The following is a 54628-nucleotide window of genomic DNA, read 5'->3' on the forward strand; positions in this document are numbered from 1 at the left end:
AGTCGCGTCTGACGAATGCGATTAACCGGCTAGGTAGTATTCCCATGCAAGTAACCGAGCCCGTGTATCAAACATATGAGTACTCGGTCCGGAAGATGAGGCTCGATAAGGAGTCACGCTTCGAGATACTAGTGGTTGACCACGAGCACGATAGAGTGGGGCGCGGCTCTATAACGGTGCGAGACACGAAGGAGGCCGAGGTTGCATCGGGTGTTCGAGCTCATGATCGGTTCAATAGGCATTCGAGTGATGGGGTGCGAGAGATTTCGGAATCGTTCCGAGAATTAACGGTTTCGCTGGCACCGAAAGACGTCGTGGGAAACCTACAGTTTGGCTCAGGGCCGAGTAATGAGCGTACGCTTGTTGCGCTACTCGACCAAGGGCGAGTAGTGAGTTCACGGCATGACGCGGGTGAAAGAGTTGGGGCTCCGAGTGGGGAGCCGGAAGTGGGAGCCGCGTCGTTTTTCCCGAGTGTGGTGGTTGTCTCAGCGGGTGGTCTTGGGTCTGGGTTTTACGTGCGCGAGAATCTTGTCGTGACGAATGCCCATGTGGTCGAAGATGTGCTCAATCCAGAGATTCGGAACAGAGACGGAAGAGTGCATGTCGGACGTGTGATAGCGACTGATTCAGCTGGTGACTTGGCATTGGTCGAAGTTCGTGAGCTGGGTGTTCCATTGCCGCTGCATTCTGGCGCGGTTCCGGTAGGGGAGGATGTCGTTGCGATTGGGCATCCGAGGGGTCTGGAATTTACGATCACTCGAGGCGTCATTAGTGCGAGTAGGTATCGGTCGAATTTCGGTGAATCCATACCGGTTCTACAGACGGATACAGCAATTAATCCAGGTAATTCGGGTGGGCCATTGTTGCTCAATGGCGAGGTTTTGGGGGTAAACACGGCGCTGTTGGCAGATAGTCAAGGGATTGGCTTTGCCGTTCACGCGGATAGAGTTCGGCAAATTCTGGGTGCCGCGGGCCGCTGAAGCTAGGGGTGTTTGGATAACGTGTACAATTTGCGGAGTTCAACTGCCAGGCAAATACCGGTAATGGGCGTACTGGGGTGCAGCGCGGGTATGGACCTGGCCAGCGATCCAGTGTGCCTGGTCGGTCAAAATGGGCAGTCGGTTCAGTGATGGATTACACACAGGTCGGTGTAAGACCCATTCCGGACCGTTTGCAGAGGTAGTCTGCCCACTCCTGCATCATCTGTCGGCGCTTAGCGAAGAGATCGCCACGCCGGTAAGCGGCTTCTACTTTGTTCTCGATGACGTGGGCGAGAGCCATTTCGGCGACGTCGCGCGGGAAGGTGGAAACCTCACCAGACCAGTCTCGGAAGCTTGAGCGGAAGCCGTGTGGTACGTAGTTGCCGCGGTCGCGGCCGACGCCAAATCCGGATTTCCTCATGATGTTGAGTAGGGCCATGTTGGAAAGAGGGCGCCCCATCCGCATCCCGGGGAACAGGTAGGGGTTTTCCGGCAGTCTTTGAAGCGCATCCAAGATGGTCAGAGCTTCGGGCGACAGCGGGACCCGGTGCTCGCGGCGGCTCTTCATCCTGCTGGCCGGAATAATCCAGGTCTCGTTTTCCAAATCGATCTCGTTCCAAGTGGCTAGTCGTACCTCATTGGTTCGTGTGGCGGTCAGGATTAGAAAGCGAAGGGCTTTGGGCGCAATACCGTCCATGTGCCGGAGCTCCTCCATATACGCGGGAACATCGAAGTAGGGCATCGCAGGGTGGTGGGCAACGGCGCGGACACGGGTCGGTTTGGGCAGAAGCTTGTCCAGGTGGCCACGCCAGCGCGCTGGATTGGTTTCGGCTCGGAAGCCGTGAGCGGCGGCAAAATCCAGGACGTTCTCGATGCGGCCCTGCACCCGCTTGGCTGTCTCGTTCTTGGTTTTCCATATGGGCGAGAGGACCTGGAGGATGTCTTCGGTGGTGATTTCACTCACTAGCCTTTCGCCGATAACCGGTCGCGCGTACGTCTTCAGCGTCCGCACCCACTGGCGCCGGTGCTTCGGGTTTCGCCAACCGTGCCTCTGACTACGGATGTACTGGGCGGCGCAGGAAGTGAACGAGGGCGTTTGCCGCTTTACGGCGTTCCGTTCTGCTATGGGGTCGCCCCCGGTTTTGGCGATTGACCGGCAACGCGCGGCCTCATCCCGCGCCGTGGCGAGGGTCACGTCGGGATAGGCGCCGAGGCCCATCTCTCGCCTTCTGCCACGGATGGTTACCCGTAGCACCCATTTCTTGGCCCCTGTTGCCGATACGACCAGGCGCAGACCGCCGCCATCTTCGTGCTTGCCGGTTGCGGCTGTTTCTACCTTCCGCGCACTGAGCTTGTGGAGCGCCATGTGGAGTCCTCATACTTGTTTCCCGTCCCCCATCGAGTCCCCCATTTATCATGGAACTCGTTGGATGCCTCTGGACTCACTAGTACCATAAGGCACTGAAAAAATGAAAGTATAAGGACTTAAATGGAACCATATGGACGATGAGTCGACGGACTCACTCTCCGCCAGATCCAGAAAGGGGCCCGAGTGGCCCCTTTCGCACGTCTGGTCCCCGAGGGTTCGGGATTCGGACCCGAGATACAGAAAAGGTGGTTCGACGGGTGACGCGCAGCGGTACCCGAACGTCACCGCAGGTGACGGCCCGAAGGGCGAGGCGTATTGGTTGGGGGCTCTAAGGGGCGGAATGACGATAGTCGGCGCGCTGGAAGGCGTTTTCCGGGCTCAGTGACAGCGTGTACCGCCAAGCCCATCGCTGACGGTTTTGCTGAATGCCTGCACGCATTGGGGGTTCCACGCTCCCGAGCGTGCTAATCTTGTGCGAAATGGTCGACTTATAAAGGCCGGATCGGCCAAAGCGGATTTCCTATGTCTCTGACCCCCACTGTCCTGTTCAGCCTGCTGGCGGACGACACCCGCTTGCGTTCGTTGCTGCTGATTCACATGGAGCGCGAGCTCTGTGTATGCGAGCTGATGACTGCGCTGGAGATCTCGCAGCCGAAGGTCTCGCGTCATCTGGCCGCGCTGCGCCAGCAGGACGTGGTGACGACCCGGCGCGAAAGCAACTGGATCTACTATCGGCTGCATCCGCAACTGCCGGAGTGGGCCCGCGAGGTGCTGGCGTCGACGGCCGAGGCTTCGCGCGTCAATGGCACGCTGCGCGAGGATCATGCGCGCCTGCAGACAATGTGGCGTGATGCCGATCTGGGGCTCCCGGTTTCCCGGCGCTCGTCGGAGGCCTGATCAGCGTACTTCGGTGGGAGGCATGGCAATGCCGGCTTCCCGCAACCACTGACACAGGCGGATCAGCGGAAGACCCACCAGGGCGGTAGGGTCCGAACCCTCCATGCGCTCGAACAGGCTGACCCCCAGGCCTTCCGACTTGAAACTGCCGGCGCAGTCCACGGGATTGTCCAGCGCGACATAGGCCCGAATCTCGGCGTCCGACAGCCGGCGGAAGCTGACGACGTATTCCACGTCCTCTACCTGCGCCTCGCCGCTGGAGGCATCCAGCAGGCACAGCCCGGTGTGAAAGGTGACCGTGCCGCCGGACAGCGAGGCCAGCTGTTCGCGGGCGCGCTCGGGATTGCCCGGCTTGCCGAGGATGTGGTCCTGATGGCTGGCGCTCTGGTCGGAACCAATGATCAATGCGCCCGGGTGGGTGCCAGCGACTGCTCGGGCCTTGGCCTCGGCGAGGCGCTGCACGAGGGCCGCCGCGTCTTCGTCCGGGAGCCGCGTCTCGTCGACCTGCGGGGCCGCCGTCGCGAACGGCAGATGCAGCCGCTGCAACAGCTGGGCGCGATAGGGCGAGGTCGAGGCGAGGACGATTTCACGCATGGGGCTTACGCATCCGGGCTGTCGATCTCGATCAGGGCATCGTCCGGGTTGGCGGCCGCACCCTTGGCCACGTTTACCGCGCGCACGGTGCCGGCGATGGGCGCGGCGATCTCGGACTCCATCTTCATCGCCTCGAGCACCAGCACCGGCTGGCCGGCCTCCACGGTGTCGCCCTCGGCCACCAGGACGTCGATGATCGTGCCCGGCATGGACGTGGTGACATCCCCCGGGCGGGTGGCGCGGCGGGATTTCTTGCCCGTGCGCGGCGACTCGGCGCCACCGCTACCGCCGCCGGCGGTGTCGATGGTGTCGAGCGTCTCGATCAGGACCTCTTCCGGCATGCCGTCGATGGTGACGTACATCGGCCGCGTGTCCTCGCGGTGGTGGCCGCTGCCATTCACGCGGATATGGTACGACTCCCCGTGGAAAGTGACGTTGAACTCGACCGGCGCCGGGCAGCCCGCCTGGGTGTTCTCGGGCAGGTTCAATGGTTCCGGTTCCAGTGTCCCGTCGCGGCGCTGCTCGAGGAAGGAACGTCCCACCTCGGGGAACAGCGCGAAGGTCAGTACGTCCTCCGGCCCCTGGGCCAAATCGCCGATGTCGCGGGTCAGATGGTCCATCTCCGGCTTTAGCAGGTCCGCCGGGCGCACGTCGATGACCTCGGCGTTGCCGATCGCCTTGCGCTGGATCACGCGGTTGATCGGCCCCGGCGCGCGGCCGTAGTGCCCGGTCAGGTACTGCTTCACCTCGTTGGTGATGGTCTTGTAGCGCTCCCCGGCGAGGACGTTCATCACCGCCTGGGTGCCGACGATCTGCGAGGTCGGCGTGACCAGGGGCGGGTAGCCGAGGTCCTCGCGTACGCGCGGGATCTCCTCCAGCACGGCATCAAAGCGATCCAGCGCGTTCTGGTCGCGCAGTTGATTGGCGAGGTTGGAGATCATCCCGCCCGGGACCTGGTTCACCTGCACCCGGGTGTCGACGCCGGTGTATTCGCTCTCGAAGCGCTGGTACTTCTTGCGCACCTCGTGGAAATACAGGCCGATCTTCTGCAGGGCCACGAGGTCCAGGCCGGTGTCGTGCTCGGTGCCGGACAAGGCCGCGACCAGGCTCTCCGTCGGGGGGTGGCTGGTGCCCCCGGCGAAGGCGGAGATCGCGGTCTCGATGTGGCGGCAGCCGGCCTCGATCGCCTGCCAGTGGCACAGCTCGGACAGACCCGAGGTCGCATGCGCATGCAGGTGGATCGGGACATCCAGTGCGTCGACCAGCTCGGTTACCAGTTCGCGGGTGGCCGTCGGGGTCAGCAGCCCGGCCATGTCCTTGATCGCGATGCTCTGTGCCCCCATGTCCACCAGCTCGCGGGCGAGGGCGACGAATTGGGCGGCGGAGTGTACCGGTCCGGTGGTGTAGCACAGCGTGCCCTGGGCATGGCCGCCTGCCTCGCGGGTGGCCTCGATCGCGGTGCGCAGGTTCCGGGCATCGTTCATCGCGTCGAAGATGCGGATGATGTCGATGCCACCGGCCACGGACCGCTCGACGAAGGCGCGCACGACATCATCGGCATAGTGGCGGTAGCCGAGCAGGTTCTGCCCGCGCAGCAGCATTTGCAGCGGGGTGTTGGGCAGCGCGGCCTTGAGCTGGTGCAGGCGCTCCCACGGGTCTTCCTTGAGAAAGCGCACGCAGGCGTCGAACGTGGCCCCGCCCCAGGCCTCAAGGGAGTGGAAGCCGATCGCGTCCATCTGCTCGCAGATCGGCAGCATGTCCTCGGTGCGCATGCGCGTGGCGATCAGGCTCTGGTGGCCGTCGCGCAGGGTGACATCCGTGATGTGAACTCGATCCATGGTCAGTCCGATATCCGGGGGTTACAACCCGTGGTGGGCGGCGATTGCGGCGGCGATCGCGACGGCCAGATGGCGGTCGGAGCGCTTGGCCGGTAGCTCGGTCAGTTCTGGGTGCTCGGCGATGAAGCCGGTATTGAAATCCGCGCGGCGAAAATCCGGGTGGTTCACGATCGCCAGGTGATACGGGATGGTGGTCTTGACCCCGAACACGCCCATGTCGCGCAGGGCCCGGTTGCTGCGCGCCAGCAGGTCGTCCCACTCCAGCGCCCAGCAGATCAGCTTGGCGCACATCGAATCGTAGTGCGGCGGGATCTCGTAGCCGGTGTAGATCGCGCCGTCGGTGCGCACGCCCGGCCCACCCGGGGCAAAGTAGCGCGTGATGCGACCAAAGCTCGGCAGGAAGTCGTTGGTTGGGTCTTCCGCGTTGATGCGAAATTCCATGGCGAAGCCGCGCCGGGTGATCTGCGACTGGTTGTAACGCAGGGGTTCGCCACTGGCGATGCGCAACTGCTCCTGCACGATGTCCACGCCGGTGATCATCTCGGTCACCGGATGCTCGACCTGCAGGCGCGTATTCATCTCCATGAAATAAAACGTGTCATCGCCGTCCATCAGGAACTCGACGGTACCGGCGTTCTGGTAGCCGACGGCCTGGGCGGCGGTAACGGCCAGTGTGCCCAGGTGCTCGCGCTGGGCCTCGCTCAACTGCGGCGAGGGGGCGATCTCCACCAGTTTCTGGTGGCGCCGCTGCACGGAGCAGTCGCGCTCGTACAGGTGCACGGCATTGCCATGGGTGTCCGCGAGGATCTGTACCTCGATGTGGCGCGGGTTGACCACGGCCTTTTCCAGGAAGATCTCGGTGCTGCCGAACGCACGGGTCGCCTCCGAACGCACGCGGTCGAAGTTGCGCCGCAGGGCGTCCGCGTCGTCGCACAGGCGAATGCCACGCCCGCCGCCGCCACTGGTCGCTTTGAGCATCACCGGATAGCCGATGGCCTCGGCGGCCTCCAGTGCGGCCTCCAGGGTTTCCAGGTTGCCCTCCGACCCTGGGGTGACCGGGACCCCGGCCTCGATCATTGCCTTTCGCGCGGCCACCTTGTCGCCCATGCGGCGGATGACGCTGGCGTCCGGGCCGACCCAGGTGAGCCCGCGCGCGTCGCAGGCCGCGGCGAAATCCGCGTTCTCCGAGAGAAAGCCGTATCCCGGGTGTACGGCGTCGCATCCGGCCGCCCGGGCCACACTGAGCAGCCGGTGGATGCTCAGGTAGCCACCCATGCTGTCGGGGCCGATCGCGTAGGCCTCGTCCGCCTTTTTAACGTGCAGGGCGTGGCGGTCGGCGTCGGTATGCACCGCGACCGAGGTAATCCCCATCTCCGCGCAGGCCCGGATCAGGCGTACGGCGATCTCGCCCCGGTTGGCTATGAGCAGCTTGCGGATCAAACGGAAGGCCTTGGGAAGGTCAGTGAAAGCCCGAGTATCGGCATGCAGTCGAAGGCCTGCAAGTTTCTGTTTCGCTTTGACAGAACGGCCCTCTCGCGCGTATATTCCGCGCCCTTGTATTTGAGTGTTCTATGAGTCGTATTCCCGTATCTCTCGACCCGTGGCAGCCACGGGCCCGGCACCAGGAATTCGAAGGCGATTTGTCTGCGGAGGACCTGCCGCGCCTGCGGGACGAGGCGCTGGCCGAGCACCCGCTGCGAGTCCATGTCCGTTTCGGGCTGGAGCGCGGTGCGCTGGACGAGGTGCGGCTGGCCGGTGTGATCACCGGCGAGCTCTGGCAGACCTGCCAGCGCTGCCTGCAGCCGATGGCCTGGGAATTCCGGCTGGAGACCGATGCGGTGATCCTGCCGGCGGGCGGCTCCGTAGAAGGCCTGGGCGCGGACGAGGACATCCTCGAACTCGAGGACGACGGACGGCTGCACCCGGCGGTCTGGGCCGAGGACGAGGTGCTGCTGGCCTGGCCGCTGGTGCCGCGCCACGTGGACTGCGAGCCCGCAGTGGAACCCGAGTTTGTTCCCGGGCAGCGCGAGGACAACCCGTTTGCGGTGCTCGAGCAGCTAAAGGGCAGTTCGAGCGACGGCGAGGATCGGTAGGCCGGGCGGAGCAGGGCGCCGCCCGGCTCGAAACGCTATACTTGCGCCCGTTTTTGATTCGGGCTAACCCCGCACAGGCGGGATTTGATTAATCTGGAGATTCATCATGGCTGTGCAACAACGCCGCAAGACCCGCTCCAAGCGCGATATGCGCCGTTCCCACGACGGGCTGAAGGGCGCGACCCTGTCCACCGATCCGACCACCGGAGAGGTCCATCGCCGGCATCACGTGACCCCGGACGGGTTCTACCGTGGTCGTCAGGTGATCCAGCAGGACGTCGAAGTCGAAGACGACGAAGACTAAGCTCGGCGTGATGACCTTGCTGGGGCCACGGCTGCGGCTGCACCGTGGCCTTTCCGCGTTTAATCGGGCCCGGTCGTTGGGTGTCTCGCGGGCGCGCGCATGAGCCGAGAATTCACCATCGCCCTGGACGTGATGGGTGGCGACCATGGGGCCCCCGTGGTGTTGCCGGCCGCCCGCCGTTCGCTGAAGGTGGCGGACGACTTCCGCCTGCTGCTGGTGGGGGACGAGGCGACAATCGAATCCGGTCTTGCCGACTGGACGCCTGCCGAGCGCGAGCGTGTGGAAATCGTGCATGCCAGCCAGGTAGTCGGCATGGAGGAGTCGCCGGCTGTCGCCCTGCGCACCAAGCGCGATTCCTCGATGCGGGTCGCCATCGATCAGGTCAAGAAAGGCACGGCCCAGGCCTGTGTGTCCGCCGGTAACACCGGCGGGCTGATGGCCACTGCGCGCTATGTGCTGAAGACCCTGCCGGGGATCGATCGTCCGGCGATCGCGACCGCGCTGCCGTCGCTTTACGGCCATACCCACATGCTGGATCTTGGCGCCAACGTGGACGTCGAGGCGGCACACCTGTACCAGTTCGCGGTGATGGGCTCGGTGCTGGCGAATGCGGTGGACGGGCTCGAGGCCCCCAAGGTGGGACTGCTCAATATCGGGTCGGAGGCCATCAAGGGTAACGATCGGGTACGCGAGGCCGGGCGCATGCTGGAGGAATCCAGTCTGAACTATGTCGGCTTCGTCGAGGGCAACGACGTCTACTGCAGTGATGTCGATGTGGTCGTCTGCGACGGCTTTGTCGGCAACGTCGCGCTGAAGGTCAGCGAGGGCGTGGCCAAGATGATCTCGACGAACATGAAGGCCGAATTCCGTGCCTCGCTGTACTCGCGTCTGGCCGGACTGTTTGCCCTGCCCGTGCTGCGCCGGTTGCGCCACCGCTTTGACCACCGACGCTATAACGGGGCCTCGCTGCTGGGGTTGCAGGGCGTGGTGATCAAGAGCCACGGCAGTGCCGATGCGCTGGCATTCGAATACGCGATCCGCATCGCCCGGGTCGAGGCGGAGGCGAACATCTCCAGCCGCATCGACAAGCAGCTGGGTCAGCTACTGGGGCAGGAGCACGCGCAGTGAAGCATGCACGCATCAGCGGGACCGGGAGCTACCTGCCCGAGCGGATCCTGACCAACGCCGATCTCGAGGCCATGGTGGATACCTCGGATGCCTGGATCCAGGAGCGTACCGGGATTCGCGAGCGCCACATCGTGGCCGAAAACCAGGTGACCTCCGACCTGGCGCTGAAGGCCGCCGAGCGCGCGCTGGATGCCGCGGGCATCCGTCCCGCCGACCTGGACCTGATCATCGTCGCCACCACGACCCCGGACCAGATTTTCCCCAGTACCGCGTGCATCCTGCAGGCGAAGCTGGGTATCGGTGGCTGTCCGGCCTTCGACGTGCAGGCGGTGTGTTCCGGTTTTGTCTATGCACTCGCCACGGCCGATCGCTTCATGCAGAGCGACGAGATCCGGCATGTGCTGGTCGTCGGGGCCGAGACGCTCTCGCGCATCACCGACTACACCGACCGCGGCAACTGTATCCTGTGGGGCGATGGCGCGGGCGCGGTGGTGCTGTCGCGCTCGCCGGACCCGGGCATCATCTCCACCCACCTGCACGCGGATGGCCACCACAAGGGCCTGCTGGAGGTCCCGGGCGGGGTCTCGCAGCCCGGCGACAACCCGGATCTCGAGTTTATCCGCATGGAAGGCCGCGCGGTCTTCCGGGTCGCGGTCAACACCCTGGACCAGATCGTCGACGAGACACTGGAATACAACGGGATCGAGAAGTCCGAGCTGGACTGGCTGGTCCCGCACCAGGCCAACATCCGCATCATCCAGGCCACGGCCAAGAAGCTGAACATGTCCATGGATAACGTCGTGGTCACGGTCGACCGGCACGGCAACACCTCTGCTGCGTCCATCCCGCTGGCGCTGGATACCGCCGTGCGCGACGGGCGCATCAAGAAGGGCGACCTGATCCTGACTGAGGCCTTTGGCGGCGGCTTTACCTGGGGCTCCGCGCTGATCCGGATGTAGCGCGCGCCGCTTCGCGATTCCATTCCTGTGGGAGCCTGCTTGCAGGCGAAGCCCCTGCCAAAGACTGATACGAAGCGGTTCGCCGAAAGACGGGAGTCGACGACATGGGTCGCGAGATCGAACGCAAGTTTCTGCTGGCCAGTGATACCTGGCGCGAGGCCGTGGTGCGCTCGCAGCGCATGCGCCAGGGCTATCTGTGCGGCAATGATCGCGCCTCGATCCGCGTGCGCGTGGACGAGGAGGGCGCGAACCTGAACATCAAGAGCGCGACCCTGGGGGTCGAGCGCGACGAGTACCAGTACGCGATCCCGGTCGAAGAGGCCCATCGCCTTCTCGACACCCTCGCGGGTCCGCAGGTCGAGAAGACGCGCTACTGGGTGGATGTGGACGGCTGGGAATACGAGATCGACGTGTTCGAGGGCGCCAATGCCGGCCTGATCGTCGCCGAGCTGGAATTGCCCGCGAGCGATGCCGACTTCCCGCGCCCCGAGTGGCTGGGCGAGGAGGTCTCGCACGACCCGCGCTACTACAACACCGAGCTGGCCCGGAACCCCTACCGCGACTGGCCCGATGCAAGCTGATTCCTTTCCCGTGTTCGATCCGGACTGCCGGCGCTGCCCGCGCCTGGCCGGTTTTCTGGAAGACGTGCGGGCGAAGCACCCGGACTACCATGCCGCTCCGGTGCCCTCGTTTGGGCCGCTGGATGCCCGCCTGCTGATCGTTGGACTCGCCCCGGGGATGCACGGGGCCAACGCGACGGGGCGGCCCTTCACCGGGGACTACGCCGGGGTGCTGCTCTACGAGACCCTGCACCAGTACGGCTTTGCGACCGGCCCCGAGAGCGTGAGCGCGGACGACGGGCTGCAACTGCTGGACTGCCGGATCACCAATGCGGTGAAGTGCCTGCCGCCGCAGAACAAGCCCACCACCGAGGAAATCCGTACCTGCAACGGTTTCCTGGCCGCGGAGATGGATGCGATGCAGCCCCGGGTGATCCTGGCGCTGGGCAAGATCGCCCATGACGCGGTGCTGCGGGCCCGGGGTCTGCCGCTGTCCAGCCTGCGCTTTGCCCACGGCGCCGAGCATGCACTGGATGGCATGCGGCTGATCGACTCCTACCACTGCTCCCGCTACAACACCCAGACCCGCCGCCTCACCCCGGCCATGTTCGGCGAACTCTTCGCCCGCATCCGTACCCACCTCGAGTAGAAAAGCCTGTTTGGTCCGGCTGCTCGCGATGGCGTGGGGCCCAAAGGTGTCGAGGTACCAACGTGCGAAGGGCATTGAACGCCCTCTGCTGACATCTCTCACGCCCAGTTGCCCTGCAGGTTTGGCCGACTCCCTTGGCCGTTCCGGTATCCTGAAGCTGTCATGAGTGCCCCCGACACCAGTTTCGATTCCAAGGCCTTCCTGAAGACGCTGACGCAGTCGCCCGGCGTCTATCAGATGCTGGATGCCAGCGGCGGCGTGCTGTACGTCGGCAAGGCGCGCAATCTCAGGAGCCGTGTGGCCAGCTACTTTCGCGGTTCGGATGATCGCGGGCCGCGGATCCGGTCGATGGTGCGCCAGATCGCGGACATCCGCGTCGCGGTCACGCACACCGAGGCCGAGGCCCTGCTGCTCGAGGCCAACCTGATCAAGCGCCACCGGCCGCGCTACAACGTGCTGCTGCGCGACGACAAAAGCTACCCCTACATCTTCGTGTCCGGTCAGGAGTACCCGCGTCTGGGTTTTCACCGGGGCGCGAAAAAGAAGGGAGTGCGCTATTTCGGTCCGTACCCGTCGGCCGGGGCGGTGCGCGAGAGCCTGGCGCTGCTGCAGAAGCTGTTTCAGGTGCGTCAGTGCGAGGACAGCGTGTTCGCGCACCGCTCCCGGCCCTGCCTGCAGTATCAGATCGGGCGCTGTACGGCACCCTGCGTGGGCTACATCACGCCCGAGGAGTATGCCCGCGACGTCGAGTCTTCCGTGCAGTTCCTGCAGGGCAAGAGCGAGGTGGTGATCGCCGATCTGATGCAGCGCATGGAGGCGGCCTCCGAGCGTCTCGACTTCGAGCATGCGGCCCGGCTGCGGGACCAGATCGCGCGGCTGCGCCAGATCTCCGAGCAGCAGTTTGTCTCCGGCGGCGAGGGTGACGCCGACGTGATTGCGCTGGCGCAGGAGGCGGGCGCGGTGGCCGTGGAGATCTTCTTCGTGCGCGGCGGACAGAACCTGGGCAACCGCGAGCTGTTCCCGAACGTGCCGGAGGCCACTGACACCGGGGAGATCATGGCGGCGGTGCTGGCGCAGTACTACGCCGAACGCGAACCGCCGGCGCGCGTGCTGCTGTCGCACGAGCCGGAAGGCGCGCCGGCGCTGGAGGCCTTCCTGATGGAGCGCCGCGGGGGCCGCAAGGTCCAGGTCGCCTGGTCGCTGCGCGGGGATCGGGCGCGCTGGCTGGATATGGCGCGGCGCAATGCCGAACTGGCGCTGAAGACCCGCATTGCCAGTCAGGCCGGACAGACCGCGCGCCTGGACGCCCTCACCGCCGAACTGAATCTGGAGAATCCCCCGAAGCGCATGGAGTGCTTCGACATCTCGCACACCGGCGGCGAGCGCACGGTCGCTTCTTGTGTGGTGTTCGGGCCCGAGGGGCCGATCAAGTCCGACTACCGGCGGTTCAACATCGACGGCATCGAGCCCGGCGACGATTACGCCGCGATGCATCAGGCCCTGAGCCGGCGCTTCGCGCGGCTGAAGAAGGGGGAAGGGCAGGAGCCGGACATCCTGTTCATCGATGGTGGCAAGGGGCAGGTTACGCAGGCGCTCAATGTGCTGGCGGACCTCGGGCTGGATCACATCCGCGTGATCGGCGTCGCCAAGGGCGAGGAACGCCGGCCGGGTATGGAAACTCTGATATTGAGCGGGGTGGAGGCCCCCTCTATACTCCCCGCGCACTCGGGTGCGCTGCACCTGATCCAGCAGATTCGCGACGAGGCGCACCGATTCGCGATCACTGGGCACCGTGCGCGCCGTGCCAAGGCGCGCAAGGAATCGACCCTGGAGTCGATCCCGGGGCTGGGGCCGAAGCGCCGCAGCGCGTTGCTGCGCCACTTCGGGGGGCTGCGCGGAGTGGCCCGGGCCGGCGTCGACGAGCTGACCAAGGTGCCGGGCATCCACCGGCGGCTCGCGCAGGCGATTTACGACCAGTTTCACGAGGGCTGACCAGCAGATGATCCGTGAACTCCCCAACTGGCTGACCTGGTCGCGGATCGTGATGATCCCGCTGCTGATCGCCGTGTTCTACGCGCTGCCGATGCCCACGGCCGGCATCGTCGCGGCGATCGTCTTTGCGCTCGCCGCGATCACCGACTGGGCGGACGGCTACCTGGCTCGGCGCTGGGAGGTCACCAGCCGCTTCGGTGCGTTCCTCGACCCGGTGGCGGACAAGTTGATCGTGGCCGCCGCGCTGGTCCTGGTCGTGGATCACAACCCGGGCGTGGGCCTGGCGCTGGCGGCGGTCGTCATTATCGGGCGCGAGATCGCGATCTCGGCCTTGCGCGAATGGATGGCCGAGGTCGGCGCCAGCGCGAAGGTGGCCGTATCCTGGGTCGGCAAGGTCAAGACCACCGCCCAGATGGTGGCGATCTTCCTCCTGCTGTGGGCGGAGCCGGTCGCCGGGCTGCCGATTTTCGCGATCGGTGAATGGCTGCTGTATCTGGCGGCCATCCTGACGCTGGTCTCGATGGTGCAGTACATGCTGGCGGCTGCGCGCGGGCGCTGATTGGCCGCACGGAAACACCGGCGGGGTATTGACGTTCGCCCCCGGTGCGGTAGAATACGCGCCGTTAACGAAGAGCGGGAATAGCTCAGCTGGTAGAGCACAACCTTGCCAAGGTTGGGGTCGCGAGTTCGAATCTCGTTTCCCGCTCCAACAGATTCCTGAAACCCCGGTTCGGCCGGGGTTTTCTGTTTCGGCCGCCGCCTGTCGCATCACGCGGGCATCATGCGGACCGGGACCCACCCGATACAGGCTGGGTGGCAGAGTGGTTATGCAGCGGACTGCAAATCCGTGTACGCCGGTTCGATTCCGACCCCAGCCTCCATCATCGCGCTTCGCGCCAGGGCCGCCTTCGGGCGGCCTTTTCTTTTGTCGGTATGGCGTGCCAGCGCGGATCGAAATCAGTATGGAAATTCTCGTCCCAATAAGGGTTACAGGGTCTATGCTCTTAACTCGATAACCACAACAAGACGGGGACGCGAGATGCTGATTGTTGGCCTTATTATCGTCGTGGCGGCACTGGTGTTTGCCACCGTGAAGCTGCGAGTCCACCCCTTCCTTGCCCTGTTGCTGGCGGCCTTCGTGATGGCACTGATCGGGGGTATTGCCCCGAAAGAGGCGATCAGCGTCATCAACGATGGCTTCGGCGGTACGCTCGGCTATATCGGGATCGTGATCGCGCTGGGTACGATCATCGGGGTGATCCTGGATCGCACCGGGGCGGCGATCGTGATGGCGGAGGCGATCATCCGGGCGCTGTCGGATCGATTCCCGAACCTTACGGCCACGATCATCGGCTACATCGTGTCCATCCCGGTGTTCTGCGACTCCGGCTACGTAATCCTGAACTCCCTGAAGAACGCGCTGGCGAAGAAGGCGGGCGTGTCCCTGGTGGCGATGAGTGTGGCACTGGCGACGGGTCTGTTCGCCACGCACAACTTCGTCCCGCCGACCCCGGGCCCGATCGCCGCGGCCAGCAACATCGGCATCGCCGATGCGCTAGGGCTGGTGATCCTGTTCGGCCTGTTGGTGGCCGCCGTGGCGGCGGCAGTGGGCTGGCTCTGGGCGAGCCGCTATACCCACGCGAACGACGACGAACTGCTCGAGCCGGACCCGATCGAGGAGGCGACTGGCCAGGAGGTGAAGAAGCCGGAGCCCGATCTGGCCCATCGCCCGTCCACCCTGGCGGCATTCATGCCGATCCTGGCGCCGATTGTACTGATCTCCATCGGTTCGATCGCGTCGCTGGCCACGCGCGATGCCGATCCCGGCATGTTCGCGGAGGGGCTGATCTTCCTCGGCCAGCCGGTGGTCGCCTTGGCGATTGGCGTGGTGTTCGCCCTGCTGCTGGTCAAGGGTGGTGACAAGCGCGGGCGTTTCCACCAGATGACGGTCGATGCGGTCCTGCTCGCGGCGCCGATCCTGCTGATCACTGGGGCCGGCGGCGCGTTTGGCTCCGTGCTGCAGGAGACCCCGATTGGTGACCAGCTCGGTGACATGCTGACCGGTCTTGGACTGGGGCTGTTGGTGCCGTTCCTGCTCGCGGCTGCGCTGAAGTCGGCCCAGGGTTCGTCGACGGTTGCGCTGGTGGCCGCCTCGAGCATGGTGGCACCACTGCTGCCCTCGCTGGGCCTGGACTCCGACATGGGCATGGTGCTGGCGGTGATGGCGGTCGGTGCCGGCGCTATGACTGTCTCCCACGCGAACGACAGCTTCTTCTGGGTGGTGACCCAGTTCAGCCGCATGAAGGTGTCGACCGCCTACAAGGCCTATACGACCGCCACGCTGTTGCAGGGTGTGAGCGCGATGATCGTGATCTACCTGCTGGGGCTCGTCTTTGTCTGAGCTGAGGCGGGTCGTGCTGTGTCCGGACAGCTTCAAGGGCAGTCTGGATGCGGCAGACGTGGCCCAGGCGATGGCTCGCGGTGTACATGCCGCGAGTCCATCCACCCGCATCCGGGCGTTGCCGATGGCGGATGGAGGAGAAGGGACGGCGGAACTGGTCAGCCATACCATGGGTTGGGCCTGGCATTTGTCCGATGTCCGTGATCCGCGTGGGCAGCATGTCTCGGCGGGCTGGGGGTGCGATGCCGTCACCCGACGCGCGGTGATTGATGTCGCCTCGGCCTGTGGGCTGGACCTGGTGCCCGAGGCCGAGCGCGATCCGTGGAGGCTCGATACCCGCGGCGTGGGGCAGCTGATCCTTGCCGCCCTGGATGCCGGTGCCCGGCATGTGCTGATCGGCCTCGGGGGCAGCGGCACGGTGGATGGCGGTGCCGGGATGCTGCACGCACTGGGGGTCCGCTTTCGGGACCGAGATGGGGCCGAGCTGGATCCTGTCCCGGACCGGCTGGAGCACCTGGAAAGTGCCGATTTCTCTGGTCTGGAGCCACGGCTTGCGGGACTCCGCATCACGGTGCTGAACGATGTCGACAACCCGTTGACGGGCAACCGGGGTGCTGCGGCGGTGTTCGGCCCGCAAAAGGGCCTGGCCACGAAAGACGTGCCACGCATGGATGCCTACATGGAGCGGCTGGAACGCGCGATTGACGAGGCGGGGGAGTTGCGCCGCCCGGGCGCCATGCCCGGGGCGGGGGCTGCCGGCGGACTGGGCTTTGCACTGGCCTGTGTCCTGCGCGGGCAGTCACGCATGGGGGCGGTGTACCTGGCGGATCTGATCGATCTCGATGCGGCGATCGCCGGGAGCGATCTGGTGATCACGGGCGAGGGGCAGGTCGACGGCCAGACCGCGCATGGCAAGGTCGTGGCCGAGGTGGTTCGGCGGGCACGGCGCTGCTGTGTGCCGGTCGTCGCCGTGGCCGGTTCGATCGATGCCACCCCGGAGGAACTCGAGGCGGTGGGGCTCGCCGACGCGCGCGCCCTTTGTGATGGCACGATCACGCTGGAGCAGGCGATGGGCGAGCCCGGGCGCTGGATCATGGAGCGTACGCGCGCACTGGTGGAGGCGCGAGGGGCGCGATCGGTCTAACGAACGGATAACAACGGGCGGTCCGTGGCCTGGCCATCCATGGCACTATGCGGTACCGAACGCACAGGGGCGCGTCGTGCCTGATTGGAAACCCAGAACCAGGAGCAAATGGACGCGATGGCGCCGTGCGGTCATGCCTGTCCTGCTGGCGGTGTCCCTGTGCCTGCCCGCCGGGGCCGGCGCGGATGATCCCCTGCGCATAGGGCTGTACGAGAACGTGCCCAAGGTCGGCACGGGTGACGATGGGGCGGCAGGGGGCGTGTTCGTCGAGTTGCTGGACGCCATCGCGCGACGCGAGCACTGGCGGCTGGAGTATGTCTCGTGCGAGTGGTCGGCCTGTCTGGAGGCCCTGGAGGCGGGCGAGATCGACCTGATGCCGGATGTCGCGCTGACGCCGGAGCGGCGCGAGAGCCTCGCGTTTCACTCGATCCCGGTGGCTCAGGCATGGAGCCAGGTGCTGGCGCCGATCGATTCGGGGCTGGATCGCATCGAAGCGCTGGAAGGCCTCCGCCTTGCGGTGCTCGATGGATCGATTCAATACGACTACCTGCGCGAGTACGCACTGGACACCGGCCTGGACTGGACCCTTGTGACCCGTGGCGACATGGAATCCGTGCTGGCTGCTGTCGCGTCGGGCGATGCCGACGTGGCGATCACAAACAACTTCTATGCGCGGCGTCATGCACGCCAGCATATGCTGGTGGAAACCCCCGTCACCTTCGACCAGGTCGGTCTTTACTACGCCGCTGCTCCTGGGCGGCAGGATGACCGACTGGAGGTGATCGACGCCTACCTCCAGCGCTGGAAGGGCGACGCGGGGTCGCCCTATCAGCACGCGATGGAGCAGGCACTGGAACCACCCCTCGGGGAGGGGGAAATCCCGACGTGGGCCTGGTCGGCGCTGGCGTCCGCCGCAATGATCGCACTCGTCCTGGGGCTGATGGCGGTCTGGTTGCGACGCACCGTGCGCGCGCAGACACGTGCCCTGCGCGAGGCCAATCAGCGTCTCGAACACCTGCTCGAGAGTGGACCGGTCGTGCTCTATCAACTCAATGCGCTGGATTTCAAGCCGCTTTGGGTGAGTGGCAACTTCGCGCGGCTGTTTGGATTCAATTCCAGGGTGGCGCTGCAGCCGGGCTGGTGGGAGCAGCAAGTCCATCCGGAGGACCGGGCCACGGCCATGCGCGAGAACCGGCGTTTGCAGGAGGAACGCCACATGGTCCGTGAACTGCGCCTGTTCGATGGCTGGGGCAAGCTGCGCCATATTCGCGACGAGATGCGGATCATTCCCGGCGGCAATCAGGGACAGCGCGGGGCCGAGGTGGTCGGCAGCTGGACGGATCTCACCGCCAGCATGGAGCAGAAAGAAGCGCTGCGGCAGATGGCCCATTACGACGCGCGTACCGGCCTCCCGAACCGCGTGCTGTTGCACGACCGGCTGGGACACACCCTGGAACGCGCGATGGCCGATGGTCTTGCGCGCTGGGTGGTGCTGATCGACCTGGATCGCTTCCGCAATGTCAACGAGACCCTGGGAACATCGGCGGGCGACCGCGTGCTGGAAGGTTTGGCGGAACGGCTTGGGGGGTTACTGGGGCCGCAGGATACGGTGTCTCGCGTAGGAGCAGACGAGTTCTGCCTGATTATCGAAAACCCGCCGATGGATGGCGGCGCCGAGGCCTTCCTCGAGCAGCTGCTGGAAACCTTGCGCGAACCCTGCGCCATCGGTGGGCGTGCGCTGGTCACCACGGCGAGCGTCGGGCTGGCGACGTTCCCCGAACATGGCAACACGCGTGACGAATTGTTGACCGCCGCGGAACTCGCAATGGCGGCCTCGCGCAGCGTTGGCGGGGACACCTGGCATGTCTACGAGCCCGGAATGGGGGCGCAGACGGAACATCGTCTGTTCCTGGAAAACGACCTGCGTAGCGCCATCGCCAACGACGAGCTGCTGCTCTACTTTCAGCCGCAGCTGGAGATGCAGTCGGGCCGGCTGGTGGGGATGGAGGCGCTGGTGCGCTGGCGTCATCCACAGCGCGGCATGGTATCTCCGGCGGAATTCATCCCGCTGGCGGAAGAAACCGGGATGATCCAGGCCATTGATCGCTGGGTCTTGAACGCGGCCTGTGCCCAGCTGGCGCATTGGGACCAGGACGGCCGAGGCGTGCCGACCGTGGCCGTGAACCTGTCCGCGCGCGAGCTGCATGACGAAACTCTGGTGGCGGCGATCCAGGAGATCCTGGAGCACCACGGTCTGGAGCCCGACCGGCTGGAGCTGGAACTGACCGAGACCATGATGATGGAGCAGCCAGAGCGGGCGCTGGCCGTGCTGCACCGCCTGGAAACGCTCGGCGTGACACTGGCCATGGATGACTTCGGTGCGGGCTATTCCAACCTGGCGCATCTGCGTCGCTTGCCGCTGCGGCGGCTGAAGATCGACCAGTCACTGGTCCGCGATATCGGGCACTCGCGCAACAACGAATCGATTATCCGCGCCATCATTGCCCTGGCGGACGCACTGGGGCTGGACCTGATTGCCGAGGGTGTGGAAGAAGCGGGCCAGCAAGCGTTCCTGCTACGCGAGGGCTGCCGTTTCGGGCAGGGCTACCTGCTGGGCCGCCCGGCCCCGGCCGATAATGCCTTGCAAGGCATTGGCGCATAGTCTGCTGCGAGGGCGGGACGGGACCGCAAACCGGATTCAGGATCGGGCAGTTCGACGCCCGAAGTCGGATTCCGCCTGTAGCAGGTCCGCGAGGGGGGAAGGGTGCCCGAACAGGAAGCCCTGCATCATCGGGCAGCCAAGGCGGCGCAGATACTCCTGCTGGGCTGCGGTCTCCACGCCCTCCGCGACGATGTTCATCTGCAGGCCGCGTGCCATCGATACGATCGCGTTAACGATACAGGCCTCCCCGTCGGTACAGATGGTGAGGGTGAAGCTGCGATCAATCTTCAGGGTGTGGACCGGCAGCTTCTGCAGATAGCTCAGCGACGAATAACCGGTGCCGAAGTCATCCACCGCCACCTGGACGCCCGCCTCGCACAGGCGGTTGAGTTTGGCCACGGTATCGTGGGTGTCGCTCATCAACAGGCTTTCGGTGATCTCGATCTCCAGCAGTTCTGCGGGGAAGCCGGTCTCGACCAGCAGTCCCAGTACGCCGTCGACAAAGTCGTCGCGCTCGATCAGCACCGGTGACAGGTTCACCGCCAGACGCAGGTTGGGTACGTGTTGATGGGCTTTGCGTATGTCGCCGAGGGCGTTGCGCAGGGTCGCGCGATCGAGGTCGACGATCAGACGTGTGTCTTCGGCGACCGGGATGAATTCGGCTGGGCCCAGCATGCCGCGATCGGGGTGATTCCAGCGAACCAACGCCTCGACGCCCAGGAGCTGTCCTGTCTCGCCATCGACCTGCGGCTGGTAGAGGATGTGGAACTCTTCGCGCTCCAGGGCCTTGCGCAGGTCCTGCTCCAATTGCAGGCGGTGTGGCGTGTTGCCATGCATCTCCGGTGCGAACAGGCGGATGCCGTTCTTGCCCGTGTTCTTTTCCCGGTACATCGCGATGTCGGCATGCCGGATCAGGGTCTCGAGCGTGTCGCCCCCCTCGGGGTAGATCGCGATCCCGATGCTGGCCCCGACATACAACTCGTGGTCGCCCCCCAGGTGGAACGGTTCATTGAGGCTTTCGAGGATCTTTTCGGCTACATCAACCGCGGCCTCCTGGCGGCTGATCTGAGGGAGCAGCAGGGTAAATTCGTCGCCGCCGAAGCGCGACAGCGTATCCCCTTTGCGAATGCAGCCCAGCAGGCGCTGGGCGACGGCCTGCAGCAGGCGGTCGCCGATGGTGTGCCCCAGCGAATCGTTGATGACCTTGAAGCGGTTGAGGTCGATGAACATCACGGCCAGGGGGTGACCCTGGCGCTGTGCCTGGGCGATGGCCACATCGACCCGGTCGCGGAACAGGGCACGATTGGGCAGGCGCGTAAGCAGGTCGTGGTAGGCCTGAAAGTTGATGAAGGCTTCTGACTCTTTGCGGTCGGTGATGTCGCGGGCAGTCCCGTAGATCAGGGTCTCGCCTGTATCGTCGCTGGCCGCCGTCGGCCAGACCGCGACCTCGAAATAGCGCCGGGTGCGGGCCATCTCCCGCGGCTTGAGCGCGAGCTCCACGGAGCGGATGTGGGCATGGCTGCGCCCGGCCTGCTCGAAGAAGTACTCCGCCTTCTCGTGGTCGTCGGTTTCGACCAGATCCAGGACACGGGTGTCCAGCAGGTCCTGACGGGAATAGCCGAGCAACTCGTGGACGCGCGAATTCACGAAACGAAACCGACCGTCGCGGTCCAGGATGAACACGATGTCCGGAGAGTTGTTGACGATCAGCCGGTGCAGGCGCTCGGAACGCTCCAGGCGTGCCCGCATGTGGCGGTTGGCGTCTTCCAGGTCTTTTTTGTGCAGGGCATTGCGGACGGTCGCCAGCAGCTCGTCGGGCTGGTAGGGCTTTTTCAGGTAGTCGGAGGCCCCGTCGCGCAGGGCGCCGGCGACATCGTCCACCGAGGTGTTGCCGCTGATGACCACCACAGGGACCGCGAGCCCGGCGGCCTGGATGAAGCGCAGGACATCACGCCCCCCCAGTTCCGGCATGCACAGATCGAGCAGCAGGAGATCGGGCGGATCCCGCCGCAGGGCCTCGATAGCGCTGCCGCCGCCCGGCGCGGTTTCCACGTTGAACGTTTGTAGTTCCAGCAGCTGGCGCACGCTTTCCAGAAGGCGCGGGTCGTCGTCGACGACGAGGATGCGAGGGGTCTGTGGTGTGCCGGGTTCGTTCATGTGCGGCTCCCGCCGTGGTCTCGCATCATCGCGGGGGCTATCCCTGTCCCGCCCCGAGGGCTCCGGTTTCGGCCTCGCGATGGGGGAGCCGAATCTCGAACCGCGTTCCTTCGCGGTCGCTGTCGCACTGGATGTGAGCGCCGATCTCGTCCGCCAGGCGGCGGACAATACTCAGGCCTAGCCCGGCGTGCCCCTCGCCCTTGTGCGACTCCACCGGCCGATAATGGGCCGCGCGGACCTCCGGGGGAAGCCCGGGGCCGTCGTCGGCGACCACCAGTGCCACCACGCTGGTCCCATTGAAGCTCTCGGGGTCACGGGTCTGCAGCCGAATGACGCCCCCCGGCTGCAGGGCCTCGGCGGCGTTTTTGAGCAGGTTCGTCAGAATCTGGCGCACATGGTCGCTGGAGACAGACAAGGGCGGATCGCCGGGTGCCAGATCCAGTTCCAGGCGGATGCCCCGCGTGTGGCAAAGAGAGCGGTCCACGATGTCGGCCACGTCCTGGACCAGCCGATTAAGCGAGGATGGCGGTCCGTCCACTGCCTGGTCGGGTTCCTTTAGACGCAGCAGGATGCGGCCGACGCGATCAATCTCCTCCTTGATCAGGGCCAGTTCCTGGCTGGCCTCGTGCTCATCGCCCAGCTTTGTGTTCAACACACCCAGATAATTCTGGATGATGCTGAGGGGGTTGCCCGCCTCGTGCAGCGTCTCGCGGATTCGCTCCTGCGTCGTATCGTCGGTGTGCGCTTGCTCGGGCGGGTCGGACTGCGAGGTGCACAGCGCGCGTGCAATCTCTCGCGCCAGGGCCCGGACAAATCCGGTTCGGGGTTCCAGGGTCTGGGCACGTTCTCGGTCCAGTCCCAGGATCAGCACCCCTGCGGGCGAGGAGTTGGCATCCGCCAGCAGAGGGAATGCCCAGATCACCTCGGCACCGCAGAGCCGGAACAACTGCTGGTCGATGACCGGTGTAGGTGTCTCGCCATCGGGTTTGTGCTGGCGCATCTCGCGGTCCAGCAGGGTGTCGGTCACAAGGCTCCGTCCGGGCAACAAGGGCAGGGTGAAGTCGGGCTCGTCTTCCTCACCGAGCCAGGCGGAGACCGAGGCACCGTCCGCGTCTGTCAGGAACATCAGGCTGTGCTCGACACCCAGGGTGAGAAACAGCGTTCGCTGGGCGGCCAGACAATGTTCTCGGGGGGTCCGCGAGGCGCGAAGCTCGCCGGACAGCCGCTCCAGCTCGGTGAGGTCGCGGACACGCATCCCCAGCGCCTCGCGCGCCGCCTGATCGGGGTGATGTGCCTCGATATTCGCGGTTTCGGCTCCCGCGTCCAGCTCAATACCCAGGGAACCGGCAACCCGGGTGACATCGTCTTCGATGCGGTTGCGCAGTTCCCGGGTCAGGCCGTCATTGAGCCCAAACAGGTCGTGGGCGGCTGCCAGGGCCGGGTCGCCGATGGCGTCGGGTGGTTCGTCGCCAAGTCGGCTGGCGAGATGGACAATCTTCACTAGGTGGTGTGCATCGCGCACTTGTGCCGTGGGTTCGAGGTGGAAACGCACCGCATCGGTGACGAAGCCGTCCAGGCCCCATTGGTCCAGGTGTTCGGCGGCCAGTGCTGCATGGTGTTGACCGTAGGTCGCCTGTTCACGGGAGACCAGCTCGCGGTGGTCGCCGCTGGCCTCGAGCAGCGGCCAGTAGCGCGCTTCGTCGGACGCCAGTCGCATCAGCTTGCCGAGATCAACCAGAAGCCCTGACAGATACGCCTCTTCGGGCCGTGGGTGGCGTGTCAGGGAGGCGAGGACCTGGCCGAGCATGGCGGTGGTCAGCGCACGGCGCCAGATGGTCCGAAGCGTGCTGGTGCGCTTGGGCTGGTAGCGGCCGAAAAGCTGCTGGATCGCGGCGGTCAGGGCGAGGCTGCGCACGGTGTCCAGCCCCAGGCTGAAAAGGGCTCTATCGATGGTGCGACACGGCGAGCCGCGGTAATAGAACGGGGAGTTGGCTGCCGCGAGGAGGCGTGTGGTCATGCCGGTGTCGCGCAGAATGGCACGGCTGAGGGCCTCGAAATCGGCCTCCGCCGCCTGGCCCGCATCGAGAACGGACGTCAGGGCCTGTGGCAGGCTGGGGATGGTTTCGGTTGCCGTATGCGCCGTGGCCATGCTTCTCCCCGGGACCCGAGAGGGTGCCCTTGTATTGCCCCGATCCGTTGCTGCGTCGCGGCTTCTCGCCCTGGTTCCCGACTATACTGCTGGGACTTGCGTTGCGCCAGCGATTCCAGTAGACGAGACGTTAGGCGTGCGTGAGGCCTATCCCGTGAGGCCACTTCGGAGGCAGGAAGCTTTGAAGCCCATGATCGACAGGCAGTCCGGCACGGCTCGCGTCCAGTCAGCTCAGCCGCGTGTCCTGACAGTGACCAGCGGCAAGGGCGGGGTGGGCAAGTCCAGTATCGCGGTCAACCTCGGGATTACCCTGGCCCGGGCGGGGCGCCGGGTCTGCATCCTGGATGCCGACACGGGGCTTGCCAACGTGAACATCCTGCTGGGGCTGCACCCGCAAAAGGGGCTGGCCGAGGTCCTGACGGGGGAGTGTCCGGTCGAGGATGTCCTTCTCGAGGGCCCCCATGGCCTGAAAGTCATCCCGGGGGCCTCGGGTATCCGCGATTGCGTGGAGTTGTCGGCGGCCCGACAGCGGCGGCTGGTGACCGAGCTGGCGCGGATCGAGCAGCATTTCGATGACCTGATCCTGGATACCGCTGCGGGGATTGGCGATACCACCCTGGATTTCGTCGCCGCCGGACATCAAGTGCTGCTGGTCATTACGCCGGAGCCGACCTCGCTCACCGATGCCTTTTCGTTGCTGAAGGTCGCGCTACGGCGGTATCCGCTCACCTGTCAGGTGGTCGTGAACATGGTGGCCGACATCAGTGAGGCGCGGGCGGTGTATCAGCGCTTCAGTGGTGCGGTGGAGAAGTATCTGAAGATCTCGGTGGGCTTTCTCGGGTTCATTCAGCGCGACGAGAGCCTGCGTGCGGCGGTGACCCTGCAGCACCCCGTAGCGATGTTCTCGGAGCATGATCCGTCAGTACGTCCGTTTCAGCGGCTGGCACAGGCCTTGAACGATCTCTCCTGGGACCCCTCGAGCCAGGCCTCGTTCAGCCGTTTCTGGTTCCGGCATCTATTGCGCAAACCCGCATCGAGCGAGCCAGTGGCGGTTGACGCCGGGGCGGATGACACCCCGTCGGAGCGGCTGCTTGCCGAACGGGGTGGCACTCCGGATGTGGAAGTCCCGGCACCGGAGTCCGGCAGTGAGGTGAAGAAGCGGTTCGAGGCCCTGCGGCGGGAGTTCCGTGCCCTGGCGAGCGCGGTCGACGAGCCCTGCGCGCTGGCCGAGTGGATCCAGACGCTGGAGGCCGATTATCGCGATCGCTTTGGCATCCCCGCGGTGGATCCGGAGGCGCTGATCGAATGGCTGCTCGAGCACCCTGAGACCTCCGAAGACGTACTCGAGCGCATCGGCGCGCGTCTGGAACAGGCAACCCGCGGAGAGGATGCCGCTTGCCCGGAGCCGCCCGAAAACGTGGTGACGCCCGACTTTGGCCGCTACGGCCCTCTGGCGGCGAGCGAGCGCCCAACGCCGATCCCGAAACCCGATGCCATACACCGGGTGGATGTGGCGGTGTTCGGCTCGCAGCAGGACCTGTTGCAGTGGTTGCGCGATTCCCGCGACGAGGGACAGCTACTGATCGAGCAGCTTGAACGGCGCGGGGACGGTGTAGCCCCGTCCCCGCCCATCGGCAACCCGAACGGCGATGATTCGACCGATCCGTCTTCCGGGCTACTTGGGCCCGAGGAGGAGCCAGGCGATCAGCCCCGCCACTGGCAGGAACAGCAGGATCAGAATCCACAGTAGCTTGACCATTGGCCCAGCCGGGCTTTGCGCGGTGCGGACGATGGCCCAGATCACGATGATCAGCCAGATCAGACCGAGAATTCCGGTGACTTCGATACCCATGGGGGCTCCTTGTCGGCGCGAGTGCCGTGTCCGTTGAGCGTAGCACCATGGCATGCGGCCGGGGGCACGGCCAATCGAAAAGCGGTGGAGTGTGTTGCGCTTCGCCGAACCGGCTATGCTGCGGAACTTCTCTCGAATCGACGATCGGTGAGCATGAAGATATGGGTAGACGCGGACGCCTGTCCCGCGGTGATCAAGGAGATTCTTTTCCGGGCGGCCAACCGCACTCAGGTGCCGCTGACCCTGGTGGCCAATCAGCCGCTGCGCACCCCACCGTCGAAATGGATCGATGCCATTCAGGTGGGTGCCGGCTTCGACGTGGCCGACAACGAGATCGTGCGGCGGCTGGAGTCGGGGGACCTGGTGATCACCGCCGACATCCCGCTGGCGGCCGAGGCCATTGCCAAGGGCGCCCAGGCCCTGAATCCGCGCGGCGAGCTGTATACCGAGGGGACGATCCGCGAGCGCCTCAGCATGCGCGATTTCATGGAGACCCTGCGCTCCAGCGGCGTGGATACGGGCGGTCCCGCCGCCTTCAGCCAGGCCGATCGCCAGGCCTTCGCCAACCAGCTCGACCGCTTGCTGACCCGTCAGGCAAAAGCCCGGTAGGCGGCTCGTTCAGCGTTTCCCAAGTGGGGTCGGCAGGTCGTCGATGCTGACCGCATTCTTTTCCTCCCAGTAGCGTTCCAGGCCCTCGGGGCCCTTGCGTTCGCTCCACTCGGTCAGGGTGGGGCGTGGCTGGAGTTCGCCTTCGGGTACGCCGAAGCCACAGGAGGTCTGAATGCGGTGGATCTCGATGTCGATGATCTGCCGCGTTCCCGGATGTGCAGGGAACGCGCTGTACAGGGACTCCCAGGCGCCATCGGTCGGGAGCACGGTTCGCCCGCGGCCGTATAGCCGGAGAATCTTCGGTTTTCCGGAAAAGGCACAGAACATCAGCGTAATGCGGCCGTTTTCGGCCAGATGGGCGGAGGTCTCGTTGCCGGAGCCGGTCAGGTCGAGATAGGCCGCGCGGCGAGGACCCAGGACGCGCAGGGTGTCCAGCCCCTTGGGAGACAGGTTCACGTGGCCGTCGGCCGCGAGCGGGGCGGAGCCCACGAAATAAACCGGCTGTTCGAGGATGAAGCCCGTGAGTCGTTCGTCGAGGGCAGGGAAGGTCTTGGCCATTGGCATTACCGGCTTGATTGGGGTGAATCGAGACGTTGAAGGCAGGTTTCGGTACCCTCGCGAGCGTACTACAACGTTGCTTCGGCCCGGAGATTCACATGAGACATTCGCTGCGCCCCCTGCTCCTGACGCCCATCCTGGTGGTGGGGCTTACCGCCTGCGGGGGTGGTGAGCGTGTGTCCGAGGTAACGCTGGCCCAGTTGGCGGGTGCGGCGGGCGAATTCAACGGTGAGCTGGTGCAGACCGAGGGCGTGGTCAAGCGCTTTGACGAGGACCCCGAACGCTACCACTACTGGCTGGAAGACGAGGATGTGAACCGCGTGGCGGTCGAGCCTCACGACGAGGTATCGGATCGGCTGGGGGAACATATCCGCGTGGTCGGGCGCTTCAGCTACCACCCGGAAGAAGGCCGCCTGATCGAGATCGACCCGGCCGCAACGGCAGCCCTGGATGCGACGCCTTAGGGACAGTGTTTCCCAAGATGGAGATTCGCTGGGCGGCAAGTTGAAGCCCAACCACAAGGCCCTGGAGGAGAGATGAGCGAGTGGATCGACGTGGCACCGGTCGACAGTATCGCGGACGGTGAACATCGTCTGGTAGATACGGCGGGAACCGAGGTTGCGATCTTCAACCTCGACGGCGAGTTCTTCGCGGTCGAAAACCTCTGCACGCACGAAGAAGTCCCCATCGCCGATGGCGAGCTCGACGATGACTGTATCACCTGCCCTTTGCACGAGGCCCAGTTCTGCCTGCGCACCGGCGAGGTGATGGAGCCCCCGGCGGAGGACCCGCTGACCCGTTTCCCGACTCGCGTGCATGGCGGCATGGTTCAGGTGGGTTCCGAGCCGCTGGACGACTAACTCTCCAGTTAACCTCCCGCGCTACGGTGCAAAATAGCAACTTGTGGCTGTTTTGCCGCTTTCTGACCTGTACACTGGCCGATTAACACTGGGCTAACGGCCGCGCCGCGGCCGGTCGCGAAGGCAGGGCGCATGGCGGGAAAGGACTCCAGAGAACAGGGAAACTACCAGGACGACACGGCGATCTGGAGCGGTCTGTCGGGGCTGTCCGAGGCACAGCGTTCCGAGCTGGCAGCCGGTGTCGCCCCGCGCGTGGTCGATCACCTGGATCAATGCATGGAGTGGGTCGCGACCGAATGGAGCGCCGGACGCGTCTGGGGCGACCAGGAAAGTGATGCGGTCGAATGGGCCAACCAGTTGCATGGCTACCAGTACGTACTGCGGCGCGAGTTCGAGGAGGCACTGAACCGCGACCTGCGCACCACCACCTATCCGCCCGAATACGATTTCTCCGGCACGCGCTATGCGGGTGGTGATTCCGGGCTGCAAGTGCTCGACGACTACCAGTCCACCCGGCGCTCCCTGCGGCACAAGCTCGAGGGCGTGATCCGCGAGCACAACCGCTACTCCTACTACATGTTCCAGCAGGCCGCGCGCGAGGAGCACCGCTTCGAGCACCCGGGCTGGGCGCCCTGGTCTCCGCTGCACTGGTACGAACGGGTGATCGAGGCCGCCGAACGGCAGTTCGGCCGCACGGCCATGACCCTGGACCTGATGCGGGCCTACGTGAAGTGCATGGGGCGCACAGGCGCCCCGATGCTGGCCTTCGTGGTGGAGACGATTGACGAGTGCGGGCTGGTGACCGAGCCGCCTCGCAGTCCGGAGGCGCACGAGTCGGAAAGCGTGCCCCAGCAACGCGCGAGCTGGGCCCACTACACCGCGGGCAGCCCGCCGCGATCCGCCTCCGAATCAACTGCCGGCGGAGACCCGGCGACGCTGGGGCTGGGGGCGGCGGGCTCCAGCGGGACACGCGAAATGCCCGCGCCGGATGCCGACCCCACCGCCTGGGCCCTGTGGGCCCGCGCCCTGGTGCAGGCCCAGGGGTTGCCCGCCAGTTCGCCGCATGCGGCCGGCGTGCCGGATGGGGCCGGCTCCGGGGCTGGGGGCGCGGGCGGCGAGCGTGTGGCCCCGGAATCAGCGGAATTCTCGCGCGAGTCCTTGACCCCGTTCATCCTCGATCTGTTGCAGGGGATGTTTGATCACATCTTTCGGCAGGTCGGGTTCAACTCGCGCGTGCGTGCGGCCATTGCCGACATGCAGTTCTCCCTGGCGCGCGTGGTCATCCGTGATCTCTCGTTCTTCCGCGATCGCTCGCACCCGTTACGCCTGTGGATCGGCAGCCTGATCAACACCGGCGTGCGTGTCAGCCCGGATGACCAGGCCGAGGGCAACGACGCCATCGAGGCCTACCTGCAGCATATCCAGCAGTCGGTCAATCGGCTGCGCCACGAAGCCGACAGCATGGACCGTGATGCCGCGCAGGCCCTGGTGGACGACTGGCTGGCGGCGATCGAGGAAGAGGATGCGCGCTGGCAGGAGCTGCAGGATCCCCATATCGATCCACTGCGCCAGGAGGAGCGCGCCGCGCGCGCGCGGCGCAGCCTGACCATCTGCGTGCTGGAGACCGGCGCGGAGCTGCCGGAACGTTCGGCTGAGCAGATCGCCGAGGCCTGGGAAGACCTGCTGGCCGCCGATGGTGACTCGGCCGAACGGCTGGACCAGGTGGTCAAGGACGTGGCCAAGGCCATCTGCAACCGCGCGACCCCGCAGGAGGTCAACCCGATGGTGCAGCGCATTGTGGCGACCGCGCGCGAGGCCGGGGTCTCCGAGGAGCGCGTGAAGGCCGTGGTGCAGCACTTGGGGCAGGCCCATCTGCAGCGGATCCGGGCCTCAGGAGACGAGCCGCGCTTTGACCCGCAGGAGCGCATTCGGGCGCGCCGTTCCGTCCGCTTCGAGGACGACGATCCGGACCTGCTGGCGGACCAGGACGACCCCTATGTGTTCGAGGCCTCGCGGGTACAGGTCGGGGACTGGTTCGAGTTCATCGACAAGGCGACCGGCGAGACCCAGCGCATGGCGCTGGTCTGGCGCGGGGAGGCCACGCGCCGCTTCCTGTTCCTGTCGCTGGATGGCGTGACCAGCCGTCGCCACAGCCTGCAGGGTGTGGCCCACGAGATGCGCGAGGGCCGCATGCGCGCGCTACCCCGAGACAACCCCCTCGACGCGATGATCCGCTAGCGCCAGCAGGGCCTTCGGGCGGGTTGTGGGAGCGGGCTCGCCCGCGAAGCCTCGGTCCACGCCTTCATCTGGCGCATTCCCCATCCCCCGGGCAGTAACGCAGCGCCAGCACGGTAATGTCATCCGCCTGTGTAGCACCATCCGCGAAACGCTCGACGGACTCGAGCACCGCGTCGACTTGCTGTCGTGCTGGCTGGGATGCGATCTCCCCGTACAAGGCGAATAGCCGATCCTCGCCGTACAGCTTCTGCTCCCCGTCCGCTGCCTCGGTCACCCCGTCGGTATACAGCAGCAACGCATCACCGGGCGCCAGGCGGACGGTCTGCACCGGGTACTCCATGTCTTCCATCGCCCCCAGTACCAGGCCCGGCGGCAGCTTCAGCCAGTCGTAGGTGCCATCGGCGCGGTGGATCAACGGCGGGTTGTGGCCGGCGTTGGCAAAGTGGACCTCGCCGGTGCCCAGGTCCAGCACCCCGCACAGGTAGGTCACGAACATGCCGTTGTCGTTGTTCAGGCACAGCTCGTTGTTGACTCGGGTCAGGATCTCGCCCGGGTCGCGCGGGTCCTGCTCGGCGATACCCTTGACCAGCGTCTTGGTCACGGCCATGAACAACGCGGCGGGAACGCCCTTGTCGGAGACATCGCCGACCGCGAAGAACAGGGCGTTGTGCTCGCGCAGCGGGAAGAAGTCGTAGAGATCCCCGCCGACCTCCTTGGCCGGGATCAGGCGCGCCGCGAGGTCGATACCTACATCCAGGTCGGACAGGTCCAGCCGCTTGGGCAGGAAGCTCATCTGGATGTTGCGTGCGATCTTCAGCTCGCTCTCCATGCGCTCCTTGGCGGCGGTGGTCGCGGTCAGGTCGTTGATGTAGTCCTTCAGCGACAGGCGCATCTCGTCCAGCGAATGGGCGAGCTGGCCCACCTCGTCGCCGGTGCGGATCGGCGGCAGCGGGCGGTCCAGATTGCCGCGGGCGATCTCGCCGGCGCTGCTCGCCAGGCCCTTCAGCGGGCGGGTGATGCCGCGCGAGATGCCGATGATGGTGCCGAGCAGGATGAAGAAGCCGATCGCGGCGATGATCAGCACCCAGTGCATCACCCGCAGGATATCCCCGAACAGTTCGCGCTCGGGGATGATCACGCCCACCGCCCAGTTCGCCTCGGGCAGGCGCACGTGATAGAGCCGGGCGGGTTCCTCCAGCAGGGCCTCCGGCACGCGGGAGAAGCCTTCGTCGGTTTGCTGGATGCGCCGTCCGAGTTCGCGCAGTTCCGGCTCGCCCAGGGTTTCGGCCAGGCTGAACAGGCTCTCGCGCATGATCCAGTCGCGCTGTGGATAGGTGATAAAGCGCGTACGCGGGCTGACCAGAAATGCGAAGCCGCTGTCGAAGATCTCCACCTCGTCCACGCGCGCGGTCAGGGCTGGCAGTTCGATGTCCATGGTCACGATCCCGCGCAGTGCCTCGGCGTCGTCGGGGTCGAAGAACGGGCGCGAGTAGGTGGTGATCAGGCGGTTGGGGTCGGCGGCCGATGGAAAGGGCTCGGTCCAGAAGCCGCTGCGCGTGAGCGCCGGGATCTGGTACCAGTCCCGGGTAAAGTAGTCGAAGTCGTCGCCGCCCAGGTGCATGCGCGCGATGCCGTTGGGCGTCTCGTAGGAGAATGGGCCGTAGTAGCGCTCGTCGGGGTCGGCGGCATAGGGCTCGTAGGTCACGGCGGCGCCCTGGACCGCGTCCGACTGGAGCGTCACGTTGTCCAGCACGGGAAACAGGCCGTCGGGTCGAATCTGTCCCGAATTCAGGGCGCTGGCGAGGCCCTGTGCCGACCCGGCCACCTCGTTCAGTGACGAGCGGATGCGGTTGGCCGTCGCGTGGGTCAGCTCGCGCGCCTGGTCCTCGGCGTGCTCCAGCATGATATCGCGCACCATCAGGTACAGCGCGCCGGAGGAGATGAAGAAGATCGACCCGGTCGTCAGCAGGGTGACCAGGGCGAGGCGGACGGCGAGGCTCTTGCGGCCGTTCATTGCGTCACGTCCTGGTGAAACTGTTCGTACGGCACCGGCTCCCATTCCAGGTGCCCCAGGTTGCGCATCAGACTGACGGCCAGCTGGTAGTCCTGCCGATCCAGGTGCGGACCGCGGAGCGCCTCGTCTTCCAGATACAGCGGGTGCAGCGCCTCCAGCATCAGACGCTGGTGCGCCCGATTGGTCGGCTCGCCGGCCTGGATGACGCGATCCATCACCGCGTCCACTGCGGCGTCCGGATGGGCAAACGCGTACTCCCAGCCCCGCAGTGAGACCTCGACGAACGTGCGGACGGCTTCGGGGCGTTCGCGCAATGTCGACTCCAGGACATAGATCCCGTCCTCGGCCAGGCCCACGCCGTGATCCTCCAGTGGCATCACCTCGATCTCGTCCGGATCCAGACCGCTGAGATACAGCTCCACCAGTTCGTTGTAGCGCGTGGCGGTGGCGGCCGCGACCGCGCCGGTGCGCAATGCGGCCATCGTCGCCCCCTGGTCGACCGTGTCGGGGTGCACCCCGTAGGTGCGGAACAACGCCTCCGGCTGAAGGCTGAAGCTGGCCCAGCGCGAGACGCGCTGCCCGTCCAGGTCTTCGGGCACCAGGATCCCGGACTCCGCCAGCGATACCAGCACCAGAGAGGAGTCCTGGATCAGTTGTGCTACGTTGACCACGTCTACGCCCTGTTCACGCAATTCCAGGGCCTGGGTGAGGTAGAGCAGAGCCACATCGGCCTCCTGGCGGGCCAGCGTGGCGGGGGCGGGGTGCTCCGCGCCGTGCGGGAGTATTTCCAGCTCCAGTCCGGCGTCCTGGTACCACCCCATCTCCTTGGCCAGGTAAAAGCCGGCGAACTGCGCCTGGGGGACCCAGTGCGGCTGAAAACGCAGGGTCTGCGTGTCGGCCAGCGCGGTGTTGGCGCAAAGGAGCAGGACAGCCGCCAGGGCCAGTACGCGGCGCATGCCGGCGCCCGGGCCCTGGGCCGCAGAATTGGGGAATCGTGCGTATGCAGCGTCCATGGGGAGGGAGTCGGCCGTGGGGGGTCTTAGACGGCGACAGCATACCGAGGTGTTCCTGCGGGCGCATCCAGTCGTGCGCTAGCCGTCAGGCGGGCGTTATTCGGGCGTCGCGGTGGCGCCAGAGAAGCGGTTGGGAGTGGCCGCGGGGCCGACGTTCGCGGGTTGCGCGTTGGCTGGGGGGGCTGTGGGTGGGGTTGGCGCTGGCCATCCTCGCGCCGTTCACGGCCGGTGCGTCCTCGCCCCCGTCCGCGGCCGATATCGGCACCCCGATCCCGATCGCGCAGCAATCGGCGCCCGATACACTGCGCTCTGGCTGGTTCGAGCGTCCCCCGTATCAGGCCGGTTCCGACAGCGCATCCCGGGCATCCCCGGCCGGGCTCGACGTGCGGGTCGCGCAGGAGGCGCTGGCCGGTGTCGGGCATGGCGCCGAGTTCACGCCGCTTTCCTGGAACGACCAGCTCGCCGCACTGCGCCACGGCGCGATCGACTTCGTCATCGGCAGCTATTTTGATTCCGGTCGCCTCGACTATGCGCAGTACTCGCAACCCTACCGTCAGGAACGCAACGCCCTCTATGTGCGCGCCGGCGAGCGTGGTGATTATTCATTCGAGGATCGCGCCGGCCTGGTCCAGGCGGTTCGCGACGGAGACTTCCGGCTGGGGGTGACCACCGGCTATGCCTACGCCTCCAGCGAACTGGCCGATCTGGTCGCGGATCCGGGGGAGGCCGCGCGCCTGTACCCCGCTGCCGGTGACGAGGCCCATATCCAGGCGCTGATCGAGGGTCGGATCGACGGCTTTGTCGCGGACCCCGTGATCGTGGACCTGCTGCTGGCGCGGACGGGTCGCGCCCGCGAGATCCAGACGCATCCGCTGGACCTGGGGACCGTCGGCGTGCGCGTGATGTTCTCCCGTGCCACCGTTCCCGAGTCCTTCGTCGAGAACTTCAACGCGCAGTTGCAGGCGCTGGGGGACAGCCGCCGGATGGCCGCGCTGGAAGTCGAGCATGTGCTGCCCGCGTTTCTCTCGATGGCTACCAGCGAGACCTGGTTCAATACGCTCACCCTGCTGGGGATTCTCGCGTTCTCCGCCTCCGGGCTGATCCTCGCCCGGCGCGAACGCTACAACCTGTTCGGTGCCCTGGTCCTGGCCTCGCTGCCGGCCATCGGTGGCGGCGTGCTGCGCGATCTGCTGCTGGGCCGCGACCCGATCTTCATCTTCGAGACGCCGGAGTTTCTGCTGGTCCCGATCGTGGTCGTGGTAGTCGGGTTCGTGCTGTACAAGCTGCATGACCATGTGCTGGTGCGCTGGCATCTCGTCCAGGAACTCCTGGCGCGGCAGCAGAAGGGATTGGGCGGGCGCGTAGTGGGGAATCTGCAGCGGGGTCTGGATGCCTGGGCCGTGGCCTCGTTCACCGTGATCGGCGTCGGGGTGGCGGTCGAATCGCAGGCCAGCCCGCTGTGGCTCTGGGGCCCGGTGATGGCCGTGGTGACCGCCTCGTTCGGCGTGATCATGCGCGATGTGGTGCGCTCGGACTTCAACATCGACATGCTCAAGCGCGACTCCTTCGCCGAGATCTCGGTCCTGGGCGGCATTCTCTATTCGCTGATCCTGCTCTGGCCCCCGGTGGAGCTGAGCCTCGGATTCATCCTGATCGCCACGCATGCGGTGATCGTGCTGCTGTTCCTGGCGCGCTTGGGCGTTCTCTACTGGGGCCGTCCCAACCCGTTGCAGATGGGGGATCCGCATACCCTGCCGGAACGGCGCCTCGAGGCACTGGCGCAGCGCGAACCGGAGGCCTGGTCCAGTCTGACCGGCTACCTCACCGAGGATAACGAGGGGCGGGCCCGCCCGGCCGGCCCCGGGGAGCTGGAACGCCTGCACAAGGACTTCGAATACCTGCTGCAGCCGGTGTTCGCCGAGCTGGACCGGCTGGCGGGCGAGCCCCTGCTGGAGGCCGCCGCGCGCCGGCATGAGGCCCTGCGTGATCGCTTCCGGCTGGTCGCCCGCCTGGAGCAGCAGATGTATGAGCACCTGCGCGCGACTGTGACGGATATGGAGACCGCGTCCGACGAGGTGGCGTGGGCCCTGGAGGGTCGTGTTCTCGAGGCCCTGCGGGGATTGCTGGATGCCGCGACCATGGCCGTGAACTCAAGGGATCGCGACGACCTGGCCTGGCTGCGCGACATGACGGCCAATCAGCGCAGCCGCTTCGACGCCCTGCGCGCCCGCTACCTCGACCCCGATCATTTCCAGCCCGGGGGTGCACTGGACCGCGTGCTGCAGCGCACCCACCGCGTGGAGCGCATGCTCTGGATGCTGGCCGAGTACGCGGAGCGGCGGCTGGAACCGACGCTGAGCCCGGTTCAGGGTGATCGGCGTGCACTGCAGCGGCGTTTCCTGCGCGCCGGCTGATTGCCTGGTCGGTGGTTTACTGAGTTGCGGCCAACTGGCGGGTGCGCAGGTGCGTGGCGCCGATCACCGCGGCCGGCACCAGCAGCAGGTTCACCATGGGCACCATCGCCAGCAGCGTGGTCCCGGCGCCGAATGCGAGGGTCTGCAGGCGGCGCTCGCGCAGGCGCCGGCGCACCGTATCGAATGACAGGCCGTCGTTGGCCAGCGGGACCTCCATGAACTCCACCGCCAGCACCCAGCTGCCATAGAGGAACCAGGCGGCGGGCGCGAGCAGGTTGAGCCCCGGAACGAAGGTGATGATCAGCACCGGGATCAGCAGCAGGGCGTAATACCCGAGCTTGCGCGCCGCAGTGGCCAGTGCATGTATGGATTCCGCGGTCAGCGAGCGCGGCGCGGCCAGCGGCGGATGGCCCAGGCCTTCGGCTGTGCGATAGGCGAGCGGCCCGGAGAAGGGGCTGGCCACGATCGCGGCCAGGGCCACGGCGGATATCCCGATCACCAGCAGCAGGAACAGGGCGAACAGCGGCCACAGCAGCCAGGCCAGCCAGTCCAGGGTCTGCGGCAGCCAGGCGGCGAGCAGGGCGTCAAAGCCCACCGCCGCGGCTGCGACCAGCGCCCCCACCAGCAGGACATTGATGATCAGCGGAATGATCACGAGCCCGCGCAGGGCGGGCTCGCGGACGCGTGTCAGGCCCCGGAACGGGGCGAGGAACGCGTAAAGCGGCGAGAGGGGTCTTGCCCGCTGGTTCAGCGGCGGGCCCCGAACAACGTCAGGACCAGACCCACTGCGGCCATGATGCCGCCACCGATCAGGTACATGCGAGTGTCGTCCGTGTAGCGTCCGGTGAAGGTCTCGTGCAGCTCTTCACCCAGGCTTTCGGTCGCGTTGTAGCCCATCACCAGCAGGATGACGCCACCCACCAGCAGGGCGATTCCGAGAATACGGCTCCAGTGCATGTCTACGTCCTTTCTTGTTGTGGTTCTTTGCCTGAATGTAGCACCGATCACAGGCGCTGGCGGTGACGTATCCAGAGAAACGCGAGTCTCCCCGGTTGCGTAGGAGGCCAGCCCCCAGGCCGATGGGGCGTGTCTGGAGTCGTATCGCGCAGTGGGCTGCGCTCCTACAGGGGGTGTCTTGCGTAGGAGGCCAGCCCTCTGGCCGATGGGGCCTGTCCGGCGTCGCATCGCGGAGGGGGCTGCGCTCCTACAGGGGTGTATCTTGCTTAGGAGGCCAGCCCTCTGGCCGATCGCCGTTGGCTTCAGCGAGAAGGCGAGAAGGCCTCCAGTCCCATGCCGATGCGCGCCAGCCGAGCGGCGCCGTGTGCGGCGTCGTCGTTGTCCGCGGCCATCACCGGGATCTCCAGGATGCGCTCGCGGATGCGCGTCCACGTGGGGTTCGCGGCACCGCCACCGAGCGTGATCACGCGCTCCACGCGCGGTGCCCCAAGCTCCGTCAGGCGCCGGTAGCCATCACGCTCGATGCGCGCGATGCCTTCGAACAGCCCCTGGAGAAAGCGCGCGTCGTCATCCGGGCGCGGCGTCAGGCGTGGCTCCAGTTCCGGATCACTGATCGGAAAGCGCTCGCCGCGCCGGGGCAGGGGCAGGTAATCGAGACCCGTGTCCGTATCCGGGTCCATTTGCTCGCTCAGCCGCTTCAGCGAGTCGTCGTCGAAATGCTGGCGCAGGACCGCGCCGCCGCTGTTCGAGGCGCCACCGACCAGCCACTGGCCGAACAGGTGATGGCTGTAGATCCCCAGTTCAGGCGCAAACACGGGCTCCGAGGAGAGTTGCTTGATCACCATGGTCGAACCCAGGCTGGTCACGCCGGTGCGGTCGTCCTCCACACCGGAGGCGAGAAAGCCGGCGATGCTGTCGGTGGTCCCGGCGATCACCCGCGAGGCCGGGTTCAGCCCCAGGTGCTGCGCCATCTCCGGCGCAATCGGCCCCAGGTTTGTGCCCGCCGGCACGACCTCCGGCAGCAGGTTGGCATCCGTGGTCAGGATGTCCTCCAGCCAGTCCGGCCAGCCCTGCCAGAGGGCGTCGTAGCCAAGCTTCAGCGCATTGTTCTCGTCCATCACGTCAAAGCGCCCGCGCAGGCGCCCGGCAATCCAGTCGGCCTGATGCAGCACGCGCCGCACCCCGGAGAGGCTCTCGTGGCGGCGCACCCACAGCAGCTTCGCGGCCGAGGAGCTGGGGCTGTGTACGGCCGATCCACTGGGCGCGACCCCGGCGAGGATCGCGGTCATGTCGGTGGCGCGGGCGTCGTTGTACATCATCGCCGGGCGCACCGGCCGGCCGTCGGCATCCAGGAACAACAGCGTGGCGGAGGTGCCGTCCACCGCGATCGCGACGGGTTCGCCCTTCAGGTGCTCGGCGGCCTCGCGCAGCAGTTCCCGCACGAGGGTCCACCACTGCGCGGGGTCCTGCTCCGCGATGCCGTCTCCGTCCGTCTCCGACTCCGGAAGCTCGCGCTCGGCCGAGTACACCCGCGCGCCGTCCGGATCCACCAGCGCCAGGCGGATGCCGGAGGTCCCCAGGTCGAGGCCGATCGCGTGCATGGGAACCGGCTAGAGGCCCGAATGCAGCGGGCTGCGACCCGGCGGCGGGAGCGTGACCCGCTCCGGCGGGGTCCAGCCGGGCTGGCGGTGCTCGGCCACGACCGAGGTATAGATGCCGCCGCGTACGTTGAAATACGAAGTCAGGCGCATGAAGCGCGGCTCGGTCGCCGCGACCAGGTCCGCCAGGATCTGGTTGGTCACCGCCTCGTGGAAGGCGCCTTCGTCACGGAACGACCACATATAATTCTTCAGCGACTTCAGTTCCACGCACTTGTGGTCGGCCACGTACTCCAGGTGCAGTTCCGCGAAGTCGGGCTGACCGGTGGCCGGGCACAGGCAGGTGAACTCCGGGATGCGGATATAGATCGCGAAGTCGTTCTCCGGCGCCGGGTTGTCGAAGGTCTCCAGGGTCTTGCTCGGCTGGCTGGGCATGTCGGTTTCTCGTTGCGGATAAGAGATGTGGGAGCGTGCTTGCACGCGAAGCGCCTGCCCGCGTGCGGACGATCGCCTGCCAGCAGGCTCCCACCGTCGTTATGTTGTGATGGCGAATGGACCGGTCACGTTACCGGCACAAGCGTGTACCATTCTACCCCCGAGTGTCCTGACCGCGGATTACGCCGAACGTGCGACTCGCCCGAATCAAGCTGGCCGGCTTCAAGTCCTTCGTCGACCCGACGACGCTGGTGCTGCCCGGAAACCGGGTGGGCATCGTCGGGCCGAACGGCTGCGGCAAGTCGAACACCATCGACGCCGTGCGCTGGGTGATGGGCGAGTCCTCGGCCAAGCACCTGCGCGGCGACTCCAGCGAGGACGTGATCTTCAACGGCTCCTCCAGCCGCAAGCCGGTCGGGCAGGCCTCGATCGAGCTGATCTTCGACAACTCCGACGGTCGCCTGGGTGGCGAATACAGCGCCTATGGCGAGATCGCCGTTCGCCGCGCGCTGACGCGTGACGGCCAGTCCAAGTACTTCCTCAACGGCCAGCGTGCGCGCAAGCGCGACGTGGTGGACCTTTTCCTGGGCACCGGCCTCGGCCCGCGCAGCTACGCGATCATCGAGCAGGGCATGATCGCGCGCCTGATCGATGCCCGCCCCGAGGAACTGCGGGTTTATCTCGAGGAGGCCGCCGGCATCTCCAAGTACAAGGAGCGCCGGCGCGAGACCGAGAACCGCGTGCGCCACACCCGCGAGAACCTGGAGCGCCTGGACGACGTGCGCGACGAGGTCGCCAAGCAGGCCGAACGCCTCAATCGCCAGGCCGCCACCGCCGAGAAGTATCAGACCCTCGCCGCCGAGCGGCGCCAGAAACGCGCCGAGGCGATCCTGCTGCGTCTGCGTGCGCAGGAACAGGAACTGGAAGGGAGCCGACAGCGCCTGCAGGCGGCCGAGACCGAACTGGCCGGCACCCAGGCGGAGGCGCAAAAGGTGCGCACCGAGACCGAACAGCAGCGCCAGACGCGCGTGGACCTGGAGGCGGCCACTACCGAGGCGCAGTCCGCCTACTACGACCGCGCCGCCGAGGTCTCGCGCCTGGAGCAGTCGATCCGCCATGCGGAGGACGAACTGGCCCGCGAGCGCGCGGAACTGCGGCAGCTGGAAGAGCGCCTGCAGACGGCCGGCGAGGCGTTCGCGGCGCTGGAACAGCGCATTGCCCAGGCCAAACGCGAACGCGACCAGCGCCAGCAGGAGGCGGAGGCCGCCGAGGCCGAGCGCGAACGCCTGGAGGCCGCAGCGGAGCAGGCCGAAACCGAGTTTCAGGCCGCTCGCGAGGCCCAGTCCGAGTGGGAACGCGCCCTGGCCGAGCCGCGCCAGAATGCGCAGCTCGCGCGTTCGCGCATGGATCACGCCGAGCACCAGCTCGCGCGCCTGGAACAGCGCCGCGAACGCCTCGACGCCGAGCGCGCGGCCCTGCCACAGACCCACCCGGGCGAGGAGGCCGAACGGCTGCAGGGCGAACGCGATGCCCTGGCCGAGCGCCTGGAGCAACTGCGCCAGCAGCGCGAGCAGCAGCAGGAACAACTGAACCAGCTCACCGAGGCCCGCCGCGAGGCCCGCGACGCCTTGCACCAGGCCGAGCGCGAGGCGCGCGAGGTCGCGGGGCGTCTGGCGGGGCTGGAGCACTTCGCCGGCGAGGACGACCCGGCCCAGACGCGCGAGCGCCGCGAGGCCTGGGCACGCGAACAGGGTCTGGACCTCTCGCGGCCCCTGGTGCAGCAGCTGGAGGTCGACGACGGCTGGGATACGGCGGTGGAGCTGGTGCTGGGGGCCTGGCTTGAGGCCGCCGTACTGGACGCGCCCGAGGCCACGCAAGACTGGCCGGATGCCGCGCTGCGCCTGGTGAGTACGCAGGCGGATGCCGCCGCGGCGATCTCGGACGACTCGCTCGCCGCCCGCGTGCGCGGCTCCGCGGCGGTGACGCAGTGGCTGTCACGCATCCACTGCGCGCGAGATCTGGACGAGGCCCGGCGCCGCGTCGTCGCGAGTCTCGCACCGGACGAGAGCGTGATCACGCCCGATGGCACCTGGATGGGGCCGGGGTGGGTCGCGCATCGCACGCTGGAAGGTGGGGCCTCCGGCGCGGTCGCGCGGGTGCGCCTGGCGCGCGAGCTGCGCGAGCAGGAAGAGCAGCTGCAGGGGCAGGTCGAGCAGCACCAGGCGACCCTGGCGGAACGGGGCGAGGCCATCGATGCCGCGCAGGCCGAGCGCGACCGGCTGGATGCCCAGCTGCGCGAACAGCAGGGCGAGATCGACGAACGCGACCGGCGCATCCAGCGCCTGCGCGATCAGGCCCGGCAGCTGGAACAGCAGCAGGCGCGGATCGACCGCGAGGCGGGCGAACTGGAAGAAGAAACGGCTCGCGCCCGGGAGCAGTTCGAGACCGCGCAGCAGGAACGCAACCAGGCCCTCGCCACGCTGGAAACACTGGAGGCCGACCGCGGCACACTGGAGAGTCGACTGGAGGCCGCGCGCGACGCCCATAGTCAGGCCCGCGATGCGGTCCGCGAGGCGCGCGATGTTGCCGGGCGTTCACGCATGGCGGAGCAGGAGGCGCGCCACCGGCTGGAGCGCGAGCAAAGCGAACGCGAGCGCCTGGAACACCAGCGCGCGGAGGATCGCGAGCGCCTGGAGAAGCTGCAGCAGGGCCTGGCCGGGCGCGAGGGGCCGCTGGAGCAGTGGCGTGGGGATCTGCAGGCCGCCGCGGAGCAGCGCCAGCAGGCGGAAGAACGCCTGACCAGGGCGCGCGCGGATCTCGAGGCCTGCGATGCGCGGCTGCGGGAACTGGCCACGCAGGCCAGCGAACTGGACAGCCGGGTCGAGGCGCAGCGCTCCACCTGCGAGGAGCTGCGCCTGGATCAGCGCGAGCGCTCGGTGCAGATCGAACAGCTGAAGAGCCAGTTCCAGGAGTCGGGATTCGAGGCCGGCCCGCTGGCGGAGGGGCTCGCGGGGGATGCGACGGTACCGGCCTGGGAGCAGGCGATCGCGGAACTCGACCGCAAGATCGACCGCCTGGGGCCGATCAACCTGGCGGCGATCGACGAGGCGCGCAGCCTGGAGGAGCGTTCACGCTACCTCGAGGAGCAGCATGCCGATCTGATCGAGGCGCTGGAGACGCTGGAGGCGGCGATGCACCGCATCGACCGCGAGACGCGTCAGCTGTTCAAGCAGACCTTCGATCAGGTGAACGCCGGGCTGGGGCAGAAGTTCCAGCGCCTGTTCGGCGGCGGCGAGGCGCGCCTGGAGATGACCGGTGACGACCTGCTGGATACCGGCGTGAACATCATGGCCCGCCCGCCGGGCAAGCGCCTGTCCACCATCCATCTAATGTCCGGAGGCGAGAAGGCGCTCACAGCATCGGCGCTGGTGTTCGCTATCTTTGAGTTGAATCCGGCACCCTTCTGCATGCTGGACGAGGTGGATGCGCCGCTCGACGAGGCCAACGTCGGGCGTTTCTGCGAGCTGCTGGAGGACATGTCCGAGCAGATCCAGTTTATTTTTATCACCCATAACAAGGCCACGATGGCGATGGCGGAACAGCTGATCGGCGTTACCATGCACGAACCGGGCGTCTCGCGCCTGGTGAGCGTGGATATCGACGAGGCCGTCGAACTGGCCGAGGCCTGATCCCTGCGATCCCACGGGTTGGGGCGCGGTCGTACAACCGGAAAGACGAGGTATTGAGTGGATTGGATGCGCATCAGTCTGGTGATCCTGGGGATCGTGCTGGTCGCCGGTATCTGGATGGCCCATCGCCTGCGCACGCGCGATCGCGCGCAGGATCTGGATGATGACGCCACCGACTGGAGTGACGACGCGGTGCACATTCGCGCCCAGGACGACCCCGCGCCGCGCAGACGCGAGGGCGATTCCGACAGCCTTGGGGCCGAGGCGGGCTGGGCCGACCCTCTGGAGACCTCGCGCGAGTACACGCGGGACGCCGATTCCGAGGACGACTTCGACGACGTGCGCCTTCCCCAGCACGACCGCGCGGAGCTGCACCTGGGCGTGACCTCGGCGGACGACGACGAGCCACTGCCTCCGGGCGAGCGCCATGCCGACCGTGCGCAGGATATCTACGGCGTCCTGGACAACGACGAAGAGCCGGTTCCGCCGCCGCCCCATGGCGCCTTCGAGCCGGACCCGGAGGATGCGCCGCGACGCCGAGCCAGGTCGAGCGCCGCGGAAACCGCGAAGGGCGTGATGGACCAGTTGAGTGGCCGTATGCGCTCCGGGATCGCCGCGCTGCGCGGGACGCGCCTGCGCCGCCCGCGTGCGGAAGAGACGCTCGGCGAACAACTGCACCCGGATCACGAGGTCGACCCCGAGCTGATCGAGGAGCCGGCGCCCGACATGGAGACCCTGGGCGAGTATGTGTCCGAACCGCGTGTGGTGGGGCGCAACCCGCTGCGCGGTGGCCCGGGGTCGGACGAGAAGATCCTGCTGCTGCATGTGGTCGCGCCGCGCAACCGGCCGTTTACCGGCGTGGCCCTGGGGGCGGCGCTGCAGCGCGCGGGCCTCAAGCCGGGTGCGATGGACATCTACCATTACCACGATGCCGAGATCGACAGCCGCCAGGCGCTGTTCTCCGCCGCGAACATGGTGCCGCCGGGCACGCTGCGCGAACAGGACCTGACGGACACGATGACCCCTGGCATCACGTTGTTCGTGCAGGTGCACAACAGCGCCGATCCGCAACGCGCGTTCGAGGCACTGCTGGAGAATGCACACGGCCTGGCGCGGGATCTCGGCGGCTCCATCCTCGACGCCCAGCAGTCCACCGCCACCAACCAGACGCTCGCCTACATGCGTGAGGATCTGAACGAGTGGCTGATGCGCCACCGCCCGGATCTGCTGCGGCGGCGGAGGGCGCGGTGAGTTCGCTCTCCGCGTCCCGCGAGGGCGCGGCGGGGGAGGCGGGCGCACGGATCGAGCAGCTGCGGCGCCAGATCGAGCACCACAACTACCGCTACTACGTCCTCGACGACCCGGAGGTCTCCGACGCCGAGTTCGACACGCTGCTGCGCGAACTCGAGCAGCTCGAGGCCGAACATCCTGAACTCGTCTCCCCGGATTCCCCCACCCAACGTGTCGGCGGCACCCCCGCCGCCGGTTTTAACACGGTGCGGCATCGCCTGCCGATGCTGTCCCTGGCCAACGGCTTCGAACCCGACGAGATCCGCGACTTCGACCGCCGCGTGCGTGAGCGCCTGACCAAACAGACTGGCGAGCCCGACCGCGTTGAGCAGGCGGTCGCCTACATGGCCGAGCCCAAGCTGGACGGCCTGGCGATCAGCCTGATCTACGAGAACGGCCGCCTGGTGCAAGCCGCGACGCGCGGCGACGGCGAGACCGGCGAGGACGTGACCGGCAATGTCCGCACCGTACGCCCGATCCCCCTGCACCTGGGGGACCGCTATACCGACGATGCGCCGGCCGTGCTGGAGGTGCGCGGCGAGGTGTTCATGCGCCGCTCGGATTTCGAGCGCCTGAACCAGGGCCTGGAGGCCGATGGCCAGCGCGGCTTCATGAACCCGCGCAATGCCGCCGCCGGCAGCCTGCGCCAGCTGGACCCGAAGGTGACGGCTCGGCGCCCCTTGAGCTTTTTTGCCTACTCCATCGGCCATGTCGAGGGCGGCAAGCTGCCGGACACCCAGTCCGGCACGCTGGACTGGCTGCACCACCTGGGTTTTCCGGTCTGCCCCGAGCGCGCGGTGCTGGACGGGGTGGAGGGCTGTCTGGCCTACTACGAGCGCCTGGCCGAGCGTCGTCGCGAGCTGGACTACGAGATCGACGGCATCGTCTACAAGGTCGACTCGCTGGAGGATCAGCAGCACCTGGGGTTTGTCTCGCGTGCGCCGCGTTGGGCCATCGCCCACAAGTTCCCGGCCGAGGAGCAGACGACGAACCTGCGCGCCGTCGACTTCCGCGTCGGCCGCACCGGGGCGCTGACCCCGGTCGCGCGGCTGGAGCCGGTACTGGTCGGCGGGGTCATGGTCAGCAATGCCACGCTGCACAACATGGACGAGATCGCGCGCAAGGACATCCGCATCGGCGACCGCGTGATCGTACGCCGGGCGGGCGACGTAATCCCCGAGGTGGTCGGCCGCGCCGGCGGCGAGCGCCCGCAGGACACCCGCGCGATCGAGATGCCGTCCCGCTGCCCGGAGTGCGATTCGCACATCGAACGCCCGGAGGGCGAGGCCGTCGCCCGCTGCACCGGCGGGCTTGTCTGCCCCGCGCAGCGCCGCGAGGCCCTCAAGCACTTCGTCTCGCGCCGGGCCATGGACATCGAGGGCTTTGGCGAGAAGCTGATCGAACAGCTCGCCGATGGGGGCATCGTACAAAGCCCGGCCGACCTGTTCGCGCTGGACGCCGAGCGCCTGGAGGCCCTGGAACGGGTCGGCCCCAAGCTCGCCGAGAACCTCGTCAACGCCCTGGAACAGGCGCGCGAGACCACGCTTGCGCGGTTCATCTTCGCCCTCGGCATCCGCGAGGTGGGCGAGGTCACCGCCCGCAACCTGGCCACGTACTACGGTGATCTGGACGCACTGATGCAGGCCGATGCCGAGGCCCTGCAGGAGGTCCCGGACGTCGGCCCCATCGTCGCCGAACACGTCGCCAACTTCTTCGCCGAGCCCCACAACCGCGACGTGATCCAGGCCCTGTGCGACGCCGGCGTCCACTGGCCCGATCCGCCCCGGCCACAAGCGGCAGAGTCGGGTGACGCGGCCCCGCTGGCCGGCAACACCTACGTCCTGACCGGCAGCTTCGACACCATGACCCGCGAAGAAGCCAAGGCCGCCCTCGAGGCCCGCGGCGCCAAGGTCACCGGCTCCGTCTCCAAAAAGACCACCGCCGTCATCGCCGGCGCCGACTCCGGCTCCAAGGTCACCAAAGCCGAATCCCTCGGCATCCCCATCCTCGACCCCGACGACCTCGCCCAGCTCCTCGCCCGATGAGCCCTTCTGTGGGATTGGGTTGGAGAAAGTGGTCTGGTCGGGGTGGATTTGTGCGGGTGGGTTTGTGGGGGCGGCCTTGGCCGCGAAGCCCCTGCCCGCGCGGACAATCGCAACACCCAGTTTCGCGAGTCCAGTCTATCGCCAGGAGTGCATTTTCATCAGGGGTTGCATATGCTTCGTGCGCCGCCATGGGGTGCGGCGCGGGCCAGGGACCTGCACTTGATGTAGTGTGGTTGGGCTCGGTTTTGTCTACAGGGTTTGAGGCCACGATGCCGGACGGGCACGACAGGAGATGCTGAACCGCGGGCTGGAACGTCTGCTGAGGCTGCCGCGGGGCAAGAAGCGCTGGTTAATGGTTGCCGCGGACGTCGTGATGCTGCCGCTAGCCCTTTGGTCGGGCTTCATGATTCGCTTGGCAGAGCCGGTGCCCGACATCATGTTGGAGACTTGGTGGCTCTTCCCTTTGGTGGTAATGATCGGGGTGCCGGTCTTTGTTCGACTGGGACTGTACCGTGCGGTGGTGCGGTTTATGGGTATGCGCGCGGTCTGGGCGGTCGGTACCGGCGTGGTGTTGCTGGCGCTGGTGCTGTGGGCCGCTGTCGCGTTGGGACAGGTGCAAGGTTTTCCGCGTTCAGTGCCACTCAATTTCGCAATTGTCGCGTTCATCTATGTTGGCGGCAGCCGCTTCCTCGTGCGCGCTCTCTATCACTCGATGTTGGCTACTGACCCGGGCGTTGAGGCTGTCGTTATATACGGCGCTGGTGAGGCGGGTGTGCAATTGCTTTCGGGACTGAAATCCGGAGGGCGCTATCGAGTCGTGGCGTTTGTAGATGATGATCTAACCCTTCAAGGTAGCTCCATCGACGGCATTCGGGTGCGCGATCCGTCCGCGCTAAATGGTCTGATCAAACGCTACGGCTTGCGCCGGGTATTGTTAGCGATCCCCTCTGCCAGCCGGGCGGATAGACGCGCCATCCTGGAGCGACTGGAAGACTATCCGCTGTATATCCAGACCGTGCCGTCCATGGACGCGGTGGTATCCGGGCAGGCCCGGCTCGACGAGCTGGAAGATATCGACATCTCCAGCTTACTCGGACGCGACCCGGTGCCGCCAGACCAAGAGCTTCTGAAGGCCAGCATTGAAGATCACGTGGTGATGGTCACCGGAGCGGGAGGCTCGATTGGTGCGGAGCTATGTCGCAGGATTTTGCGTTTGAAGCCGCGCATTCTCGTGCTCTACGAGCGTAACGAGTTCTCGCTTTACCGCATCGAGCGCGACCTAGAGACGCTGGCGGATCAGAAGGGATTAGATGTGCCCGTGGTCGCGCTTCTAGGGTCGGTGGCCAACCCGCGTCGAGTCCGGACAGTGCTCAAGGAGTACGGGGTGCAGACGCTTTACCACGCGGCGGCGTACAAGCACGTGCCGATCGTGGAGGCCAACCTGATCGAGGGTGTTCGCAACAACGTCTTCGGTACCGCGATCCTTGCCGACGCCGCGATGGAGGCCGGTGTCGAACGCTTCATCCTGATCAGCACGGACAAGGCCGTGCGCCCGACCAATGTCATGGGCGCGACCAAGCGTCTGGCGGAGATGCTCCTTCAGGACCGCGCGCGCCAGAACCCGCCAACCATCTTCAGCATGGTGCGCTTCGGCAACGTGCTGGGGTCTTCCGGCTCAGTGGTCCCGCTGTTCCACCAACAGATCCGCGACGGCGGCCCCGTTACCGTGACCCACCCGGAGATCACCCGCTACTTCATGTCCATCCCGGAGGCTGCAGAACTCGTCATCCAGGCGGGGGCGATGGCTGAGGGGGGCGAGGTATTCGTGCTGGACATGGGTGAGCCGGTTCGGATTGTCGACCTGGCCCACAGAATGATTCGTCTGCACGGCCGGCAGGTAAGGGAAGTTGGTGAGCCAGAAGATGGGATCGAAGTCGCCTTTACGGGGCTACGCCCCGGCGAAAAGCTCTTCGAGGAGTTGCTTATCGGAGACAATGTCGTGAGCACGTCGCACCCCAAGATCATGCGTGCGCGCGAAGCTTGCGCAGAGGCCGGAGTACTCAGTTACGCACTGGATACCCTAGATCGCGCCGAACGCGATATGAATACCGAAATCGCCTGTAATGTGCTTTGGCAGGCAGTCGCGGAATACGGGCTCGCCCACGCAGGGCCACAATTGTAGTGAGCGTGTATTGGTTTGGGTGTCCGTTGTGACGTAGATGTGCATGGGGTTTTACGGCGAGCCGATCCCGCGCAAATCTTGGGAAGCGGTTCCTCCCTTACACAATACGGCTTGTGTATGCTTCTGCAACGCTTTCAGGACGCAGTGGAGCATGCCCCTGCAATACCATGTGCACGCTGCCGTAGGAGGCGCCATGGCGGTGAAGACTCATTCGAGCTGCGCTGAGGTTTCGTGTGCGCGCAGGCTCCTGCGGGTACTTGGATTAATCAAACGAAGGACCCAAGGATGAAAATCGCAGTAGCCGGAACTGGATATGTCGGGCTTTCCAACGCAGTCCTGCTCGCGCAGAACCACGCGGTTGTGGCCCTAGACGTCGTGCCGGAAAAGGTTGATCAGATCAACCGTCGGCAGTCTCCAATAATCGACGCGGAGATACAGGATTTCCTAGAGAGTCGCACTCTAAACCTCAAGGCCACGTTGGGTAAACAGGAGGCCTACGAGGGCGCGGAATTTGTGATCATCGCTACGCCGACTGATTACGACCCGCAGACCAATTATTTCAACACCAACACAGTCGAATCCGTGATCCGCGACGTGCTGGCGATCAACCCGCACGCCACCATGGTCATCAAGTCTACTGTGCCGGTCGGCTACACGCGCGGGATCAAGGCGGTGATGGAGGCCGACAACATCCTGTTTTCGCCGGAGTTCCTGCGCGAGGGTCGGGCGCTGTACGACAACCTGCATCCCTCCCGCATTATCGTCGGCGAGCGGTCCGAGCGGGCCGAGACCTTCGCCAACCTCTTGGCCGAGGGTGCGATCGACGACGACATCCCGATGCTGTTCACCAACTCCACCGAGGCCGAGGCGATCAAACTGTTCGCCAACACCTATCTGGCCATGCGGGTGGCGTACTTCAACGAGCTGGACACCTACGCCGAGACCCATTGTCTGGACACCCGCCAGATCATCGACGGTGTATGTCTGGATCCGCGCATCGGCAGCCATTACAACAACCCGTCGTTCGGCTACGGCGGCTACTGTCTGCCAAAGGACACCAAGCAACTCCTGGCCAACTACGACGAAGTCCCCAACAACATCATCGCTGCCATTGTGGACGCTAATCGCACCCGGAAGGATTTTGTCGCCGATGCCGTGATCAGCCGCAACCCGAAGGTCGTGGGCATCTACCGCCTGGTGATGAAGAGCGGTTCCGACAACTTCCGCGCCTCGGCGATCCAGGGCGTGATGAAGCGCATCAAGGCCAAGGGCATCGAGGTGGTGGTCTACGAGCCGGAGCTCCCGGACGAGGAGTTTTACCGCTCCCGCGTCATCCGCGATCTCGAGGAGTTCAAACAGATCAGCGACGTGATCGTCGCCAACCGCATCACCGACGATATCCGCGATCAGGTGGACAAGATCTATACCCGCGATCTTTTCGGCAGCGACTAAATTCGGCGGTACCATGTGCTGCCCCGGTCCCTCTGGCGACCTCGTAAGTTTCGTGCTGCGGGGGCCTCCTGTAATCGGTAAATGCGAACAACGGATGAAGCAATGGAATTGATTACGCCGTATGGCGGTATGCTCTGCGAGCGCTATGTGGACGAGGCGACGGCCCGCGAACTGAATGAAGCGGCGCGGGACATGCTCTCCTGGGACCTGACCCTGCGCCAGCAGTGCGATGCGGAGCTGCTGCTGAATGGCGGCTTCTCCCCGCTGACGGGCTTCATGGGCCCGGCGGATTACGACGGCGTGCTCGAGAACATGCGCCTGTCCGACGGCACGCTGTGGCCGATTCCGATCACGCTGGACGTGACCGAAGCCTTCGCCGAGCAGGTGGAGGAGGGCAGCCGCATCGCCCTGCGCGATGCCGAGGGCATGCTCATCGCGGTGATGGATGTGGAGCATCGCTGGACGCCCGATCGCACGCTCGGGGCGGAACAGGTGTTTGGCACCACCGATACCGCGCACCCGGGTGTTAACGAGCTGCTGCACCGCACGGGCCCCGTCTATCTGGGCGGCACGCTGCATGGCCTCGAGGCCCCGGTCCACCACGACTTTCGCAACTACCGCTACAGCCCGAGAGAGCTGCGCGAGTACTTCCAGAAGCTCGGCTGGAACCGCGTGGTCGCCTTCCAGACACGTAACCTCATGCACCGCGCCCAGGTGGAGCTCACCCGCCGTGCGGCGCGCCAGACCGAAGCCAACCTGCTGATCCATCCGGTCGTGGGTGTGACCGCCCCCGGCGACGTGGATCATTACGCCCGCGTGCGCTGCTACGAGCATGTGTTGCGCCAGGCCCCGGAGCAGACGACTCAGCTCAGCCTTTTGCCGCTGGCGATGCGCATGGCCGGCCCGCGCGAGGCCCTGTGGCACGCGATCATACGCCGCAACTGCGGCTGTACACACCTGATCGTCGGCCGCGACCATGCCAGCCCCGATGTAGGCCCGGACGAGCAGGGCTTCTACGCCCCCTATGAGGCACAGGAACTGATCCGGCGCCATGCCGACGAGATCGGCATCGAGATGGTCGCTTTCCAGGCCATGACCTACGTGCAGGATCGGGCGGAGTTCGTGCCGGCCGACGAGGTGCGTGAGGGCGAACACCCCCTCAGCCTCCCCAGCTCGGAATTCCGCCGCCGCCTGCGTGAGGGCCTGGAGATCCCCGAGTGGTTCTCATACCCGGAAGTGGTGCAGGAGCTTCGCCGCAGCTTCCCGCCGCGCGACCGCCAGGGCTTCACCGTCTTCTTCACCGGCCTGTCCGGTTCCGGCAAGTCCACCATGGCCAACGCCCTGCGGGTCAAGCTGATGGAGCTGGGCGGGCGCGCCGTCACGCTGCTAGATGGCGATATCGTGCGCAAGGAGCTCTCCAGCGAGCTTGGCTTCTCCCGGGAGCACCGCGACATCAACGTCCAGCGGATCGGCTATGTCGCCAGCGAGATCACCAAGAACGGCGGCTGCGCCATCTGCGCCCCCATCGCCCCGTACAACGACATGCGCCGCCGCGTGCGTGAACGCATCGAGCGGGTTGGGGGCTTTATCGAGGTGCATGTCGCCACGCCGCTGGAAACCTGCGAGGCACGCGACCGCAAGGGACTCTACGCCAAGGCCCGCGCCGGCCTCATCAAGGAATTCACCGGCATCGACGACCCCTACCAGGAGCCGCAAAACCCCGAGCTGCGCCTCGACACCCGCGAGATGACCCCGGACGAAGCCGCCCACCGCATCCTCCTCAAACTCGAAGCCATGGGCTTTGTCGCCTTCCCGTAAATTCGGTCCATTAAGAATTGAGTTCTCCGGGCACACTAAAGCCCCAGGAGGCCGAGATGCGCAAGAGTCGGTTTACGAAAAGCCAGATTGTTCAGACGCTGAAGCAGGTTGAAGGCGGCCGGAAGGTGAAGGACGTCTATCGGGAGATCGGGGTCTCTGAAACGACCTGTAGTGGTCAAGTGATTTCGGACACCGCGATCGGTCTTTCGGCTGTCCATTTTCGCTCTTAGGCGTTGGGCGACAGGTAGCCCAGGGCCGAGTGTCTTCGGCGCTCGTTGTAGAAGCCGACGATGTAGTCGGTGATGTCCCGGGTGGCCTCGCCGTGATTGGCATAGTCCCGTCGCCAGACGCGCTCCATCTTCAGGTTTAGGAAGAAGCGTTCGGCCACCGCATTGTCCCAGCAGTTACCCCGCCGGCTCCGACCTGCACCAGCAGCCCCGGTTCGGGCTGCCGGCTCTGTAGCACCAGGCGCAGCCCCTGTTCCCGGATCAGGCGGCGGACCCGGTAGCGGCCGACCTCAACGCCATCGGAGCGCAGCGCCGCCTGCACACGGCGGCTGCCGTAGGTCCACTCCGACTGTTCGAATGCTTCCTTGACCCGCTGTCCCAGCGCACACGGCCAGCGCGGTCGCCGGCCGCGCGTCTGCGCCGCGTAGTAGCTCGACCGGTTCGTCTCCAGCAGATCACAGACCCGTTGTACCAAAGCCTTCTCCTTCAGGGCCGTGATGCAGCGATGCATCACTTCAGTTCCCGGGCGAAGAAGGCCGAGGTGCGTTCAATTGATCGATGCAACACCTTCGGTCCTAATACTGGTTTTGGGGTGGTGCAAGTGCGCAGGGTGGGATTCTCGGCTGGAGAGAAAGCGCAGCTATGGGCGCGGTGGAAAGCTGGCGAGTCGCTGAGTGACATTGGCCGAGCATTGGGCAAGCATGCCGGCTCCATCCATGGCGTTGTCGCCGCGTGTGGAGGAATTGCCCTGCCGAGCGCCGCAGGTCCCGTCTGGCATTGACGCCTTCCGAGCGTGAGGAGATCTCTCGCGGGCTGGCCGCCGGGGTATCGATCCGTCAGATTGCGAAGACCCTCGACCGCGCGCCTTCCACCATCAGCCGCGAACTCGCGCGCCATGGCACCCGGCATACCTACCGCGCCACCGTGGCCAATGAACGGGCCTGGGATCGAGCGCGGCGGCCTAAGCCATGCCGGCTCGCAACGCATGTTCCTCTGCAACAGCTCGTGGCTGAGAAGCTTGCAGTGGACTGGTCGCCCCAGCAAATCGCAGGATGGCTACGGGTTCAGTATCCGGGCACGTCCGATATGCACATCTCCCACGAGACGATCTACCGCAGCCTTTTCATTCAGGCCCGTGGCGTGCTCAAGAAAGAGCTGGTGAAGCACTTGCGTTCGAGACGCATGATGCGCCGCTCACGCCTGGCGAGCACAGAAGGGCAACCGCGCGGCCAGATCATCGACGCCATCTCGATCCGCGAACGCCCACCGGAAGTAGAAGATCGCGCGATCCCCGGCCACTGGGAGGGGGATCTGATCTCGGGGGCGAAGAATAGCCACATCGCCACGCTCGTCGAGCACCATTCCCGCTATACGATGTTAGTGAAAGTCCAGGGAAAGGATGCGGAGAGCGTCTTGGATGCGCTTAGCCGCGAGGTCCACACGCTCCCGCGGGAACTGTGGCACTCCCTGACTTGGGATCGTGGCACCGAGATGGCAAGACATAAGGCGTTCACGGCGGCCACCGATGTGAAGGTCTACTTCTGTGATCTGCAGAGTCCCTGGCAGCGCGGCACCAACGAGAATACCAACCGCCTACTGCGTCAGTACTTCCCCAAGGCACCGAGCTGGCCAGCTTCTCTCAGGACGACCTCAATGAGGTCGCCCTTCGACTGAATCAGCGGCCCCGTAAAACCTTGGGCTATGCCACCCCGGCAGATAAACTCATGGCTACTGTTGCATCGACCGGTTGAACGCACCGAAGCCTTTTTTAGGATGGCCTTGTCCTCCCGCAGCCGGCGGTTCTCTTCCTCTAACTCCCGGATACGGCGTTGTTCCGGCGTCAGCGGCCGACCATCGCCGGCCTCCCCGGCACGATCCACCCTGAGCTGCTCGACCCAGCGTCGAACCGCCGTCTCGCCAACACCGGTGTCACGAACCACTTGCGGCACACCCTGGCCCTTGTCCACCACCATCCGGGCCACCCGAAGCTTGTACTCCGGATCAAAATTCCTGCGTCCCATATCGTCTCCTCGATCAGATCCCAATCATTCCACCGACCGAGCTGTCCACGAAAATTAGACCAGCGCAATAACCTACGCCCGACGATGCCACCAAACCCTCCCAACAAAAAGGGGTCCATCCCACCGGGACAGGCCCTTTCACACTCGACAAAGCTAACCACGCCCCTCGACCAGCGCCTGCGTCTCGCCATCCAGCGCACCCCAGTGGCTGCGCAACCGTTCGGCAAGGTCCGTCGGCTCCAGCAAAATCACCGGCATCGCCAGCTCCGAAGCCTGCTCGCGCGCCTCTGGCGCAAACCCGGCCAGGCTCACATACATCCCGCGATCGCTACTCTCGCGCCCAGAGACAAAGGCCTCCAGCTCCGGCGGCTCCACCTCGCTGTCACGATCACGCGCCACGCCCACAATCAAGCGCGGCGCGTCGTCGCCGCCGCGCGCAGGAGCCACCACATACTCCTGCCACACATCGCGACCATCCGCCGGCGTATCCACCAGCACATACCCCATCCCGCCCAACAAGCCTTCAACCACGCGCCCAATACTCCCGGTCCCAAACCCCGCCAAACGCTCGGCCCACTCGTCCATCACAACCCCTCCAATTCACAACCCCCCGGCACGCTAATCCAAACCCCATCACAAAACTACCCACCCATACCTGTAGATACCGTGTCTCCGTCACTGGGTTCAACCGGTGCTGCAGCGGGGCTGATACGGCTGCTGCGACTTCAGCACACCGAAGGCGATATGGAGTAACTTGCTCATCGCAGCACCGATCGCGGCCACCTTCGCCTTGCCGCGCCGCAACAGCCGCTGGTACTGCGCTCGAACGTCGGCATTGTGGTGCGCGGCCGTGACCGCCCCAAAAGCCGCTTGAGCTCCTGCACCTCTGGGGGTTCCGGCTACCACGGCGCGGGTGCGTTCGATGCCGTAGCGCGCCAGCATCATGCTGTCCTTGCGGTCCGTCTTGTTGCGCACCCCCATGCCCTGGGCGTGGAAGCGCACCTGGGCCGGGTTCAGCACATAGACCCGAACGCCTTGCTCATGCAGCCAGTACGCCAGGGGTTCGTGATAGGGACTGGTGGCCTCCAGATACACGTGCAGTGCCTGGGGCGACTCCCCCGTGTTGCGCTCGAGCCAGTGGAGCAGCTCCGGGTACTGGTCCCGGCGGTTCGGGAACACCTTGGGCTTGATCTTGCCCGCCCCCAAGTCCCGCACTCACATGCAGTCGAGCTTGTTCTTGCTGACATCAATGCCAATGTGAGCCATCTCGTCCTCTCGCCTTGTCCGTACAGCCTCACCCGTCCCTGACGGGGGGCTTGGATACCGTTCAAACTTCGAGATGAAAAAGGACTCGGGTACCGATCTACGGATCAGGCTCAAAGCCTCAGGAGGCCAACGGGTTGCCCCGAGTACAGCGCCACAGGTGGTAGCGACCCATCTGCAACGACACACAAGGAGGCCAGCCCTCTGGCCGATTGGG

41 protein-coding genes, 2 tRNA genes and 5 pseudogenes (1 of these 48 cut by a window edge) are annotated in these 54628 nt (G+C 65.9%); 29 read left to right on the forward strand and 19 right to left on the reverse strand.

From position 1 onward, the window contains the following. On the forward strand, window positions 1–980 hold the 3' end of the coding sequence (locus tag C936_RS14635) for a S1C family serine protease (RefSeq protein WP_196801240.1). It extends 1102 nt beyond the left edge of the window; 980 of the gene's 2082 nt are visible here — the last part of the coding sequence; its start codon lies beyond the left edge, outside the window; it ends in the stop codon at window positions 978–980. A gap of 154 nt (window positions 981–1134) precedes the next feature. Here the strand turns inward: C936_RS14635 and C936_RS0109305 are convergent, their stop codons facing one another. Continuing rightward, entirely contained in the window at window positions 1135–2346 is a 1212-nt protein-coding gene (locus C936_RS0109305) for an integrase arm-type DNA-binding domain-containing protein (RefSeq protein WP_018648939.1), read from the reverse strand. 525 nt (window positions 2347–2871) lie between these two features. Between C936_RS0109305 and C936_RS0109310 the strand changes: the two genes are divergently transcribed. Continuing rightward, window positions 2872–3246: a metalloregulator ArsR/SmtB family transcription factor gene (locus C936_RS0109310; RefSeq protein ID WP_018138522.1), complete on the forward strand. Its 375-nt coding sequence runs from the start codon at window positions 2872–2874 to the stop codon at window positions 3244–3246. On the opposite strand, the gene C936_RS0109315 is transcribed toward C936_RS0109310, so the two are convergent. Genes C936_RS0109315 through C936_RS0109325 form a run of 3 tightly spaced genes read right to left on the reverse strand, consistent with a single transcriptional unit; the run spans window position 3247 to window position 7118 of the window. After that, window positions 3247–3840 carry a nucleoside triphosphate pyrophosphatase gene (locus C936_RS0109315; RefSeq protein WP_018174017.1) on the reverse strand — a complete coding sequence of 198 codons (594 nt, stop codon included), beginning with the start codon at window positions 3838–3840 and terminating at the stop codon, window positions 3247–3249. Between the two features lie 5 nt (window positions 3841–3845). Then, window positions 3846–5678, reverse strand: a complete 1833-nt coding sequence (oadA, locus tag C936_RS0109320; RefSeq protein ID WP_018648938.1) for a sodium-extruding oxaloacetate decarboxylase subunit alpha — start codon at window positions 5676–5678, stop codon at window positions 3846–3848. 21 nt (window positions 5679–5699) lie between these two features. After that, entirely contained in the window at window positions 5700–7118 is a 1419-nt protein-coding gene (locus tag C936_RS0109325; protein ID WP_018648937.1) for an acetyl-CoA carboxylase biotin carboxylase subunit, read from the reverse strand. Window positions 7119–7249: 131 nt separating this feature from the next. On the opposite strand from C936_RS0109325, the gene C936_RS0109330 reads away from it, so the two are divergent. The 13 genes from C936_RS0109330 to C936_RS0109390 all read left to right on the forward strand — a co-directional run bounded on the left by C936_RS0109330 (window position 7250) and on the right by C936_RS0109390 (window position 19570). Continuing rightward, the gene (locus C936_RS0109330; RefSeq protein WP_026278827.1) at window positions 7250–7771 is read left to right on the forward strand and encodes a DUF177 domain-containing protein; all 522 of its coding nucleotides are present in this window, start codon (window positions 7250–7252) and stop codon (window positions 7769–7771) included. A gap of 106 nt (window positions 7772–7877) precedes the next feature. Next, on the forward strand, window positions 7878–8075 hold the full coding sequence (gene rpmF, locus C936_RS0109335) for a 50S ribosomal protein L32 (RefSeq protein ID WP_012982981.1): 198 nt from the start codon (window positions 7878–7880) through the stop codon (window positions 8073–8075). Window positions 8076–8174: 99 nt separating this feature from the next. Next, complete coding sequence (gene plsX / locus C936_RS0109340; RefSeq protein ID WP_018138527.1) at window positions 8175–9203, forward strand: phosphate acyltransferase PlsX; 1029 nt, start codon at window positions 8175–8177, stop codon at window positions 9201–9203. Beyond that, window positions 9200–10162 carry a beta-ketoacyl-ACP synthase III gene (locus C936_RS0109345; RefSeq protein ID WP_018138528.1) on the forward strand — a complete coding sequence of 321 codons (963 nt, stop codon included), beginning with the start codon at window positions 9200–9202 and terminating at the stop codon, window positions 10160–10162. Before plsX ends, C936_RS0109345 begins: the two co-directional genes overlap by 4 nt. 104 nt (window positions 10163–10266) lie before the next feature. Continuing rightward, on the forward strand, window positions 10267–10743 hold the full coding sequence (locus C936_RS0109350) for a CYTH domain-containing protein (RefSeq protein WP_018138529.1): 477 nt from the start codon (window positions 10267–10269) through the stop codon (window positions 10741–10743). Continuing rightward, window positions 10733–11371, forward strand: coding sequence for a uracil-DNA glycosylase (locus C936_RS0109355; RefSeq protein ID WP_018138530.1), 639 nt, complete (start codon window positions 10733–10735; stop codon window positions 11369–11371). Before C936_RS0109350 ends, C936_RS0109355 begins: the two co-directional genes overlap by 11 nt. A gap of 162 nt (window positions 11372–11533) precedes the next feature. Next, window positions 11534–13363, forward strand: coding sequence for an excinuclease ABC subunit UvrC (gene uvrC, locus C936_RS0109360; protein WP_018174020.1), 1830 nt, complete (start codon window positions 11534–11536; stop codon window positions 13361–13363). Window positions 13364–13370: 7 nt separating this feature from the next. Next, window positions 13371–13922, forward strand: a complete 552-nt coding sequence (gene pgsA, locus C936_RS0109365; protein ID WP_018174021.1) for a CDP-diacylglycerol--glycerol-3-phosphate 3-phosphatidyltransferase — start codon at window positions 13371–13373, stop codon at window positions 13920–13922. 74 nt (window positions 13923–13996) lie between these two features. Continuing rightward, window positions 13997–14072: transfer RNA gene (locus C936_RS0109370), tRNA-Gly, on the forward strand. A gap of 98 nt (window positions 14073–14170) precedes the next feature. Then, a tRNA-Cys gene (locus tag C936_RS0109375) sits at window positions 14171–14244 on the forward strand. A 158-nt stretch (window positions 14245–14402) separates the two neighbouring features. Further along, on the forward strand, window positions 14403–15764 hold the full coding sequence (locus C936_RS0109380) for a GntP family permease (RefSeq protein ID WP_018138533.1): 1362 nt from the start codon (window positions 14403–14405) through the stop codon (window positions 15762–15764). Window positions 15765–15777: 13 nt separating this feature from the next. Next, window positions 15778–16908: a glycerate kinase gene (locus C936_RS0109385; RefSeq protein WP_018174034.1), complete on the forward strand. Its 1131-nt coding sequence runs from the start codon at window positions 15778–15780 to the stop codon at window positions 16906–16908. A 133-nt stretch (window positions 16909–17041) separates the two neighbouring features. Then, the gene (locus C936_RS0109390) at window positions 17042–19570 is read left to right on the forward strand and encodes an EAL domain-containing protein (RefSeq protein WP_018648936.1); all 2529 of its coding nucleotides are present in this window, start codon (window positions 17042–17044) and stop codon (window positions 19568–19570) included. A 36-nt stretch (window positions 19571–19606) separates the two neighbouring features. Here C936_RS0109390 and C936_RS0109395 read toward each other — a convergent pair whose 3' ends face one another. Continuing rightward, window positions 19607–21727 carry an EAL domain-containing protein gene (locus C936_RS0109395; protein ID WP_018174036.1) on the reverse strand — a complete coding sequence of 707 codons (2121 nt, stop codon included), beginning with the start codon at window positions 21725–21727 and terminating at the stop codon, window positions 19607–19609. A 37-nt stretch (window positions 21728–21764) separates the two neighbouring features. Continuing rightward, a complete protein-coding gene (locus C936_RS0109400; protein ID WP_018174037.1) occupies window positions 21765–23876 on the reverse strand; it encodes an HDOD domain-containing protein in 2112 nt (703 codons plus the stop codon). A 190-nt stretch (window positions 23877–24066) separates the two neighbouring features. Here C936_RS0109400 and C936_RS0109405 point away from each other — a divergent pair, with 190 nt between their 5' ends. Continuing rightward, window positions 24067–25626: a MinD/ParA family protein gene (locus C936_RS0109405; protein WP_018174038.1), complete on the forward strand. Its 1560-nt coding sequence runs from the start codon at window positions 24067–24069 to the stop codon at window positions 25624–25626. Here the strand turns inward: C936_RS0109405 and C936_RS14645 are convergent. After that, window positions 25552–25728 carry a PLDc N-terminal domain-containing protein gene (locus tag C936_RS14645; RefSeq protein ID WP_012982968.1) on the reverse strand — a complete coding sequence of 59 codons (177 nt, stop codon included), beginning with the start codon at window positions 25726–25728 and terminating at the stop codon, window positions 25552–25554. The genes C936_RS0109405 and C936_RS14645 overlap by 75 nt on opposite strands. A 153-nt stretch (window positions 25729–25881) precedes the next feature. Between C936_RS14645 and C936_RS0109410 the strand changes: the two genes are divergently transcribed. Then, window positions 25882–26337, forward strand: coding sequence for a YaiI/YqxD family protein (locus tag C936_RS0109410; protein ID WP_018138539.1), 456 nt, complete (start codon window positions 25882–25884; stop codon window positions 26335–26337). Between the two features lie 9 nt (window positions 26338–26346). Here C936_RS0109410 and C936_RS0109415 read toward each other — a convergent pair whose 3' ends face one another. Then, the gene (locus C936_RS0109415) at window positions 26347–26895 is read right to left on the reverse strand and encodes a pyridoxamine 5'-phosphate oxidase family protein (RefSeq protein ID WP_018174039.1); all 549 of its coding nucleotides are present in this window, start codon (window positions 26893–26895) and stop codon (window positions 26347–26349) included. A 98-nt stretch (window positions 26896–26993) separates the two neighbouring features. Between C936_RS0109415 and C936_RS0109420 the strand changes: the two genes are divergently transcribed. The 3 genes from C936_RS0109420 to C936_RS0109430 all read left to right on the forward strand — a co-directional run bounded on the left by C936_RS0109420 (window position 26994) and on the right by C936_RS0109430 (window position 29993). Beyond that, on the forward strand, window positions 26994–27359 hold the full coding sequence (locus tag C936_RS0109420) for a hypothetical protein (RefSeq protein WP_018174040.1): 366 nt from the start codon (window positions 26994–26996) through the stop codon (window positions 27357–27359). 72 nt (window positions 27360–27431) lie between these two features. Next, the gene (locus C936_RS0109425; RefSeq protein WP_012982964.1) at window positions 27432–27755 is read left to right on the forward strand and encodes a non-heme iron oxygenase ferredoxin subunit; all 324 of its coding nucleotides are present in this window, start codon (window positions 27432–27434) and stop codon (window positions 27753–27755) included. Window positions 27756–27887: 132 nt separating this feature from the next. Continuing rightward, window positions 27888–29993, forward strand: a complete 2106-nt coding sequence (locus C936_RS0109430) for a DUF1631 family protein (protein ID WP_018648935.1) — start codon at window positions 27888–27890, stop codon at window positions 29991–29993. Window positions 29994–30057: 64 nt separating this feature from the next. Here C936_RS0109430 and C936_RS0109435 read toward each other — a convergent pair whose 3' ends face one another. Further along, window positions 30058–32007 carry a SpoIIE family protein phosphatase gene (locus tag C936_RS0109435; RefSeq protein ID WP_018648934.1) on the reverse strand — a complete coding sequence of 650 codons (1950 nt, stop codon included), beginning with the start codon at window positions 32005–32007 and terminating at the stop codon, window positions 30058–30060. Beyond that, entirely contained in the window at window positions 32004–32963 is a 960-nt protein-coding gene (locus tag C936_RS0109440; protein WP_018174043.1) for an ABC transporter substrate-binding protein, read from the reverse strand. Before C936_RS0109440 ends, C936_RS0109435 begins: the two co-directional genes overlap by 4 nt. Window positions 32964–33208: 245 nt before the next feature. Here C936_RS0109440 and C936_RS0109445 point away from each other — a divergent pair, with 245 nt between their 5' ends. Continuing rightward, the gene (locus tag C936_RS0109445; protein WP_018174044.1) at window positions 33209–35434 is read left to right on the forward strand and encodes a TRIC cation channel family protein; all 2226 of its coding nucleotides are present in this window, start codon (window positions 33209–33211) and stop codon (window positions 35432–35434) included. A 16-nt stretch (window positions 35435–35450) separates the two neighbouring features. Here the strand turns inward: C936_RS0109445 and cysZ are convergent, their stop codons facing one another. From cysZ to queF, 4 genes are all read right to left on the reverse strand, one after another. Beyond that, window positions 35451–36125: a sulfate transporter CysZ gene (gene cysZ, locus C936_RS0109450; RefSeq protein ID WP_051074793.1), complete on the reverse strand. Its 675-nt coding sequence runs from the start codon at window positions 36123–36125 to the stop codon at window positions 35451–35453. Window positions 36126–36181: 56 nt separating this feature from the next. Beyond that, window positions 36182–36391, reverse strand: coding sequence for a DUF3185 family protein (locus C936_RS0109455; RefSeq protein ID WP_018138546.1), 210 nt, complete (start codon window positions 36389–36391; stop codon window positions 36182–36184). 302 nt (window positions 36392–36693) lie between these two features. After that, window positions 36694–37992, reverse strand: a complete 1299-nt coding sequence (locus C936_RS0109460) for an FGGY-family carbohydrate kinase (RefSeq protein WP_018648933.1) — start codon at window positions 37990–37992, stop codon at window positions 36694–36696. 9 nt (window positions 37993–38001) lie between these two features. After that, window positions 38002–38424 carry a preQ(1) synthase gene (gene queF, locus C936_RS0109465; protein ID WP_018174047.1) on the reverse strand — a complete coding sequence of 141 codons (423 nt, stop codon included), beginning with the start codon at window positions 38422–38424 and terminating at the stop codon, window positions 38002–38004. Between the two features lie 191 nt (window positions 38425–38615). On the opposite strand from queF, the gene smc reads away from it, so the two are divergent. The 7 genes and pseudogenes from smc to C936_RS14940 all read left to right on the forward strand — a co-directional run. Beyond that, window positions 38616–42113 carry a chromosome segregation protein SMC gene (smc, locus tag C936_RS0109470; protein WP_018174048.1) on the forward strand — a complete coding sequence of 1166 codons (3498 nt, stop codon included), beginning with the start codon at window positions 38616–38618 and terminating at the stop codon, window positions 42111–42113. 66 nt (window positions 42114–42179) lie between these two features. Further along, window positions 42180–43364: a cell division protein ZipA C-terminal FtsZ-binding domain-containing protein gene (locus tag C936_RS0109475; RefSeq protein ID WP_018648932.1), complete on the forward strand. Its 1185-nt coding sequence runs from the start codon at window positions 42180–42182 to the stop codon at window positions 43362–43364. After that, window positions 43361–45448 (forward strand): NAD-dependent DNA ligase LigA, encoded by a 2088-nt coding sequence (ligA, locus tag C936_RS0109480; RefSeq protein WP_018174050.1) that lies wholly within the window; start codon window positions 43361–43363, stop codon window positions 45446–45448. The genes C936_RS0109475 and ligA overlap by 4 nt, the downstream gene beginning before the upstream one ends. 292 nt (window positions 45449–45740) lie before the next feature. Next, window positions 45741–47630, forward strand: coding sequence for a nucleoside-diphosphate sugar epimerase/dehydratase (locus tag C936_RS0109485; protein WP_018174051.1), 1890 nt, complete (start codon window positions 45741–45743; stop codon window positions 47628–47630). 285 nt (window positions 47631–47915) lie between these two features. Continuing rightward, window positions 47916–49082, forward strand: coding sequence for a nucleotide sugar dehydrogenase (locus C936_RS0109490; protein ID WP_026278828.1), 1167 nt, complete (start codon window positions 47916–47918; stop codon window positions 49080–49082). 102 nt (window positions 49083–49184) lie between these two features. Then, a complete protein-coding gene (locus C936_RS0109495; RefSeq protein ID WP_018174053.1) occupies window positions 49185–50900 on the forward strand; it encodes a bifunctional sulfate adenylyltransferase/adenylylsulfate kinase in 1716 nt (571 codons plus the stop codon). A gap of 56 nt (window positions 50901–50956) precedes the next feature. After that, window positions 50957–51067 (forward strand): annotated as a pseudogene (locus tag C936_RS14940) (transposase); the annotation flags it as partial. A gap of 59 nt (window positions 51068–51126) precedes the next feature. On the opposite strand, the pseudogene C936_RS14650 reads toward C936_RS14940, so the two are convergent. Together C936_RS14650 and C936_RS14655 are read right to left on the reverse strand one after the other, a co-directional pair. Continuing rightward, a pseudogene (locus C936_RS14650) lies at window positions 51127–51318 on the reverse strand (integrase core domain-containing protein); the annotation flags it as partial. Further along, window positions 51267–51638, reverse strand: a complete 372-nt coding sequence (locus tag C936_RS14655; RefSeq protein ID WP_155988213.1) for an IS3 family transposase — start codon at window positions 51636–51638, stop codon at window positions 51267–51269. The gene C936_RS14655 and the pseudogene C936_RS14650, both read right to left, overlap by 52 nt. 81 nt (window positions 51639–51719) lie before the next feature. On the opposite strand from C936_RS14655, the pseudogene C936_RS14660 reads away from it, so the two are divergent. Further along, a pseudogene (locus C936_RS14660) lies at window positions 51720–52878 on the forward strand (IS30 family transposase). A 60-nt stretch (window positions 52879–52938) separates the two neighbouring features. Here the strand turns inward: C936_RS14660 and C936_RS15185 are convergent. The 3 genes and pseudogenes from C936_RS15185 to C936_RS0109525 form a co-directional block, all read right to left on the reverse strand. Further along, a pseudogene (locus C936_RS15185) lies at window positions 52939–53148 on the reverse strand (transposase); the annotation flags it as partial. Window positions 53149–53301: 153 nt separating this feature from the next. Next, a complete protein-coding gene (locus tag C936_RS0109520) occupies window positions 53302–53733 on the reverse strand; it encodes a restriction endonuclease (protein ID WP_018174056.1) in 432 nt (143 codons plus the stop codon). Between the two features lie 99 nt (window positions 53734–53832). Then, window positions 53833–54363: pseudogene (locus C936_RS0109525) on the reverse strand (transposase). Between the last annotated feature and the right edge of the window lie 265 nt (window positions 54364–54628).

Source organism: Thioalkalivibrio sp. ALJ4, from assembly GCF_000377225.1.
Classification (GTDB): Bacteria; Pseudomonadota; Gammaproteobacteria; order Ectothiorhodospirales; family Ectothiorhodospiraceae; genus Thioalkalivibrio.

What these genes read in the sequence shown, in the direction of transcription:
- C936_RS0109305 (WP_018648939.1), bottom strand. Translation starts at nt 2,346, where the DNA reads ATGGCGCTCCACAAGCTCAGTGCGCGGAAGGTAGAAACAGCCGCAACC.
- C936_RS0109310 (WP_018138522.1), top strand. Translation starts at nt 2,872, where the DNA reads ATGTCTCTGACCCCCACTGTCCTGTTCAGCCTGCTGGCGGACGACACC.
- C936_RS0109315 (WP_018174017.1), bottom strand. Translation starts at nt 3,840, where the DNA reads ATGCGTGAAATCGTCCTCGCCTCGACCTCGCCCTATCGCGCCCAGCTG.
- oadA (WP_018648938.1), bottom strand. Translation starts at nt 5,678, where the DNA reads ATGGATCGAGTTCACATCACGGATGTCACCCTGCGCGACGGCCACCAG.
- C936_RS0109330 (WP_026278827.1), top strand. Translation starts at nt 7,250, where the DNA reads ATGAGTCGTATTCCCGTATCTCTCGACCCGTGGCAGCCACGGGCCCGG.
- rpmF (WP_012982981.1), top strand. Translation starts at nt 7,878, where the DNA reads ATGGCTGTGCAACAACGCCGCAAGACCCGCTCCAAGCGCGATATGCGC.
- plsX (WP_018138527.1), top strand. Translation starts at nt 8,175, where the DNA reads ATGAGCCGAGAATTCACCATCGCCCTGGACGTGATGGGTGGCGACCAT.
- C936_RS0109350 (WP_018138529.1), top strand. Translation starts at nt 10,267, where the DNA reads ATGGGTCGCGAGATCGAACGCAAGTTTCTGCTGGCCAGTGATACCTGG.
- C936_RS0109355 (WP_018138530.1), top strand. Translation starts at nt 10,733, where the DNA reads ATGCAAGCTGATTCCTTTCCCGTGTTCGATCCGGACTGCCGGCGCTGC.
- uvrC (WP_018174020.1), top strand. Translation starts at nt 11,534, where the DNA reads ATGAGTGCCCCCGACACCAGTTTCGATTCCAAGGCCTTCCTGAAGACG.
- pgsA (WP_018174021.1), top strand. Translation starts at nt 13,371, where the DNA reads ATGATCCGTGAACTCCCCAACTGGCTGACCTGGTCGCGGATCGTGATG.
- C936_RS0109380 (WP_018138533.1), top strand. Translation starts at nt 14,403, where the DNA reads ATGCTGATTGTTGGCCTTATTATCGTCGTGGCGGCACTGGTGTTTGCC.
- C936_RS0109390 (WP_018648936.1), top strand. Translation starts at nt 17,042, where the DNA reads ATGCCTGTCCTGCTGGCGGTGTCCCTGTGCCTGCCCGCCGGGGCCGGC.
- C936_RS0109395 (WP_018174036.1), bottom strand. Translation starts at nt 21,727, where the DNA reads ATGAACGAACCCGGCACACCACAGACCCCTCGCATCCTCGTCGTCGAC.
- C936_RS0109400 (WP_018174037.1), bottom strand. Translation starts at nt 23,876, where the DNA reads ATGGCCACGGCGCATACGGCAACCGAAACCATCCCCAGCCTGCCACAG.
- C936_RS0109405 (WP_018174038.1), top strand. Translation starts at nt 24,067, where the DNA reads ATGATCGACAGGCAGTCCGGCACGGCTCGCGTCCAGTCAGCTCAGCCG.
- C936_RS14645 (WP_012982968.1), bottom strand. Translation starts at nt 25,728, where the DNA reads ATGGGTATCGAAGTCACCGGAATTCTCGGTCTGATCTGGCTGATCATC.
- C936_RS0109410 (WP_018138539.1), top strand. Translation starts at nt 25,882, where the DNA reads ATGAAGATATGGGTAGACGCGGACGCCTGTCCCGCGGTGATCAAGGAG.
- C936_RS0109415 (WP_018174039.1), bottom strand. Translation starts at nt 26,895, where the DNA reads ATGGCCAAGACCTTCCCTGCCCTCGACGAACGACTCACGGGCTTCATC.
- C936_RS0109420 (WP_018174040.1), top strand. Translation starts at nt 26,994, where the DNA reads ATGAGACATTCGCTGCGCCCCCTGCTCCTGACGCCCATCCTGGTGGTG.
- C936_RS0109425 (WP_012982964.1), top strand. Translation starts at nt 27,432, where the DNA reads ATGAGCGAGTGGATCGACGTGGCACCGGTCGACAGTATCGCGGACGGT.
- C936_RS0109430 (WP_018648935.1), top strand. Translation starts at nt 27,888, where the DNA reads ATGGCGGGAAAGGACTCCAGAGAACAGGGAAACTACCAGGACGACACG.
- C936_RS0109435 (WP_018648934.1), bottom strand. Translation starts at nt 32,007, where the DNA reads ATGAACGGCCGCAAGAGCCTCGCCGTCCGCCTCGCCCTGGTCACCCTG.
- C936_RS0109440 (WP_018174043.1), bottom strand. Translation starts at nt 32,963, where the DNA reads ATGCGCCGCGTACTGGCCCTGGCGGCTGTCCTGCTCCTTTGCGCCAAC.
- C936_RS0109455 (WP_018138546.1), bottom strand. Translation starts at nt 36,391, where the DNA reads ATGCACTGGAGCCGTATTCTCGGAATCGCCCTGCTGGTGGGTGGCGTC.
- C936_RS0109460 (WP_018648933.1), bottom strand. Translation starts at nt 37,992, where the DNA reads ATGCACGCGATCGGCCTCGACCTGGGGACCTCCGGCATCCGCCTGGCG.
- queF (WP_018174047.1), bottom strand. Translation starts at nt 38,424, where the DNA reads ATGCCCAGCCAGCCGAGCAAGACCCTGGAGACCTTCGACAACCCGGCG.
- C936_RS0109475 (WP_018648932.1), top strand. Translation starts at nt 42,180, where the DNA reads ATGCGCATCAGTCTGGTGATCCTGGGGATCGTGCTGGTCGCCGGTATC.
- C936_RS0109485 (WP_018174051.1), top strand. Translation starts at nt 45,741, where the DNA reads ATGCTGAACCGCGGGCTGGAACGTCTGCTGAGGCTGCCGCGGGGCAAG.
- C936_RS0109490 (WP_026278828.1), top strand. Translation starts at nt 47,916, where the DNA reads ATGAAAATCGCAGTAGCCGGAACTGGATATGTCGGGCTTTCCAACGCA.
- C936_RS0109495 (WP_018174053.1), top strand. Translation starts at nt 49,185, where the DNA reads ATGGAATTGATTACGCCGTATGGCGGTATGCTCTGCGAGCGCTATGTG.
- C936_RS14655 (WP_155988213.1), bottom strand. Translation starts at nt 51,638, where the DNA reads ATGCATCGCTGCATCACGGCCCTGAAGGAGAAGGCTTTGGTACAACGG.
- C936_RS0109520 (WP_018174056.1), bottom strand. Translation starts at nt 53,733, where the DNA reads ATGGACGAGTGGGCCGAGCGTTTGGCGGGGTTTGGGACCGGGAGTATT.